This window comes from Butyricicoccus intestinisimiae, from assembly GCF_018918345.1.
GTDB lineage: Bacteria > Bacillota > Clostridia > Oscillospirales > Butyricicoccaceae > Butyricicoccus_A > Butyricicoccus_A intestinisimiae.
On the sequence record NZ_JAHLQI010000003.1, the window covers coordinates 286,486 to 344,156 of the forward strand.

Consider the following 57,671-nt stretch of genomic DNA (forward strand, 5'->3'; position numbering starts at 1 on the left):
GTGGCAGATGACTCCAAGCTCGGCCACGATGCAACCGTGACCTTTTGCCGCCTGCAGGACATTTCCACCTTTGTCACCGACCAGAAGCCGGCGCCGAAGTTTGTGGAATTTTGCCGCGCACACAACATTCGCCTCGTTTGGGAATAACGGTACATATCTTTGCGAAAAAGCAGCATGTGCAAACGCATGCTGCTTTTTCGTCGTTTTGTCTGTTATTCACAATTTGTTTCCACAAATCTTACATACATTCAGGCGTAAAAACCAATTTTCTGTGGTATACTGTTATAAATACTAAAAAACGAGATTGCAGAAAAGGAGGCATCGCCATGAAAAAATATCCCTATATGATTTGTTCCGCAGCAGTTCTCTGTGCGCTCATGCTCGCAGGATGCGGCAGCAGTCACGAGAAAGAGCTGGAACAGCAAGTCGCTCAGCTCCAAAAGCAGGTACAGGACTTGCAGACCGATGCCGCAGACAATCCCGAAAGCACGGGTTCCGGCGAATCCGCACCGGCTTCCGCACAGGAAGAATCTATTGACACGCTGGATGCACTGACCGAGAAGGTACAGAAAGCGGTGCAAAATGCAGATGCCGCAACCGCTTCCGGCTCTTTGAATGAGCGAATTTCCGTCTTCTTTGAGCACAAAACCGCTTTAGACGCGCTGGATCGCGAATTAGATGCCTTGGAGGATGATTTTGAGGCGCAGTACCGTTCCGGTTCTCTGCGCTATGAGGACTTCCGCACACGCGACCGTAAAATCGAGGATCTGGAGGAAAGTCTGGATGACGCGGAAGATCGTTTGGAAAATCGCTTTGCGTTAGATGATTGAGCAAAACAATACCCCCTGTGTAGGTTCCGAACAGGTTTTGCAGCCTGTTCCGGTTCCCACACAGGGGGCTTTTTGTCTATGCGCCGTTTTTTACGATTTTTTTCGGTCTTTTTTCCGCTGGTCGTCCAAATATTCTCGCCCCCAGACGCACATCGCGTCAAGAATCGGCAAAACCGTCTGACCAAAATCCGTCAGTTCATACTCCACCTTCGGCGGCACCACCGGATACACATGCCGCTCCACCAGACCGTCTTTTTCCAGTTCGCGAAGCTGCTGTGTCAGCATCTTCGGCGTCACCTTCGGCATCAGCCTTTGCAAACTGCCGAACCGCAAAGCGCCGTCTGTCAGATGATCCAGAATCAGTGCTTTCCATTTTCCCCCAATCAATCCCAACGTTGCCTCAATCGGGCAATCATAGGGAATCTCTCTTGTGTCTCGCTTCATCAGGATTCCTCCTTCCGCCTCGGCCGCCCTCTTTTCCGTTTTCTATCGTCACCAAAACCATAGTCACTTACCAAAAAGTGCAGTCTTGTTTCTCTCGCACCAATTTGGTACTATAATAACAATAGTAGCTTTCCCAAACATATTATTGAAACCATTTGCCAGCACCCCCATTATAACACCCGTCCGGTGCTTTCACAAGTTTTACCCACCGTTTCGCCTGAAATTTTCGTGTTCTTTTCCGGCGGAGATGTACACGCATTGACAGCACTCGGTATTATCCGACAGGTTGACAACAGAACGCTATCACAGCTCGCTTGTAACCGTCACGCTGTACAAAATTCTGTCCGCTTTTATCCGGCGAATTCTTGAAAAAGAACACACACCATGCTATAATTAAACCATAAATTATGCAAAAGGGATTTGTACGCCTTTTTGCAGCATTGTATTCAAATGTTCTGTCCGAATCTGTCGGGCATAGAGAAAGGTGTGTTTTACAATGTACATGGATAAGGAAGTCAAGCGCGGCTATAACGAGTACCTGCGCCTTGATGAAGGAGAAGGCAAGGACGGCATGATGGATGTCGCTCTGCTGGTTATGGAAGCTGGAGATACCTATACCATCGAAGAAGCAGACAAGGAAGTTGCCTGCCTGCTGTTTGACGGCGATGTCAACATGAGCTGGGACGACCAGAGCGTAGACATGGTTCGCCCGAATCCGTTCGATTACAACCCGTGGTGCCTGCTGGTTCACAAGCAGACCAAGATTGTCATCACCGCAAAGGGTCCGTCTAACATTTACGTGCAGAAGACCCTGAACGACAAGACCGAGCCGGAGTTCCCGAACAAGCTGTTCCGTCCGGAAGATACCGATACTTGGGCACGCGGCACTGGCGGCGTTCTGCAGAACTGCATCAAGCGCGATGTTCGTACCTGCTTCGACCTCGACATTGCTCCGTATTCCAACATGGTACTGGGCGAAGTTATCAACCTGCCGGGCAAGTGGTCCTCTTACCCGCCGCATCATCATCCGCAGCCGGAAGTTTACTTCTACCGCTTTGACAAGCCGCAGGGCTTCGGCGCAGGCTGGGGCAACGGCGAGCTGTACGAGACCCACCACAACGGTCTGTCTCTGATCACCAGCAAGATGCATTCTCAGGTAACCGCTCCGGGTTACGCATGCTGCTATGCATGGGGCATCCGCCATCTGCCGGGCGATCCGTGGGACAAGACCCGTGTTGACGACGTTGAGCACGAATGGCTGGTACGCGACGACGCAGATGACCACATCTGGAAGTGCTCTACCGGTTACTAATCCCCATTTTACCCCCTTACCCCCGCTTATTTGAAAGAAAATAAGATAGATTTAAACAATGTGAGAATTGTGTAACAATTACATGAGGAGGAAATATTCCAATGAGACACATGGAAACTGTCCGTCTGACTACTAGCCAGGCGTGCATCCGCTTCCTGGAGAACCAGTATGTCAGCTACATCGACATGGACGGCAAGGAAGTAGAACAGAAGTTTATTCGCGGTATCTTCATGATCCCGGGCCACGGCAACTGCGTTGGCTACTGCAATGGTATTGAGCAGGAAATCAAGGACATGGAAGTATATCAGGGCAAGAACGAGCAGGGCATGGCTCTGGCAGCTGTTGCATTCTCTCGTCAGCTGCGCCGCAAGCAGGCATTTGTCTGCACTTCTTCTGTAGGTCCTGGCGCCTGCAACATGATCACCGCTGCTGCTACCGCAACTGCTAACAACATTCCGGTACTGCTGATGCCGGGCGACGTTTACGCTTCCCGTCAGCCGGACCCGGTACTGCAGCAGATGGAGCAGCCGCAGAACCTGACCATTTCCGCACACGACTCTTTCCAGGCTGTTGTTAAGTACTGGGGCCGTGTAAACCGTCCGGAGCAGATCATGACCGATATGATCTCTGCATTCCGCGTAATGACCGATCCGGGCAACTGCGGCGCTGTTGCTGTATCCATCCCGCAGGATGTACAGGGCGAAGCTTACGATTATCCGGTTGACTTCTTCAAGAAGCGCGTTTGGAACATCGAGCGCCGTCCGGCTACCAAGAAGGCAGCAAAGAAGGCAGCTGAAATCATCAAGTCCGCAAAGAAGCCGCTGCTGATCTGCGGCGGCGGCGTTCGCTACGCTGAGGCTCACAAGGTATTCCGTGCATTCGCTGAAAAGTTCGGTATTGCTTTCGGCGAAACCCAGGCAGGTAAGTCCGCAATCGAGTGGACCCATCCGCTGTCTCTGGGCGGTCTGGGCATCACCGGTACCGAGTGCGCAAATGCTTTCGCACATGACTGTGACGTAGTTATCGGCGTTGGTACCCGTTACACCGACTTTACCACTGCTTCCAAGTGGCTGTACGACACTTCCGCTAAGTTCGTTAACATCAACCCGTCTGAGTTCCAGTGCCTGAAGATGGACGCTTATCCGGTTGTTGCTGACGCAAACGAGGCTCTGACCGCAATCAGCGCTGAGATCGACGCTCTGGGCGGCTACCACACCTCCGACGAGTACGCTGCAGAAGTGAAGAGACTGCAGGATGCTTGGTGGGCTGACGTAGATCGCATGGATCACACCGAGTACGTTGACGCTGAGTCCTACGTTCCGGAAATCCAGGACGCAAACCGTCGCGCTGTTGAGCATTACATCGAGTCCATCGGCTCCAAGCTGACACAGACCGCTGCTCTGGGTTACATCAACACCCATATCGCTCCGGATTCCATCTGTGTTGGTGCAGCTGGTTCCCTGCCGGGCGACCTGCAGGCACTGTGGAGAGCTCCGGTTCCGAACACCTACCACTGCGAGTACGGTTACTCCTGCATGGGTTACGAAGTTGCAGGCGCTTACGGCTGCAAGATCGCTTGCCCGGATCAGGAAGTATACGCAATGTGCGGCGACGGTTCCTTCGATATGCTGCACTCTGAGCTGATCGCTTCCATCCAGTATGGTTACAAGATCAACGTTTGCCTGTTTGATAACGCTGCTTACGGCTGCATCAACAACCTGCAGGTTGGCCAGGGCAACAAGTCCCGTACCACCGAGAAGAACATGCACATCCCGGGCACTCCGTACGATGGCTGCGATCTCGGTCCGGCAATGAACATCGACTACGCTGGCGTAGCAGAAGCTTACGGCTGCAAGGCTTACCGCGTAAAGACCATGGAAGAGCTGGCTGCTGCACTGGAAGACTCCAAGAAGCAGACCGTTTCTACCCTGATCGACATGAAGGTTCTGCCGAAGTCCATGTCCAAGGAATGGGAAGCTTGGTGGCGTGTAGGCGTTGCTTCTGTTTCCGAGAAGCCGGAAGTACAGGAAGCTTACAAGAAGCTGCAGGATCATCTGTACGAAGCTCGTCATTACTAATTCCCTGCGCATACTGCGCACAGAATTTTCTGACTGTTTACAAGAGTCTGCCCTTCGGGGCGGGCTCTTGTTTTTTTGTGCCTTTGCAATTGACTTCCCCTGTATCGGTGTTTATACTAAACATGATAGTCTAGATAATAGAGAATAGGAGCAAGCGATATGGATCGGACATTTTCAAGAGATGATACCAAATTGATGAAAGGCGCTGCAATCGTTTTGATGCTGATGCATCATCTGTGGGGCTTTCCCGGACGCATTGCAGGCGGTGAGCTGTGGCATGTGCTGAGCATCTGCGGCGAAAGCTCTCTCACCTACTTCGGTTCTTTCGGAAAAATATGCGTTTCCTTTTTCTTTTTTCTCGGCGGCTACGGTGTATATCTCAGCACTCATTCCAAGCGATATGATTTAATCGCCAAGCTCAAGGGGCTGTATCTTTCATATTGGAAGGTCTTTGTGATTTTTATTCCCCTTGCGTTTTTCTTCTGTGCGCATCAGCCGACGTACTGCGATGAGGCGGAAATCTGCACACGATACGCCGAATTTTCCAGACAGGAATGCTTCAACAATTTTATCGGTTTTTCAACTTCCTACAACCGTGAGTGGTGGTTTTTGAACAGTTATATCTGTGCATTGATTTTGTATCCGGTCATTGACCGCATTGTCCGCCGGCATTCTACGCTGTTCAACATCTGGGCGGTTATCATTGGCACCATTCTCATCACCAATGTGTTCCCCGCCATCGGCGAGTTAGAGGTGCTCGGCACACTCAACGACAACTATCTGTATCATGCCTTTTTCCTGCTGTCCGCACCGTATACCGCTTGTTTTTGGATGGGCGCCGTCTTTGCAAAAGGAAATCTGTTGATACAATTGCAGGACGCTTTGCGCCGAAACAATCTGCTCCATCCGGTTCTTGATGTTTTTTTCATCGGCGTCATCATTCAGCTGCGCTCTCGTCTGACGGAACAGACGCCGGATGTGATTTATGTGCCGTTTCTCATTCTATTCTTGCTGGATTTGCTGCGCTATATACGGCCGCTCCGCTGGCTGCTCCTGCGCATCGGCAAGGAAAGCACCAGCATGTGGCTCATTCATCCGTTTTTTTGCTACTACTTCTACCCTGTTGTAAAAATAGTCGTTGCGCCGCGCTGGGGTGTTCTATGTCTGTTTGTTTTGCTTGCGCTGTCCTATATCGCCGCGCGGCTCGTCCGGCTGTTTTGGCAGGGCGTCGGCAGCATTGTCCGGCGCACGCGATCGGCATTTCTTAAACTTTCTTAATCTTTGAGAAAACCTCTTTTCTCTCTTCCTTTTTTATACTATACTGTATTATGATGTGTATATATTTTTATGGACAAACGAAAAAGAGGCGTAAAAAATGACAAAATGGAAGAAACGATTGATTCTCTCCGGCATTGCCGCCATGTTATGTGCGGCGATACTGACAGGCTGCGGTACATCCAACAGCCAAAGTTCCGGTAAAGATACGGGCGGCAGCGCGCAGTCCACTTCTGCGGATGCAGGCAGTGCAGAGCAGGCAGCGGAACAACAAAAGAAAGTAGAAGAACAGAAGAAAAAGGAAGAACAGGAGCAAGCCGCCAAAATTCCGAAAGGCGACAAATACATCGCTCTGACCTTTGATGACGGACCGACCGGCAACGAAGGCGGCCGCACGGAGCGGCTGCTCGACGGCTTGAAACAGCGCAATGCGCATGCAACCTTCTTTCTGTGCGGCTACCGCGTCAAAGACTTCAATTCCATGATGAAGCGATACTTAGCCGAAGGCCATGAGGTCGGCAATCACACGATGGATCACCGGCTGGCGCATGAGGTTTCCGATGGCGATTACGAGCAGGTTTCTTCCAACAACGACCTGATTCAGTCGTATACCGGTCAAAAACCGACGCTGTTCCGTCCGTGCGGCGGCGAGTACAACGACAGCGTGCAGGCGTCCATGAAGCAGCTCGGCATGCCGCTGATTCTGTGGGATGTTGATACCTTGGATTGGAAATACCGCGACGCAGCTTCTGTCAAGCAGCACATTCTGGACGGCGCGCAGGACGGCGCAATCGTTTTGGAGCATGATTTATATGAAACAACCGTAGAAGGCGTTCTCGCCGCGATTGACGAACTGCAGCAGCAGGGCTACGCATTTGTCACCGTATCGGAACTGGCAAAAATCAAAGGCGTTACACTGGAGCCCGGTCAGGTATATACCGGTTTCACGGATGAGGATTTGGGACTGACCGCAGAGACCGATGCGGCAGCAAACAGCGAAAGCACGGAAAGCACCGACAGCACCGCAAACACCCAAGCATCCGACAGCACATCCAACTAAACAGATAGAAAAAAAGCACTCCGCGGAGTGCTTTTTTGATGGAAAAGTTATCTGCCAAGAAAAACAAACGGCAATGCCCTCTCTGTCGCTGCGCGTAAAAGCTAAAAATTCGCTCCGACTTCTCGGCTCTCCCTTCGGGAGAGCTGGCATTTGCGAAGCAAATGACTGAGAGGGCAGCACGCTAACAGGTTCGTATTAGGGCAAATTTGAGAAGCTATGTCAGCTGGCAAATGCCCTCTCTGTCGCTGCGCGACATCTCTCCCAGAGGGAGAGACAAGTTTGGTCTGCGCGTAAAAGTAAAACTTCGCTCCGGCTTCTCGGCTCTCCCTTCGGGAGAGCTGGCATTTGCAAGCAAATGACTGAGAGGGCACAAATTACGCTATCCAAACACACGCAAAAAGAGGCTCCTCAAGCGAGGAGCCTCTTCGTACTTCCGAGAACGATATTAGCGGATGTAAGCTTCTCTTAGCCGAGTACCAGCGGGGAGAAGATGATGTACATAACAACTACTACCAGAGCACCAGCGGTAGCCCAGATCTTGCCGGTCTTCCACGGAGTCATCTCGATCTGCGGTACGTTCGGCATCTCGAACTCTTCCTTTGCCGGAGCGAACTTTGCAACTGCAAAGTAGATAATGCACTGAACAACGAAGCATACGAATACCCAGTACAGGTAGTGCATCTTGTTAAATACGGTGAAGTAACCGATAGCGTACAGAACGATATGTACCGGAACGCCGATCTTCGGAGCCAGCGGGGATACCTTCTTGTTCAGCATACCGAACAGTACTGCGCACAGGATCGGCATGGAGAACAGACCCCAGCACTGGTTGATGAAGTTCATGATACCGGAACCGAAGTACATGATAAACGGGGAAATGATGATGCCCAGAATACCAAATACCAAGCCAAAGATCTGACCAACCTTTACTACCTTCTTTGCATCTGCATCCTTGCCCCAGATCGGCTTCCAGATATCCAGAGAGAAGATCGTAGAGGAAGAATTCAGTACAGAGTTGAAGGAAGACAGGATTGCGCCGAACATAACGGCTGCGAAGAAGCCCATGAGCGGCTTCGGCATAACGTGCATAACCAGCATCGGATAAGCAGCATCGCCGTCAAACTTTGCACCGGAACCTACAGTCAGAACGCCGCCCTGCATCAGCTGGTAAGCAATGACGCCCGGGATTACAATTACAAATACGTCCAAGCACTTGAAGAAGCCAGCCCAGATAGCACCCTTCTGTGCTTCTGCCAGGTTCTTAGCGCCCAGGGAACGCTGAATGATAGACTGGTTGGTGGACCAGTAGAACATGTTGTTTACAAACATACCGGTGAACAGCAGCGGCCACGGAATGTACGGAGCCATTGCGTTCGGAGCGGACCAAGCATTCATCTTTTCCGGGGTAGCGGTTGCGAAGTGCTTGATACCTTCGAGGAATCCGCCGCCGTCCAGCTGACCCAGAGCGACGAAGCCGAGGATCGGAACCATGAAGCCGCCGATCAGAAGACCAACGCCGTTGATGGTGTCAGAGTAAGCAACTGCCTTCAGACCGCCGAATACGGAGTATGCCATACCGATCAGACCGGTAGCAACACATACAATCGCAATTGCAGCGAAGTAGCTTATACCGAAAAGCTCCTGAATGCCGAAGATCTTCTCCAGTGCTACAGAACCAGAGTACAGGATGGTCGGCAGCATGGTAACAACGTAAGCGAACAGGAACATGATAGAGAACATGTTCTTGGTTGCCTCATCGTAACGCATCTTGTAGAACTGCGGAATCGTTGCGATGTTGCCCTTCAGGAATCTCGGCAGCAGAACGAATGCCAGAATAATCAGTGCGAATGCGGAGGTAGCTTCCCAAGCCATGGTTGCCATGGAACCAGAGAAAGCCTGACCGTTTGTGCCGACCAGCTGCTCTGCGGACAGGTTGGTCATCATCAGGGAACCTGCGATAACGATGCCCGGCAAGCTGTGGCCTGCAACGAAGTAGCCTTCCTCAGTATCCAGCTTCTCGTCACGCGTCTTGTACGCGGACAGGATAGCTACGAACACTGTAAAGGCGACAAACTCAATTACAGTTAACATAACTTTTATTCTCCTTTTTCTAAACTCTCTCCACGCCTTTCGTCATGGTGTCCCGGAATCACCCCAAAGGCGCAAAATCAGCTGTTTCTAAAAGAACTCAGCTGTATTTCCATGTATGATTATAGCAGACGTCTTGACCTTTCTCAACCCTGACCGGCAAACTTAGTGTTAAAAATTTCGAAACAATTTTTGGTTGTTTTTCACAAAAACAGCCGGTGGATTTTTTTCATCAGCGCCAAAACATTTTCAAAGTCGGTCAAATGTTACCAATCCAAACGTCCGTTTTTCACGTCCTTGCTCAATTTCTGTAGCGATCTTGCGAAAAAATGCGCTTTCTTTGGAAAGACGCACACGTGTCAAATATTAGACGTGTTCCATGCAAAACCAATATAATTATGCAGTTTACGCCGTATATTTTGCATAATTATTCTTTATTTTCCATTTATTCGCAGAGCAAAAACGGTGTATCAAGGCGAAAGAACTGCTACATTCTCCTGAAAATGCAGCAGTTCTTTCATCATACAACAACAAAAGGGAAATTTTGACTTGCAAGAATACAGGCATATATCGGCTCCTGAATTCCGATGTGTTTCTGCCTGAGGTTCTGAACTCCTTCCGCACAAACCATGTGGTCTATACGTCTTGCGTTACAAAGTATACCATATTCTTTTTCTGTCGGCAAGGGCATATATCAACTTTTCATGAGCAAAAAAGATCCCCGCGGGCACATGCCCGCGGGGATACCATATCCGTATAGAGTAGGATAGAATGATGCTTACTTGCCCAGCAGCTCGCGCTCGATGATCTCGCGTGCTTCCGGTGCCTGCTTCTCCATCTTCTCCGGGAAGCCGAAGTAGGATACACAAGCGATGTTGTCGCCGCCAACCTTCGGAGCGTCAGCCTTCAGCTGCTTGTTTGCGAAGTCCATCTCACGCAGGGTCTCGAAGATGCCCGGGAAGTCAACCTCGCCCTCACCCATAGCGGTGTGCTGATGGATGGTAACGTCAGCTCTGCCGCGCTGGTTCAGCCAAGGCGGATTCAGGATGTAACGGCAGTCCTTGGTCTGGTTGTAGGTGTCTGCAAACAGAACGTGGGTCAGCTCGTCGCCAGCGTACTTCAGCATGTGGCGAACGTCGCCCTTGCCCTGATCGTAGAAGAAGCCATGGGATGCAGAGTATACATAGCCCAGGTTCTTGGAACGGAAGGACTTAACCAGATCGCAAGCCTCGTCGTTGAGCTCGCAGAAGTCATACGGATGAGACTGAACCTCAACACGCAGGCCTTCGCGCTCGATGATCGGCAGCAGCTCTTCCATAGAACGGAACCACATGCCATTGCAGATTTCCTGCTGGTTCGGATCGCCGGAGAATTCGGTGTTGATAACCGGTACGCCCATGTTTACTGCGATCTCGATGATCTTCTTCCAGTTTGCAACAGCGTGCTGACGCTGCTCCTCGGTCGGGCCGCTCCAGCGGTATACTACGATGAAGGAAGAGATCTCTACGCCGGTCTCCTTGAGAGCCTGGCGATACTCTGCCTCACATTCCTTGGAGAACAGCGGGTGCTTGTAGAACGGGTTGATGCGCGGATGCGGAGACTGCTCGATGTACTTGTAGCCCCAATCAGCTACCTTATGTACCATGGTGTTGATGTCGTACTGCTTCGCAAGAACGTCAACGTCAAAAGCAATTTTCATGTTGTGTTTCCTCCTCTAAAATTCCCTGGTGTGCCGCCTGTCAGGGGCGGTTCCCTGTTGTTGCCCCTATTATACCGTATGGGAGACCCGTCTCACAATGATACAATTTGCGGACTTCCTGATAAATCCTGCTATTTTTCAGTAACCTTCTCTTGATTTCTTTTCTCCGTGCTGATACCATAAATACCAAGGAGGGGTTTTGTCATGTTAATTCCAGAAACCGGCGTGCATCAGATTTCAGAACGATATTTTTTCACGCCATCTGCACTCGCGCGGGACTTATTTTATTATCCATCCCGCTGCGGGCACTACTTTTGTGACCACACGTATTCCTTTAATCATCAGGACAAAGTTGCCCAGCAGAGCGATCACAACAATCATATCATGCTGCTTCTCATACAAAACGGCGCACTGGAGCTGAAAATTGACGGCTGGGACATGCTCGCCACGCGCGGACAATTTGTGCTGTTTGACTGCCGCCACCCATACCAGTATCAGGCCTCGGACGGGTTTGAATTTATCTGGCTGCTGTTCAACGGACTGAATTCGTCCTCTTTTTATCAGCGCATCATCCGCTCACACGGCGGACACCATGTATTTTCGACTGCCTCGCTGCCGGAAATCTTACAGCTTTTAGATTCTCTGCTGAGCAGCTGCGCATCCGGGGAGCGCATGAGTGAAGCTGCCTATTCGCAGCTGCTGCACCGCATGCTGTGCCTGCTTCTTTTGACGGAGAACCCGCCGGAAAAGGCAGAGACCGACCGCATCGCGCTTGCCATTCGCTACATGAACACGCATCTGTTTGAGCCGATCAATGTTGCCGCCGTTGCGGAATCCGTCAATTGGAGCCAGTCGCATTTTTCCCGCGAGTTCAAAGCGCACACCGGCTATTCTCCATATGAATACATCATTCTGCGCCGCATTGACAAGGCCAAACACATGCTGACCTCAACGCAGATGACCGTCAAGCAAATCGCCTACCACACCGGCTACAACAGCGAGGAAAACTTCATTCACAGCTTTCAGAAAAACGTCGGGTTGTCTCCGAGTTTATTTCGAAAGTATCCGATATAAAACATGCCGCAGAGCACACAGCTCTGCGGCATTTGTGGTTTACTTGTAAAAATCCGGACGCGGACCGACTGCAATCGGCTCAATCTGTCCTTCATTCTGCTGTGCGCGCAGCAACGCATCCGCCGTGACATTGGCAATCACGCCGTCCCATGCATTCGGGCCGGTCAGCTCACCGGCACGCACGGCGTCAATCCACTGCTGGATTTCCAAATCGTACGCGCGCATCCAATGGTTTTTCCAGTTTTCATCCAGCGGAATCGTCTGACCGCCGGATCTGCGCAGCAGCGGACGCGGCGGCTTCGGCAGGTCAATGACACCGTTTTCACAAACAATCTGACAGCTGATATCATAGCCAAACTGACAGTTGAGGAACACCTCAATCGTCGCAATCACACCGGACTTACAGCGAATGTGCATGATCTGCGGGTCCTTCAGCTCGGGATTTTTCTTGCCGGTCTGGCGCGGGAACATCACCTGTGCGCTCTCATAGCGTTCATTGAGCAGCCAATGAATGACGTCAATCTCATGAATCGCCGCATCGTAAACCGCCATTTCCGTGGTAAATCCGTCATCCACTTCCGGAAACCAGTGCGAGCAGCGCAGATACAGCGGCGCGCCAAATTCGCCGGAGTCCAGCAAGTCTTTGACCTGTGTATACGACTCATCAAATCGACGCATAAAGCCGACCTGAATCAGCTTTTTTCCCAGTTCCATCTCGATTTCCGCCAGCTCCAGAGAATCCTCTGCCGTTGTCGTCAGCGGCTTTTCGCAGAAAATCGGCTTGCCTGCTTCCAGCGCCTGAATCACCGTTTCCTTGTGTGCAAATGCCGGCGTGGTGCAAATGATTGCATCGACATCCGGATCATTGACCAAATCCGCACTGTTGCTATACACCGTTGCGCCCAACGGATCACCCACCTGATGGGCACCCTCCACATAAAGATCCGATACAGCAACGACCTTGCCGCCGGCAAGTCTGTTGGTAATTCGGTTAATATGTTCGCGTCCAATGGCGCCGCATCCGACGACGCCAATTCTTAACAATTCCATGTTCTGCCTCCATTATCATCCAGGTTCTATGCTGTATCAGCTTCTATCCTGATTATACGGATTTTCCCGCCGGTTTGCAATATCCTTCCGCCGTTTTCCCGCAACCCATCAGCATATCATCCAAATGTTCTATACTTATCATCAGGTCTTGTGCGTTCCGGCAATGCCCCGAATTATCTTCCGATAGTCTCCCGGCGATCGGCCGACGTGCTTTCGGAACACGGAAGTAAAATAGGTGTAGCTGCTGTACCCGCACTGCAGGGCAATGCGCTGTATGGATTGGTCTGTCGAGGCGAGCAGCGCCTGCGCCCGCGCGATGCGGCGGCGCGTAATGTACTGCACCGGTGTACAGCCTGCGCCCGCCAAAAATACGCGATCCAAATGGTATTTGCTCACACCCATCGCCTGCGCGATGCCGTCCAGTGTCAGCGGCTCAGTATAATGCCGATCCAGATACAATTGCGTGCGAATGCCGAGACTATACCGCGCCTGCTCAATCTGTTCCTCTGCCGCGCGCTGCAGGCGCAGCGCCAGTAAAATTGCCGCCGCAGACAGATAGCTGCAAATCTCCTGACTCTGTTCGTGCGCATCCTGCGCCGCCTGCATGAGCGACAGCAAAATTTGCTCCAGTGCTTGGCTGCCCTCTCCGGCGTGTACAATCGGGCGTTCCCTCTGCTCCAGAAAGCAATTTTCCTCTCGTCCGCGGCACAGCAGGCGGGTAAATCCGCAGGAAATCACCGTTGCCTGCTCTCCGTCCTGCGTCCAGCAGGCATGCGGCTCTCCCGCCGAACACAAAACAAAGTCACCTGCCTGCACGGCTTCCTGTCCGCCCGCAACGCGAACCTGACAGCTTCCCTTTTGTATCAGAATCAGCTCCGCATGGTCTGCATGAAAGTGCTCCGCCTGCCTAGTCTCATGCAGCTGCACGCATTCAATATGCAGCAGCACCGGCAGCCTGCCTTCTTCGAATCCGCCTCTGCCGATTCCCTGTGTGATATATTCCAGCATACGGCATCCCCTTTCCATTCTCTGCATACATTGATTATATCGTGTTTCCCGTGTATTTGTACAGCAATCCATGCGAATTGTTCACACAACAAACACACGCGCGTGCTACGATTAGGCAAGTAACGAGGATATTTGCAGCATGTGCACCAATTGTGCACATGATTTCTGCTAACAGGAGGAACCTTATGATACAAGTACAGGGGCTTACCCGCCGGTACGGCGACACGGTTGCCGTATCCGGTCTTTCTTTTTCCGTGCAGGAGGGAGAGATTGTCGGTTTTCTCGGCCCAAACGGCGCCGGAAAAACCACAACTATGAATATGATCACCGGCTGCCTGCGCCCGACCGCAGGCACCGCAGTGCTCGGCGGCTTTGACATCGACACGGATGCCGATCAGGCGCGCAAGATGATTGGATATTTGCCGGAAAATCCGCCGCTCTATCCGGATATGACGGTTTCGGAATATCTGGAGTTCGTCTATGCGCTGAAAAAGTGCACGCTCCCCAAGGACGAGCATCTCGCGCAGGTGTGCGGCATGACCGGCTTGACGGAAGTATCCGGCAGACTCATCCGCAATTTGTCCAAGGGCTATCGCCAGCGCACCGGTCTGGCACAGGCGCTCATCGGCGACCCGAAGGTTTTGATTCTCGACGAGCCGACTGTCGGTCTCGACCCGAAGCAGATTATTGAAATCCGAGAGACCATCCGTTCTCTCAGCCAAAAACACACGGTTATTTTATCCAGCCACATTCTACCGGAAGTGCAGGCGGTCTGCGACCGGATTTTGGTCATTCACCACGGCAAAATTGTCGCAGACGGCACGCCAGCTGAGCTGAGCGACCGCATGGAGGGCGCAGAACAGCTGGAAATGACCATTGAAGGCACAGCAGACGATATTTTGCGCATTTTGCGCGCCGTTCCGAGTGTCGCTGAAGCAATCTGCGTCCATGAGGACGGCAAAAAGTCGGTGTACCGCATCACGGCGGAGCCGGATGCCGATGTGCGCCGCGATGTCTTTGACGCACTGAGTCAAAACCGCATGGCAATCCTGTCCATGCAGCAGGTGGAACTCAGCTTGGAGCAGATTTTCTTGGAGCTGACCGATTCCGACGAGACAGAAACACCGGCACAACCACAGCCGGATGCCGAGCCAAAGAAGAAAAAACGCCGGCTGTTCGGCAGAAAGCGAGGGGATGACAAGTGAATGCCATAAAAAAACGCGATATGCAGGGATTTTTCCGTTCCCCGCTCGGATATGTTTACATCGGCGCGTATCTCGCCGTGATGAATCTCTATTTCTTTGCAACTTGTGTGTTGTCCTCTTCCAGTGACGTCGGCAGCGTCTTTTCCAACATGCTCATTGTCTTTTTGTTCCTCATGCCGATTTTGACCATGCGGCTGTTCAGCGAGGAATACAAGCAGGGCACAGACAAACTGCTGCTCACCGCACCGGTCAGCGTGTGGGAAATCGTGTTTGGCAAATTTTTCGCCACGATGGGCGTGCTGCTGCGCGCACTCGCCTGCACGATTCCTTGGCTGATTATCATTGCGATTTTCGGCACGCCGTCTTGGCCGACCATTCTCGGCTGTTATGTCGCCGTCATTTTTGCCATTTCGATTTTTGCCGCCATGGGCTTATTTTTGTCCAGCCTGACCGAAAGCCAGCTCATCGCTGCGGTGTTATCATTTGCCCTGTTTCTCGGCTTATATATCGTAGATATGCTGAGCTACTCTCTGGGAACCAGCACGCTGCTCGGCGAGCTGCTGAGCTGGCTGTCTATTTTCACCCGTTACGATACATTTATGTCGGGAGAATTTTCGCTCGGCAATTTGATTTATTTCATCTCTCTCACCGGTCTGTTTTTGTATTTAACCGCCCGCGTGATCGAGCGCCGCAGAATGTGAGGAGGTGTGCGCCATGTTCAACAAACAAAAAAAGCAGACAGAAAAGACACTGGTTTTGACGCCGGAACAAAAGGCACAGCGCCGCAAAAAGCTGCGCCGCGTGTCAGTCTCCGCAGGCAGTCTCGCCGTCACACTGGTCGCTGTGATTCTCGTCAATCTGATTGCCACCAGCCTGACGGATAAATTTGATTTAAATCTCGATTTGACATCCAATCAGTTGTATCAGATTTCCGATGACACCAAATCTGCGCTGTCCGATTTGAAGGGCTCTGTGACGATTACCGTCTTGGCAGATGAGGACGATTTCAAGAAGGATACCTATTACGACACCGTTTACAAGCTGCTGAACAAATATACGCAGCTCGCGAGAGACAACCTGACTGTCACCTACATCAATCCATACACCAATCCGAACGCCGTGAGCAAATACAGCAATCTCGCGTCCTCTATTACCACCGGCAGCGTGATCGTTTCGTGCGGCGACAACACCCGCGTGCTCAACACCAGTGATTTTTACTCTACCGAGGCGAGTTCTTCGTACTCCGGATACTATGATGTGACCGGTTTTCAGGGCGAGCAGGCATTGACCTCTGCCATTTTGTCCGTCACCAGTGAGGAAACCCCGGGAATGTACGTCCTGCAGGGACACAACGAGAGCATTTCCACCAGTCTGTCCACGCTGTTCACCTCGGCGGGCTACACGGCAAACACGCTGAATCTGACGGAAGAAAAAAAGATTCCGGACGATGCCTCTGTTCTCGTGCTCAGTCTGCCGCAGACCGACTACACCGAGGACGAAATCAATCTGATTGACGCCTTTGTCAAAAACGGCGGCGATTTGATGGTATTTGACAGCACATCCAGCCCGACCGACCTGCCGGTTTTGTACTCCTACCTCAAAGAATGGGGCATCACGGTCAATTCCGACATGGTGTTGGACTCCAAGTATAATATTGACGAGGCAACCGATGTTCTCGCTCAGCTGACGGATTCCGATGCCAACAGCGATATTTCCGATTCGGATCAGACGCTGGTAGCGCCAAGCGCCAAGTCTCTGACCGCGCAGCTGCCGGATTCCACGACCGACCGCACGGTGGAAACTCTGATGGAAAGCCGCGACAGCTCGTATTCCAAGGTATTGTCCTCGGACACCAGCTACGACAGCTATGACAAGGCAGACGGCGATACCGATGGCCCGTTTGCGCTGGCAGCGCTGGCACAGTACACCGGCAACGACAAAAACGGTCAGGTATTCGTTTGCTCCGCCGGCATCATGATGTCGGACGATCTGATGAACGCATCCAGCCTCATGAACCATTCGTTCCTAAACAATGTGCTGGGTCAGATGCAGCCGGAGGTAACCTCGGTTTCCATTCCGTCCAAGAGCCTGTCCTCTGAACCGCTCGTCATCAGCACAACCGCAGAGTTCTTTGTATTCCTCATTCTGTTCCTCATTCCTGTTGCCATGTTTGTGGGCGGCATTGTTGTCTTTGTTCGCCGGAGGAAGCTGTAATGCGAAAAAATACCAAGCGGCTGCTTTTGGGTCTGGTCGCCGTCGCCATTCTCGGCGGTGTTTACGCCGGACTCATGCACATGCCGGACGAACAGGACACATCCAGCGAGAGCAAAACGCTGGTGTCTGCGGACGCAGATGCATTGTCCAGCATTCATGTCGCGCTGAGCGGCGGCGATGATTACACGCTGACCAGTACAACAAAAAACAAAAAGACCACCTATACCATGTCCGGCACGCAGGACACCAGCGCATACAGCGACAGTCTGATGCAAAACCTCTTTTCCACCGCCAGCTCCATCTCCGGCACCGTGGTTGAGGAATCCTGCTCGGATTTATCAAAATACGGTCTGGCGGGCAGCGATTCCATCAGTACCGTAGCGATTACCGATACAGACGGCAAAACCACCACCCTGCGGTTTGGTGTATCCAGTGATGTCGTGAGCGGCACCTATTGCAATCTAGACGGCAAAACCGATGTCTATCTAGTGGACAGCGACACAGCATCTGCTCTGTTGGAGCAGGAATCCTATTACCGCAACCTGACCGTGCTCGGCAGCTATTACAGCTTATCTTCCGAGCTGCAAAGTCTGACCGTCGATGCGCTTGCAGACGGAACGGTTCTGACCGTGCAGGCGCGGGACACCTCCGACATGGATGAGACAACCGCCAAAGCCTATTCTGATTTTGTCTTTACCGCACCGGAATCCTGCGATGCAGACGATTCCGAGCTGAAAAACGGCTTGTTGTCCGACTTACAGACGCTGCTCACCGCACAGTCGATTGCCGCAGACAATCCATCGGATTTGAGTCCATACGGCTTGGACAATCCAACCGCCCGCGTACACATCAAAACCAACAGCATGGATGCCACGGTTCTCATCGGCAGCGTCACAGACGACAACAGCGGCCGCTATGTCATGAAAGAAGGCGGTTCCACGGTCTTTGTGTCCGATGCTTCCGGCTGCGGCTTTCTCAGTGACGATTGGAGCGATTGGCGCTCTGCCAATTTGATGCCGTTCTCGCTGAACGAAGTGTCTCAAATTACCGTCACACAAAACGGCACCACACACGCGGTTGCCGTGACGCAGGAAGCTTCTGACGAGGAGGATGCTGACGCCGAGAGCGAAGACAGCTCCAACACAGACAGCAGTGATACGGATTCCTCCGATGTCTCTCAAACCGCCGCACTGGACGGAGAGACCATGAGCACGGAAGCCTTGCAGCAACTGTATGCCGCATTGGATTCCGTCAATTACACGCGCATTGTCGACGCCCCAACTGCACAGCAGGCGCAAGCAACGGTCACGCTGACGATGACGGACGGCACGACCCGTTCGCTATCGTTCGCCAAGGGCGGTTCTCGGGAATATCTGGTCAGCGTAAACGGCGGCGCCTACGCCTACGGCGTGCAGCAGGACGAACTGACCAGTATCACTGACGCACTGACAACGAAGTAATATGAAAAAATCCTTCCTCTTTGAGGAAGGTAGCACGGCGCAAGCCGTGACGGAAGGAGCAGCACGCGAGCAAGTCCATATGCGAATCAACTTGGTTCGTCAGGCGTACAGTTCGCACCGGCTTCTTGGCTCTCCCTTTGGGAGAGCTGGCATTTGCAGGGCAAATGACTGAGAGGGCAGCGCACAGGCAGGTTCGTGTCAGGGCGAATTTGAAAAACTATGTCAGCTGGTATTAGCCCTCTCTGTCGCTGCGCGACATCTCTCCCAAGGTGAGAGACAAGATTGGTCTGTGCGTAAAACCAGAGCCTTCCTCTTTGAGGAAAGTGGCACGGCGCAAGCCGTGACGGAAGGAGCAGCACGCGGGCAAGTCCGTATGCGAATCAACTTGGTTCGTCAAGCGTACAGTTCGCACCGGCTTCTTGGCTCTCCCTTTGGGAGAGCTGGCATTTGCAGGGCAAATGACTGAGAGGGCAACACGTTGACAAATTCGTATCAGGATAAATCTTCAAAAACATGCTGACTGGTATTAGCCCTCTCTGTCGCTGCGCGACATCTCTCCCAAGGGGAGAGACAAGTTTGGTCTGTGCGTAAAACCAAAGCCTTCCTCTTTGAGGAAGGTGGCACGGCGCAAGCCGTGACGGAAGGAGCAGCACGCGAGCAAGTCCGTATGCAAATAACTTGGTTCGTCAAGCGTACAGTTCGCACCGGCTTCTTGGCTCTCCCTTTGGGAGAGCTGGCATTTGCAGGGCAAATGACTGAGAGGGCAGCGCACAGGCAGGTTCGTGTCAGGGCGAATTTGAAAAACTATGTCAGCTGGTATTTGCCCTCTCTGTCGCTGCGCGACATCTCTCCCAAAGGGAGAGACAAGTTTGGTCTGTGCGTAAGAGGGAGCCCGCCCTCTCTGTCGCTGCTCGACATCTCTCCCAAGGGGAGAGACAAGATAAAAATACGCACAAAAAAACTCCCTTTCGGGAGTTTTTTGCGTTCTATTCAGATATTACTCTTTACTTCTTGCCGAACAGATTTTTCATCTTGTCCTTGAACGAGCGGCGATTGGGGTGGTTCTGCGGATTGTCGCTTTCTTCCAGCTTACGCAGCAGTTCCTTCTGGCTCTCGGTCAGATTCTTCGGCACTTCCAGCGTCACCTTGACGAACTGATCGCCGCGGCCGCGGCCGTTGACTGCCTGAATGCCCTTGCCGCGCATACGGAACACGGTGCCCGGCTGCGTGCCTGCCGGCATGGTATACTCTACCTTGCCGTCGATAGTCGGAACAATCAGCTTATCGCCCAGACAAGCCTGTGCATAGGAAATCGGCACCTCACACCATACATCATAGCCATCGCGCTGGAACAGCGGATGCGGACGAATGGCAACCGTAATGATAACATCGCCGTTCGGGCCGCCGTTGACGCCGGCACCGCCCTGTCCGCGCAGTGCAATGCTCTGGCCTTCGTCGATGCCCGCCGGAATCTTAACTTCCAGCGTGCGAGCACGGCGCTCCTGACCGGTGCCGCGGCACTTCTTACACGGCTTGCGGATAATCTTGCCGGTGCCATGACAATTCGGACACGGTCCGGTAGACGAGAACGCGCCGAATGGCGTTCTCTGCGTCTGCTGCACAGTACCGGAACCATGACAATTCGAACAGGTCTCCGGTGTATAGCCCTTTTCTGCGCCGGTGCCGCCGCACTCGGTGCACTTTTCCGTGCGCTCAATCTGAATCTTCTTTTCACAGCCAAATGCCGCTTCTTCAAAGCTAAGCATCACGGTACGGCGAATGGACTCACCCTGACGCGGTGCATTGGCGCGATTGGTGCGGGAAGAACCGCCGCCGAAGCCGCCGCCAAAGAAGCTTCCGAAAATATCGCCCAGATCAACGTCTTGGAAGCCGCCAAAGCCTGCGCCTCCCTGTCCTGCTCCATAATTCGGGTCTACGCCCGCAAAGCCGAACTGATCGTAACGGGAACGCTTCTCGGAGTCCGACAATACCTCATAGGCCTCGCCGATTTCCTTGAACTTTTCCGCAGCTTCCGGATTATCCTTATTTAAATCAGGATGGTACTTTCTTGCCAGCTTGCGGTATGCCTTCTTGATTTCGTCATCCGTGGCTCCCTTGCTGACACCAAGCACCTCATAATAATCTCTTTTATCAGCCATATGTCATGACCCTCCTTATGGGGGTATAAAAATAGAAAGATACAGAGGGCAAGGCAGGTCGTTTTGCCAACCTGCCTGCCCCTGTATTTTTTATTGCATCTTACTTGTTGTCGTCAGAAACGTCCTTGAAATCAGCATCGTAATACTGCTCGCCGTTTGCACCGGTCTGCTGACCGCCCTGTGCGCCGCCAGCGAAGTTGTTCGGGTCAAAGCCCTGACCCTGTGCGCCCTGCGGATTTGCCTGCTGGTAAATCTTGCCGGAAACTTCCTGGAACTTTGCAGTCAGGCTGTCTGCTGCTGCCTTAATCATGTCGGTATCCGTGCCCTTCAGAGCCTCGTTTACCTTTTCGATTTCAGCCTCAATGGCAGACTTATCTGCTGCGTCAATCTTGTCGCCCAGCTCATCCAGCGTGCTCTTGCACTGGAATGCCAGCTGCTCTGCGTTGTTGCGAATCTCTACGGATTCCTTGCGCTTCTTATCTTCCTCAGCAAACTTCTCAGCATCCTCAACTGCCTTGTTGATTTCATCATCAGACAGGTTGGTGGAAGCAGTGATGGTAATCTTCTGCTCCTTGCCGGTGCCCAGATCCTTTGCGGATACGTTTACAATGCCGTTTGCATCAATATCGAAGGTAACCTCGATCTGCGGAACACCGCGGCGTGCCGGAGCAATGCCGTCCAGCGTGAAGCGGCCCAGTGTCTTGTTGTCGGCAGCCATTTCGCGCTCGCCCTGCAGAACGTGAATCTCTACAGACGGCTGGTTGTCAGCTGCGGTGGAGAATACCTGGCTCTTCTTGGTCGGGATGGTGGTGTTGCGCTCGATCAGCTTGGTGCATACACCGCCGAGGGTCTCAATGCCCAGAGACAGCGGAGCTACGTCCAGCAGCAGGACATCCTTGACCTCGCCGCCAAGTACGCCGCCCTGAATAGCTGCGCCGACAGCTACGCACTCATCCGGGTTGATGCCCTTGAATGCATCCTTGCCGGTGATGGACTTAACAGCTTCCTGTACAGCCGGAATACGGGTGGAACCGCCGACCAGCAGAATCTTGGACAGCTCGCCTGCGGACAGACCAGCGTCACTCAGTGCCTGGTTAACCGGGCCCATGGTAGCCTGAACCAGATCGCGGGTCAGTTCGTTGAACTTAGCACGGCTCAGGGTCAGTTCCAGATGCTTCGGGCCGGTAGCATCAGCCGTGATGTACGGCTGAGAAATGGTGGTGGTGTTCAGACCGGACAGCTCAATCTTTGCCTTCTCAGCAGCTTCCTTCAGGCGCTGCATAGCCATCTTGTCGTTGCGCAGGTCAATGCCGTTTGCGTTCTGGAACTCAGAAGCCATCCAGTCGATGATGCGCTGGTCAAAGTCATCGCCGCCGAGGTGGTTGTTGCCTGCGGTAGCCAGTACTTCTACAACGCCGTCGCCGATTTCCAGAATGGAAACATCGAACGTGCCGCCGCCCAGATCGTATACCATGATCTTCTGCTCATTTTCCTTATCTACGCCGTATGCCAGTGCTGCGGCAGTCGGCTCGTTGATGATACGCTGTACATTCAGGCCAGCGATCTTACCAGCATCCTTAGTTGCCTGACGCTGTGCGTCGGTGAAGTAAGCCGGTACGGTGATAACTGCATCGGTTACCGGAGAACCGATATATGCTTCTGCATCAGCCTTCAGCTTCTGCAGGATCATTGCGGAAACTTCCTGCGGGGAATACTGCTTGCCGTCAATCGTAACGCGGTAGTCAGAACCCATGTGACGCTTGATGGAAATGATGGTGCGCTCTGCGTTGGTAACAGCCTGGTTCTTTGCGGTCTGGCCAACAATGCGCTCGCCCTGCTTGTTGAATGCAACGACAGACGGCGTGGTTCTTGCACCCTCGCTGTTCGGGATGACAACGGCTTCGCCGCCCTCCATAACTGCAACACAGGAATTGGTAGTACCCAAATCAATACCGATAATCTTGCCCATGATATGTTCCTCCTATATCAAAGATAATATTTTACAAAGATAAATTAGTTTGCGACCTTGACCATTGCGGTGCGGATGATTTTGTCACCGTGGCGGAAGCCCTTCTGGAAGCACTCTGCGATGCAGTTCTCTCCCAGCGACTCATCCTCCATGTGCATCACTGCATTGTGAACGGTCGGGTCAAATTCCGTGCCCGGCTCTGCGGAGATAATCTCCACGCCGAGCGAGTCCAGTGCGGATTCAAACTGCCGTGCAGTCATTTCCACACCCTTTTTATATTCCGTATCTTCGGTTTCCTGTGCAAGGGCACGTTCCAAGTTATCGTAAATCGGTAAAATGGCACTCAGCGCCTTGCCGGTTGCCTCAGAGCGGATCATGTCGCGCTCTTTTGCGACGCGCTTGCGGTAGTTATCATATTCAGCTGCCATGCGCATATAGCGGTCATTCAGCTCATCCAGCTGCTTCTGCAGCTTTTCTTCTGCTGTTTCCTCTGGCGCTTTTGTATCTTCAGCAGCCTGTTCCGCGGTACCCTTCGCTGCCGCCTCTTCGGCTGCAGTGTTTTCCTGCTCTGCGGTCTCCTGCTTGTTCTCGTTGGTATTCATGGTCTTCCTCCTATTGTTCGTCATCAAAGAATGTCTCCGAGATCAATCGGTTCAGACCCTTGGAGAACAGCGCGAGTCTCGCAGAGAGCTTTGCGTAATCCATACGGGTCGGACCCACAATGCCGATTAAGCCGCGTCCCATACTGCCGATGTTGTAGGTCGCATAGACCATGCTGGCAGTTTGCAGCGGGCCATCGGTGCCGTTTTCCGGACCGATTGTGATGCGCACGCCGTCGATATCGCGGGTAAACGTGCGAAGCGCCGGCACGTGGCTTTCATCCGAGATATAATCCAGAAGCTCCTGCGCCTTGTGGGCGTCCTGATATTCCGGATACGCCAGCAGCTTGGAAGCACCCTGTAAGAATATCTTCTGGCTGCTGAACTCCTCGATGACCTCATCCAGGAACTGGGAAACCAGCTCCAGCAGGGCGGTCACACCGGCTGCCCGACGGACAATATCAAATCTCTGCGGGGTAATCGCATCAATGGGGATATTGGTCAGCGTCTGATTGAGCACATACGTCAGCAGCTCGGCTTCCTCTGCCGTGACCGGCGTTGCGGTGCGCAGCATTTTGTTTTTGACCACGCCGCTGTCTGTGACGACGACGATGACAAAATCCAGCGGACTGACGGCGATGATCTGGAACTTTCGAATCGTCACACGCTGCATATACGGTGTAACGGCGAGCGTTGTGTAGTCGGTCAGGTTCGAGATCAGCTTACCGGCCTCTGAAACCATGCGGTCAAGTTCTTTGACTTTGAGCTTCATGACCGAATTGATGCGGTCTACATCCGCCACGCTCAAATCGGTTCGTCCCATCAGCTCATCGACGTACAGCCGGTAGCCTGCCGGGGACGGGATGCGTCCGGCGGAGGTATGCGGTTTTTCAAGATAGCCCATTTCTTCCAGCTCACTCATCTCATTGCGGATGGTGGCGGAGGAGAATCGAAGCTCCGGACGGCTTGCGAGCGCCTTGGAGCCAACCGGCTCCGCCGTGCGGATATAGTCATTGATGACAGTTTTTAAAATCAATTTCTTTCGTGCGGATAGCTCCACGGTCTCCACCTCCTGAAGTGCTCCGGGTGCCTTGGCACTGTCTTGTTTCGAGTGTTAGCACTCAACCTCTCTGAGTGCTAAATATAAGATAGCACCCTGTTTTCCCGTTGTCAAGAAAAAGCGCCATTTTTTCTGTGAATAATTTGTGAATTCCCTATATGGCGAAATATTGACTGTTTTGCACATAGTTTTGCACCGTTTTTTCGTCAAATATACAGCCGATGCACATCGTTCTCATTTATGCTATACTGATAGCAGAATTTGATTCTCGAAAGAAGGGATTGCTCATGAAAACAGCACTGATTACCGGTGCATCCTCCGGCATCGGGCGCGATATTGCGCGCGAGCTGAGCCGGCAGGGCTGGCGCCTGCTGCTTGCAGCCCGCCGCCGCGACCGTCTGGAAGCACTCGCCAAAGAATTACAGACGCCGTGCCGCATTTATGTCTGCGATGTCTCGAAAAAAGAAAATTGTATCTGGCTGCACGAGCAGACCCGCGCACAGGGTGTCTCTTTGCTCGTCAATGCGGCGGGATTTGGTCTGTTCGGCAATTTCAGCTCCACAGAGCTTAACCGCGAGCTGGAAATGATTGACGTCAACATCCGCGCGGTGCATATTTTAACCAAGCTGTTTTTGCGCGATTTCATCAAGCAGGATGCCGGTGCCATCTTAAACGTCGCTTCCTCTGCCGGTTTTTTGGCGGGTCCGATGCTGTCTACCTATTATGCATCCAAAAACTATGTGGTTCGCCTGAGCGAAGCGATTTATGAAGAACTGCGTGCCTCCGGCAGCCATGTCACCATCAGCTGCCTGTGTCCCGGCCCCGTTGACACGGAATTCAATGCCGCCGCAGGCATCAGCAAATTTTCGGTCAAGGCAATGAACAGCCGCCGCGTCGCGCGCATCGCCGTGCGCCAGACGCTCGCCGGAAAGCTGCTCATCCTTCCGGGCATCTCCACCAAGCTCAGCACGGCATTGTCTCGCTTCGTGCCGGAAAAGCCGCTGCTGCGCATGGTACACGGCATTCAAAAGGGAAAGCAATAACCCTATCCTGACGCACCGCGCAAACGGCACACCTGACGAAAAAGCCCGAAGGCAGAATACCTTCGGGCTTTTCTGGTGTCCCTGAGAGGAGTCGAACCTCCGGCCTGCCGCTTAGGAGGCGGCTGCTCTATCCAACTGAGCTACAGAGACATACATATATATCGCGTAAACACAATATATAGTATATATGATTGCCGGCCAAATTGCAAGCAGATGCCGCCTTCTGCGTTTGGATTGTTCAGGATATGTTTACAAGAGGGCATTGCATTACGGCGAAAAAAGCATTATGATAATGAGATGAACCAAACCGTCGCGGTTTGGTCGCTATGTACGTCAGAGGAGGCACCGCGATGCTCACAGAGAAAAAGCAAAGCCTGATGCTCGTCATCAATCCGACAGCAGGCAAAAATCAGGCGCGGGACAACCTGTTTCCGCTCACCAATTACTTTTTTACGCACAACTACCACGTGACGGTGTTTCCGACACAGGCCAAAGGAGACGCCTGCAACTACGTTGCGGAGTATGCGACGCAATACGATGCCCTCGTCTGCGTCGGCGGCGACGGCACATTAAACGAAGTTGTCACCGGACTGATGATGTGTCCGGCGGACAAACGGCCGCGTCTCGGATACATCCCCGGCGGCTCCACCAACGACTTCGCCAACACGCTCGGCATCAGCAGCGTCATGGAGGAAGCTGCCGAACAGTTTTGCTCCGGCAAACCGTTTTGCTGTGACATCGGCAAGTTTAACGGCAGATATTTCACGTATGTCGCCGCCTTCGGTCTGTTTACCGAGGTCTCCTATGAAACGCCGCAGCCGCTCAAAAATGCGCTCGGTCACGCCGCGTATCTGCTGGAGGGCGCCAAGTCGCTGACCTCTATCAAGAGCTACGCGCTCAAGGTACGCTGCGATGAGGAAGAAATCAACGGCAAATTTATTTATGGTCAGCTGTCCAATTCGACCTCTATCGGCGGTATTTTGAACATCACCCGCACCGGCGTTCAGCTGGACGATGGTTTGTTCGAGGTCATTCTCATTCACATGCCAGAAAATTTATTGGAGCTGAACGACATTGTTGCCAGCCTGATGTCGCAGAAGCTGGCGGAATGCAAGTATATCTTTTTCCGCCGTGCAAAATCCGTAACCGTGCAGGCGGACAGTCCGCTTCCTTGGACGCTGGACGGCGAAGCGGGCGGCAGCTTTACCTATTCCCAGGCGGAAATCATTCCGGGCGCCGTAACATTCAATCTGGATTTGCCGGGCAACAAGCCAGAGATATAAAATATAACAGAATCTGACAGGATGCAGCGTGCTGCATCCTGTTTTTGTGTGCAGGCTGCTCGTTGTCAGCCGCATAGCACTGTGCTATACTTAAACAGATAATCTATGTGAAAAGATCGTGAGGCATTTTATGGAAAACAAACCGCTATTATGGATCGTGATTCCCTGCTATAATGAAGAAGCTGTTCTGCCGGTCACCGCACCGCTGTTTTTAAACAAAATCAACAGCCTTGCCGCGGCCGGAAAAATCAGTGACCAGAGCCGCATCTGCTTCGTCAACGACGGCTCCAAAGACAGCACTTGGCAGCTCATCTGTGATTTTGCACGCAAGGACCCGCATTATATCGGCATCAGCCAGAGCCGCAACCGCGGCCATCAGAACGCCGTTCTCGCCGGTCTGATGGAGGCCAAGGACAAGTGCGACATTACCATTTCGATTGACTGCGACGGTCAGGACGACATCAACGCGATGGATCGCATGGTCGACGAATACCTGAAGGGTGCCGAGGTCGTGTACGGCGTGCGCTCCAAGCGCAAAACAGACACCTTCTTCAAACGGTTTACCGCCGAGGGCTTTTATCATGTCATGAATGCCATGGGCGCAGAGGTCGTATTCAATCATGCGGATTACCGTCTGATCAGCACACGCGTATTGGAAAGCTTTGCGGATTTCCGCGAGGTCAACATCTTCCTGCGCGGCATGGTTCCACTGGTCGGTTTTCCGAGCGCCAAGGTCTATTACGAACGCGCCGAGCGCATCGCAGGCGAAAGCCATTATCCGCTGCGCAAAATGCTTGCGCTCGCGTTTGACGGCATCACCAGCCTGTCCGTCAAGCCCATCCGCATGATTGCCGGTCTGGGCGCTATTGTGAGTCTCATCAGCTTTATCGGCGTCATTTGGGCGATTGTGCAGGCCATTCTCGGCCATTCGGTTGCCGGCTGGGCATCTACTACCTGTATCGTCTGCTTTGTCGGCGGCATTCAGTTGATTTCCCTCGGTGTCATCGGCGAATACATCGGAAAAATCTATATGGAATCCAAGCACCGTCCGCGCTATATCATCAGCGAGCGCACTTGGGCACCGTATGAACGCCATTACCGCGGCTGATAGGAGGAATCTCTTTGCACAACCTGATCACTACCCTGCGCACGCAGTTTTTTGACGCCAAGCTAATAAAATTTGTGCTTGTCGGTGTCGTCAACACCTTGGTCGGCATGGCAATCATGTTCGGCTTATACAACCTCGCCGGATGCAGCTACTGGGTGTCCTCTGCCGCAAACTATATTTTGACGAGTATTTTGAGTTATATTCTCAACAAAACCTTTACGTTTGGCAACAAAGACAACGTTGGTTCCACCGCTGTGCGCTTCGCATTGAACATCGCGGTGTGCTATCTGCTCGCCTATGGCATCGCCAAGCCGGCGGTCAATTGGATGCTGTCCGGCGCATCGGTTTCCCTGCGCGACAACTGCTCGATGTTCGCCGGCATGGTATTGTTCACCGGCTTCAACTATATCGGCCAGCGCTTTTTTGCCTTTCGAGAAACCAAGTAACAAGGAGGTTCCCGCATGACATGTTTTGGCACCGGCCTGCGCAAGCTGTTTTTTGTATGCGTGATTGCCGCTTTCGGTGTGATTGCCGTGAGCAGCGGTTTTGGGTTGGGCATTTTGCTCGCCGCGCTCGCACTCATCGCGCCATACAAATGTAAAATCCCGCATTTTCTGCCGCTTTTGCTCATCCTCAGCACACTCGTGCACGTGATTGCTGTTTTTGCCGTACAGACACCGCTGGAATCTGATTTTGCCATGCTGTATCAGGCAGCACAAAAAGCAGCTGCCGGAGATTTCAGCTTTCAGCATCACGGATATTTTTACCGTTGGGCATATCAGACCGGTTTTGTCCTGTGGGAAGCCGTCATTTTGCGCGTCACCGGCAGCATGGCCGTCATCAAGCTCATCAACGCCCTGTTTTTATCCGGCATCAACGGCTTGATTTATCTGCTTGCCCGCCGGTTTGTTGAGGAACGCGCGGCACAGGCAGCTGCTCTGCTCTATCTCGTGACGCTGTTCCCCACCCTGATGACCTGCGTGCTGACCAATCAGCACATATCCGCGTTCTTTCTGCTGCTCGCCGTGTATGTTTTGACCGGCGGCGGAGACCGCGCCTTTTGCGTGCGGCGGGCACTGTCGGCAGGCTTTTGTCTGTTCATCGGCAATCTCATGCGACCGGAAGGCATTGTCATTCTCGCCGGCTTATTCGGCACCGCACTTTTTGTTTTGATTATGCGCCGTTCTCTGCGCGGCAATCGGCAAATGCTGCTCGGCATTGTCATCACTGCCGCAGTCTATGTTGTGTGCAGCACAGCTGCTTCGTGGGCAATTTCCGCCTCCGGCATCAATCAATACGGCCTGACAAACAATTGGCAGGAGTGGAAATTTATTCTCGGCTTCAATCACGAGACCGGCGGTATGTATTCTGTCGCAGACATGGAGACATTCGGCAAATACCATCAGGTGGATACGGCGCCGGATGTGTTCGCGCAGGCATTGGAAACCGAAAAGCAGGTGGTACACGACCGCATTTTCTGTTCTCCGCACGCATTGTTGTCTCTGATGCTGGCAAAAGTCCAAAATCTTTGGGTCTCTCCCGGTCTGGGATTCTCGCTCGGCTTTGTCAATCGCGCCGGTGTGACATGGCACGGTCTGGTCGGTGTGCATGTATATGAGTACGCGATACATCTGGATCGCGTTGTATTTTTCTTTGCTGTGTGTTTCGCGCTTCTGGGCGCCGGTTCCGGTCTGCGCCGCAAGGAAAATCCCGTTGATTTTTGTGCGGTTTTCCCCTTTATGACGTTGATGGCATTTTTCTGTGTCTTTTTGCTCATCGAGGTACAGCCGCGCTATGCGTATCTGCCGCAAATCTTTTTGTATATTGCGGCGGCCGCGGGCATTTCCGTACTGATGCGCCAAAGACAAGCGACTGCATAACAAACAAGCCCGACTGCGTAACAAGCAGTCGGGCTTTTGCAATCATTTGGTTTTCCACCACATCTGTTCCGCTTCATTGAGCGGCGACAGATGTTTTTTTGCGTCCAGCAGCATCAGAACACCATCCGTCATACCGATCCACGTGTCGTTGTCCAATCGGCTGGCGAACAGCGTCTGTTCTTCAATCGGCATGGTACGGCGTCCGGCGGCATCCTCCGCGACAATGCTGCCGCAGACTGCGCCGTCTTCCGGCACGCCTTCACAGCCGAAATCCGGCTCCTCGACATAGAGCAAATGCAGCAGCGGCTGAAAAATCTTTCCGTCAATTTCTATCGGTTCATTGGAGTACGTCATTGATTTTCTCCTGTGCGGCATCCAGCACGCTGAACATGCGAACGAGCATTTCCCAGCACACGCGCGGCGCCGAAGCCGGTGTGATAATCGCATCCAGCGCAGCTGCCACTTCCTGCTCGCTGTCTATAAAGAAGCGCACCCACGCAAAATCTCCGTTGAGCGCATTGAGTGTCTTGAGCATCGGGCGCACGCGCTCGGTCGGCACCTGTCCCAGCTTATAGCAGCGCATGCCAAACTCCGCGCCGTCAGCGGAAAATACCATGGCGATGTTGTACAGCTTGCCGCTCTTTCCCGCAACTTCGACGGCAACATAATGGCTGCCGTCCGGCTGTGCGTCCTCCATATATCGAATATCTCCGCGCTGTAAGCGCTCAATGAATGCCTGTGCAGATGGATTCATACGTTTTTCCTCTTTTCTGTTACTTTCCGACCCAACGCAGTCCCTTTGGGTAATGATTTTTCATGATACCGCCGGCACATTTGCCCCAGCCCATGACAAAGCCGTCCGCGGCAACCGCCGTCCAGCCCTTCTGTCCGTCATACGGGAAGGTTTCGCCGCGCAAATATGCCTCCGCAGAACCGTCCGCCGCGCTCAGATTGCACACCTGTAAAAAATGCTCCGGCGCGAGCGCATGTGCCAAGGCATGTGCCGGTTCCAGACGGTTCTTTTTGAGCGTGCCGATTTCGATGCCCATGCGCTTGATTTTCAGACCGGTTACATCCAGCTGGCACGCTTCCGGCAGCAGCCACAGCTTATCCTTGCGCAGTACCAGCCTGCCCTCCGGCAGCTGTTTTACCAAATCGGCAATCATCTGCTCGGCTGTCTGAAGCTGCTCCCGTTCTTTTTTGCTGTAGGTTTCTTGTAATACGGGTGCATCGCATCTGCCGCCCGTGTTTTTGTGCAGGACGGCGGCGAAATGCCCCTCCCCGTCCAGCTTATGCGGCCACAGGCGAAACGCATAGCGTGTATCCGGATTTCCGTTTTTCGCCCATTCCGGATGTGCCGGACTGAGTTTTTCCGGCGTCGGCACCTGCTGCACGGAAAATTCCGAATGCCGCTCCAAAAAGCGGGACAGCGTGCCTTCGTCCTCCTCCGGTGCAAATGTACACGTCGAATAAATCAATCTGCCTCCGCCCGCCAGCATGTCTGCGGCGCGGTCTAAAATTTCCGCCTGCCGCGCAGCACAAAATGACGGAAGCTCCGGCGTCCATTCGCTCTGCGCCGGATTGTCGTCTTTCCGGAACATGCCCTCACCGGAGCACGGCGCATCAACAACAATGCAGTCAAAAAATTCCGGAAATCTCCGTGCCAGTCTTTCCGGTGTCTCATTGCACACGATGCAGTTTTGCACGCCCATGCGCTCGATGCTCTGCGCCAAAATTACCGCGCGGCCCGCGTGAATTTCATTTGCCACAAGCAAGCCCTCGCCGTGCATGCGTCCCGCCAGATGGGTAGTCTTTCCGCCCGGCGCGGCACACAGATCCAACACGCGTTCTCCCGGCTTGGCATCTGCGAGCGCACCAACTGCCATTGCGGACGGTTCCTGAATATAGTATACGCCCGCTTCATAATACGGATGCCGTCCCGGCCGCTCCGTATCGGGGTAGAAAAATCCCTCCGGCGCCCATGGAACCGGTGTCAGTGTAAACGGTGCTTGCGCGGCAAACTGTTCCGGCGCAATCTTGAGCGGGCTGACGCGCAGACCGCGTGCCTGCGGGCGCGCCAAGGCATCACGAAATGCCGGATACTCCTCTCCGAGCAATCGCTGCATGCGCTGTTCAAATGCGGCAGGCAATGCCATATATACTCCTCCTTATATTCTATCTTTTTATTTTCTCTGATATGCAACAGCCATGATTGCCGTTGCGGCTGCACTGGCGATGAACACAAGCAGCAGCGCTTTGGGCAGTGCCGCGGTCAAAAAATGCATCATCGGATTAAAATAGTCCAAAATCCACAGCACAAGAAACAAGATGCACAGGACAATGGTGATGTGCGGCAGCAGCGCCTTTAAAATCTTCATGTGTCCTCTCCTCACTTCTCCGCTGGAATATAAATGATATCACTGATGGTTCTGCCAACACCGCCGATCGGCTTGCTCACAGCAGTCCCGTTATAATACATGACCGCCGACTTGCCGCCGTCCAAATTATACGCGGTCAAACAGCCCTCTTCTTTCATGAGCTGGGCGAGCTGCGACATGGTGACACCCGCAGAGTACCCATCCTGTCTGCCATCCACCACGACAAATTTGTAATGCCCCGGCGCGACATATCCAATCGCCGCGCGCGGATTGACTTTATTGAGGTATTCTGTCGAGTGAAATGACTCCGGCACGTTCCCGCTGCCGTCCAGCAGCGCCGGTCCAAACGTCCACGCCTGCCACGCGCCCTGCGCAATCACGGTGTCTGCATCAAACTGCGACGCAGCATATGTTTTCATCGTGCCGTCAGAAAACAGCACGCAGACATCGGAAGTGCCCGGATTCCTGCTGTATACCTCGCCGTTGCGAATGACACACACGCTGTCGCTCTCGCCGTAGGAATCGCCGGAAATCGCCAGCGATGCCTGATTTTGCTTTGCCATGGCACTGACAAAATCCCGAATGTTTTTGCCGTACATGGATTTTGCAAACGCCGTCTTGACATACTGCGTCGATGCGACATAGACATCCGCCGAAAAATAGACAATCGGCTGGTCATCTGCCGTACAGGTAATCTGTTCAATTTTGATCTCTGCACGGTCTGTCTTGTCATCAATCAGCGTTTTTCTCGTCTTTTTCGCCTGCGAAAACGCCCGTATCTCGTCTTGGTTCGCCGCCAGCGAAATGGTGTCCGCATGGCTCCAGTTGTTCTGACTCGCCGCCGGAATGCCAAGTCCGCCCTCCGCGCTCGCCGCGGATTCTCCGCTCCCCTGTGAGGGAAGCGCAAACTGAGCCGGCGCCTCCTGTGTCTCCTGCTCTGACACAGTCGTGCCCTGCGGCAGCACATACAGCACCAGCAAAACCAATCCCACGCACACGGCGCCCGCCGCCAAGTCCATCACGACCAGCGCCCATATCGGCAATTTGTTTTTCTTCATGGCGACCCTTCTTTCCTGCATGTCCTGCTTATTATACCATAGATTGACGCAGATTTTCGTGTAGATTTGGACACGCATGAAAAAACGCTGAACGGATTTTTACCCCGTCAGCGCAATTCCTGTTCTAGATGGTAAAACAAATCCGATTCGAAAAATTCTTGAATCGTGATTCCCAATCCATCACATATTTTCTGTATGGTGCCAATGGTCGTGCTCCGATTTCTTCCACTGATGATGTTATTGAGTGTGGATTGTGTAATGCCGCTCATCGTAGCCAATTTATTCACCGTAATCTCGTTCTCCCGACACAATTCTTCAATTCGCAACCGAACTGCCTCTCCGCTTGTCATGTTTTATTCACCTCATACCTTTGTCGATTCCCCCTATTCAGAATAACGGTTTTGAGTTGAAAAAATTACCTCTTTTCAGTTAACCGATGTGAAGACCCCGCACGCCCTCTTTTTCGTTTTCCCTCTTGTCAAGACAGAATCCCTGATGTATGCTATATTTATTTGATATTTTTAGAAAGGATGAAATCATTTTGAAAGAAACACATGGCCGAACCCGCTCCACTGCTGAGCTGTTTCGCCGCTTTGCTCCGTATTTTAAGCCGTATGTTCCCACGCTGATTTTGGACTTGTTCTGTGCCTCGCTGACGACAATCTGCGAGCTGGCACTTCCGGTCATCGTGCGATACGTCATGAATCTCGCCCAGTACAATCTTTCCGCACTGACAGCGAATCTGATTGTCCGCTTGGGCGTGCTGTATTTTGTCTTGCGCGTCATTGACACCGCAGGCTCCTATTATATGGCAAACATCGGTCACGTCATGGGTGCGAAAATTGAAACCGACATGCGCACCACCCTGTTCCGCCACCTGCAAAAGCTGTCGTTCCGGTACTATGCCAACGCCAAGGTCGGTCAGCTCATGGCGCGCATCACCTCCGACTTATTTGACGTCACGGAATTTGCTCATCATTGTCCGGAGGAATTTTTCATTGCCGGTGTCAAAATCGTTGTATCGTTCGCCATTCTGCTGTCGGTCAACGTGCCGCTGACGCTGTTCACCTTTGCCGTTTTGCCGATTATGCTTGTCTGCTGTTATAAGTTTAACCGCCGCATGCGCGAAACATTCAAAGAATCGCGCTGGCAGGTCGGTGAAATCAATGCACAGGTCGAAGATTCTCTGCTCGGCATCCGCGTGGTCAAATCCTTTGCCCGCGAAGAAGCAGAAGAACAAAAATTTGCCGAAGGCAATGAGCGCTGGCTCGCCATCAAAAAGCGCAATTACTTCTGGATGGGCGGCTTTCAGGCAACCACGCGCGCGTTTGACGGCCTGATGAATCTCGTCGTTCTAGTGCTCGGCTGTGTCTTTCTGCTGCACGGCGCGATTCATCCGGGTGATTTTGTCGCGTATCTGCTGTACGTCCAGACACTGCTGACGTCAATTCGCCGCATTGTCGAGTTCATGGAGCAGTTCCAGCGCGGCATGACCGGCATTGACCGCTTTCTGGAAATCATGGACGAACAGCCGGACATCATCAACGCGCCGGACGCCATTCCCTGCGAACATGTGCGCGGCGAAGTGGATTTTGAAGATGTCTCGTTTTCTTACGAGGACGACGCGGGCGAGGTGCTCGGTCATATCAACCTGCACGTAGATGCCGGTCAGAACATCGCGATTGTCGGCCCGTCCGGCGGCGGCAAAACTACTCTCTGTAATTTAATTCCACGATTTTACGATGTGTCTAGTGGCTGTGTCAAGCTGGACGGCGTTGACGTGCGCAAGCTCCAGCTGCATTCGCTGCGCTCTCACATCGGTGTCGTACAGCAGGACAACTATCTGTTCTCCGGCACCGTTCTGCACAACATCGCCTATGGCAGACCCGAAGCAACGCGCGAGCAAATCATCGAGGCATCCAAGCTCGCCGGCGCACACGAGTTTATCTCCTCTCTGCCCAACGGATACGACACATTTATCGGTGAGCGCGGCGTCAAGCTGTCCGGCGGTCAGAAGCAGCGCATTTCCATCGCGCGCGTGTTCCTGAAAGACCCTCCGGTGCTGATTTTGGACGAAGCCACCAGTGCCCTCGACAACGAGAGCGAACGCCTTGTCCAGCAGTCGTTGGAAAAGCTCGCGCACGGCAGAACCGTGTTTACGATTGCGCACCGCTTGACGACCATCCGCGGCGCGGATAAAATCCTCGTTCTCACCGAGGACGGCATCGCCGAACAGGGTTCTCACGAGGAATTGATTGCGAAGGGCGGAATTTATAAAGAATTATACAGTATGTATTCAGACATGCGGTGATGTGCCGTTTCCTGTGCGCATCCGGTATCACATTTCATACATAATTTCCGAACTTGTTTTTTTTGGTAACAGGTATATACTATATCCTATCATCGAATATTTGTACAAAACAAAGGAGACCAGTATCATGAAGAGAAAGCTATTCTGTCAGATTTCTCCGACTACCTATCGAATTTCTGTCCAGAAATGCCGCTGCATGCGGCATCTGCGCGATTGGACAAGCGGAAAAACATTTGCTGCCGAAAAATCTGACGAGCCATTGCCGATGCTCATCTATCGGCACAAGTCCTTGATTCGCCGCAAGCTGGGCAATGTCCACATGGATTTGCAGGAAAACAAAGCGGTCAATCTGTCTCTTGCCGCGCCAAAGGTCACCGGCATCCTGATCCGTCCCGGCGAAACCTTTTCCTTTTGGCATCTCGTCGGTTCGCTCAGTCCGAAAAAGGGATATCTTGAGGGACTTGCCATTTCCAACGGAGAACCGAAACGCGGCACAGGCGGCGGTATGTGCCAGTTTACCAACCTCATCCATTGGATGATTCTACATACCCCGCTGCAAATTGTAGAGCACCATCACCATGACGGTCTGGATTTATTTCCGGATTTCAATCGGCAGATTCCATTTGGCACGGGCACATCGATTGTATATAACTATCTGGATTACCGCTTTTACAATCCAACCGATGCGACCTATCAGCTGATTGTCTATGTGACGGACAAATATCTGTGCGGCGAGCTCCGCGCAGACAAAGCGCAGAAATATACCTATCACATTCTCTCCGAAGATGAGCATTTTGTCGAAGAAAACGGCATTGTCTATCGTTGCGGTGAGGTCTATCGCCGCATCATTGATCCAAAGACAGGAAATTGTATCGAAAAACAACTGATTCGCAGCAATCACGCGCGTGTTCTATACGATACCAGCCATTTGACAATCACCAGCCGGTCTTAAAAAAAGCCAGCCTGTTCCCTCCCGAACGGGCTGGCTTTTTGATTGTTGCGGTTCGGCTGTCTTTTGGGAGATTTGCCCAAAATTTCACAATAAATTTTGTACAAAATACCTATTCCATTTTTTCGAAAACCTGTATAATTTTCTGCTTACATTTTGGTTATATTCTGTGATACAATCGCTTACGGTTTGAAAAGAGATCATCTCCGTTTTGCAAAGAGGTAAGGAAAAATATGATTACAGACATGACAAAAGGCTCGCCTTTTAAAATTCTGATTAAGTTTGTCATTCCGCTGCTGCTGAGCATGGTGTTCCAGCAGCTGTACAATTTGGCAGACAGTGTGATTGCCGGCCGTTTTCTCGGCGTAGACGCTCTGGCGGCAACCGGCGCGGCGTATCCGATCACGGTTTTGTTCATCGCCGTTGCAACCGGCGCAAGTGTCGGCTGTTCGGTTGTCATTTCCCAGTTGTTCGGCGCCCATGACATCGTGCGCATGCGCACCGCGGTTAGCACCGCTGTGATTTCTCTGATTACGCTGGCATTGACCCTGACCGCAATCGGCGAGATTGCTTGTCCGGCTCTGATGCAGCTCATCAGCACGCCGGAAAATATTTTTGAGCCGACCATGGTGTATCTGCGCATTTACATTGCCGGTCTGTTGTTCCTGTTTTTGTACAATACCGCAACCGCCATTTTCAATGGTCTGGGCGACAGCCGCACGCCGCTGTATTTCCTCGCATTCTCTACGACATTCAATGTCATTTTGGATATTTTCTTTGTCAGCAAGCTGAACATGGGTATCTCCGGTGTCGCTTGGGCAACGCTGATTGCGCAGGGCATTTCTTCTCTGCTCGCCGTTGTCACGCTGGTGCGCCGCCTGTCCCGCATTCACACGGCGGAAAAGCCAAAGCGCTTTGACCGTCATCTGCTCGGCCGCATGGCAATGATTGCGATTCCGTCTATCTGCCAGCAGTCGTTTGTATCTGTCGGTGTTTTCTGTGTACAGGGTCTGGTCAATCCGCTCGGTTCCAACACGGTTGCCGGCTTCTCCGCAGCACTCAAGGTTTCCACCTTTGCCATCATGGTTATGAATGCGCTGCCGAACGCACTGTCCAGCTTCGCCGCACAGAACATTGGCGCGCAGGACATCAAGCGTGTGCGTCAGGGCGTGCGCGACTGCATCATCATGTCTGAGCTGGTCATTGGCTCGATTATCGTTTTGTTTTTTGTTGCCGGTCAGCCGATTTTACAGCTGTTCCTCGGCAGCAGCTCCAATGGCACGGTTATCAGTGTCGGCATTGAGTATCTTCTCATTGTCGCTCCGTTCTACCCGCTCGTCGGCATCAAGAATTGCTGCGACAGCGCTTTGCGCGGCGGCGGCGCCATGGGTCCGTTTATGATTACCACTCTTGTCGATCTGGCTCTGCGCGTGGCTCTGGCTTATATCATGGTTCCGATGATGGGCTTTGCCGGTGTATGCTATGCATATCCGCTCGGCTGGGTTATTGGCACCTCTATCTCTATCATTTTCTATATCTGCAACGTTTGGGTGCCGAAATACATGCGCGATGCGCAAAAGGCCGGCATTCATCTGCCAAAGATTCACCGTCCGGCAGTTGCAGAGCCGCAGCAGCGCACCGCTGCACCGCGCGCACGTCACGGACATTTCTTCCACAAGCGCGCAAACTAACCTTGTTTTTCCTACTTTTAAATCTCTCTTTTTCTGGCAGGGCTGGCATCTTCGGATGCCAGCCTTTTTACTTGTTCCATATCTCGGCTGTTTGCTTTGTTTTTGCACAGTATCTTGCAAAATATGCTGGGTATGATATAATGACAGCACTCACAAAGAAAATTATTTAGAAGGAGTTGACTCTATCATGGGTTGTAATCACGATTGCGACAGCTGCGGAGGAAGCTGCGGCGAGCCGGAATCTTTGCTCAAGGCACCGCATCCGCTTTCTAAAATCAAGAAAGTCATCGGCGTTGTCAGCGGCAAGGGCGGCGTAGGCAAGAGCATGGTCACTTCTCTGCTCGCCGTTGCCATGCAGCGTCAGGGCGCACACTGCGGCATTCTGGATGCCGATATCACCGGCCCGTCTATCCCAAAGGGCTTTGGTCTGACCGGCACACTGGGTGCAACAGAGGAAGGCGTTTACCCGATGGCTACCAAGACCGGCATTGACGTTTGCTCCATCAATTTGCTGATGGAAAACGCTTCTGATCCGGTTATCTGGAGAGGTCCGGTTATCGCCGGCGCTGTTCAGCAGTTCTGGACGGATATTATCTGGAAGGATATTGACTTTATGTTTGTCGATATGCCGCCAGGAACCGGTGACGTTCCGCTGACGGTCTTTCAGTCCCTGCCGGTCGACGGCATTATCGTCATGACCTCTCCGCAGGAGCTGGTATCCATGGTTGTTACCAAGGCAGTTAAGATGGCTGAAATGATGAACATCCCGATTCTGGGCGTCATCGAAAACTACAGCTATGTAGTATGTCCGGACTGCGGCAAGCACATCTCTGTATTCGGCGAAAGCCATGTGGATGAGATTGCCAAGGAACACAATCTGGACGTTCTCGCCAAGCTGCCGATGAATCCGGCTCTGGCATCCGCCTGCGATGCCGGTGCACTCGAAGATGTCGAGCTGCCGGATCTGTCCAAGGCGTGCGACAAAATCGCCGCACTGTAAGCATTTCAAAAGCCTCCGTATGCACATGCGGGGGCTTTTTGGCGGTTCTATGTCTTGCGGCAAAACCCGCGCTATGCTATACTGATAGGTACGAATGGACTGTATTTGCGTCCGATTTTACTTTGCACACATCCGCCGCGGCAAAAGGCGGTGGAAAGGAGATATGCATGAAAGATCAATCCCTAATCCGTAATTTCTCCATCGTCGCGCACATCGACCACGGCAAGTCCACGCTGGCAGACCGCCTGCTGGAAAAATGCCATACTGTCACCCAGCGCGAAATGGAAAGCCAGCTGCTGGACAGTATGGATCTGGAGCGCGAGCGCGGCATTACCATCAAGGCGCGCGCGGTTCGCATGGACTATGATGCCTCGGACGGCAAGACCTATCAGATGAATCTGATTGACACCCCGGGTCATGTCGATTTTAACTACGAGGTATCTCGCTCTCTGGCAGCTTGTGAAGGTGCTGTGCTCGTTGTCGATGCCACACAGGGCATCGAAGCACAGACGCTCGCAAACACCTATCTCGCAATCGAGAACAATCTGGAGGTTCTGCCGGTTGTCAACAAGATTGACCTGCCGAGCGCAGACCCGCAGCGCGCCAAGCACGAAATTGAGGATGTCATCGGCATTCCGGCGCAGGACGCGCCGGAAGTTTCCGCGAAAATGGGCACCAACATTGAAGAAGTCCTCGAGCGCATTGTGACAGATATTCCGGCACCGGACGGAGACCCGCATGCACCGCTGCAGGCACTGATTTTTGACAGCCAGTACGACTCCTATCGCGGCGTCATCGTTTATATTCGCGTCATGCAGGGCACGATCCGTCCGAGCATGAAGGTAAAAATGATGGCAACTGGCGCAGAATTTCAGGTTGTAGAGACCGGTTATATGCGCCCGCTGACACTGGAGGCAACCGCTGACGGTCTGACCGCCGGTGAAGTCGGCTATTTTACCGCATCCATCAAAAACGTCACGGATACCCGTGTGGGTGATACCGTCACGGGTGTTGAGAATCCGGCTCCCAAAGCGCTGCCGGGCTATCGCAAGGTTCAGCCTATGGTATTTTCCGGTATTTATCCCGCAGACGGCTCCAAATATCCGGATCTGCGCGATGCACTGGAAAAACTTCAGCTCAACGATGCTTCGCTGACCTTTGAGCCGGAAAGCTCGGTTGCGCTGGGCTTTGGCTTCCGCTGCGGCTTCCTCGGACTCCTGCACATGGAAATTATTCAGGAGCGTCTGGAGCGCGAATACGATCTCGATCTCATCACGACGGCACCGAGCGTTATCTACAAAATCAAGCGCACAGACGGTGAAGAAGAATATATCGACAATCCGCTCAACTATCCGGACCCGACAACGCTGGACTACGCAGAAGAGCCGTATGTCAAGGCAAGCATCATGACGCCGAGCGAATACGTCGGCAACATCATGGAGCTGTGTCAGGAGCGCCGCGGCATCTATAAAGACATGGAGTATATCGACTCCGACCGCGTGGAAATGCACTACGAACTGCCGCTCGGCGAAATTATTTATGACTTTTTCGATGCGCTCAAGTCGCGCACCCGCGGCTACGCTTCGCTGGACTACGAACTGATCGGCTATCGCAAGTCGGAGCTGGTCAAGCTGGATCTGCTGCTCAACGGCGATCCGGTCGATGCGCTGTCGTTTATCGTTCACACGGACAAGGCGTATGCGCGCGCGCGCAAGATTGTCGAAAAGCTCAAGGAGAACATTCCGCGTCAGATGTTCGAAATTCCGGTACAGGCAGCCATTGGCAACAAGATTATTGCCCGCGAAACCATCAAGGCGATGCGCAAGGACGTTCTCGCCAAGTGCTACGGCGGCGATATTACGCGAAAGAAAAAGCTGCTGGAGAAGCAAAAGGAAGGCAAAAAGCGCATGCGTGCGCTCGGCTCGGTACAGGTGCCGCAGGAAGCCTTCATGGCCGTACTCAAGCTGGATGAAGAATAAGCTCGGCATTTATATTCACGTGCCGTTTTGCGCGGCAAAATGCAGCTATTGCGACTTTTACTCGCTGTCCGGCAAATTGGAACAGCGCGATGCCTATGTGGAGCGGCTGCTGACCGAATTGGTTCAGCAGCCCTCCGCCTGTCAGGATTACACGGTCGATACGGTCTATTTGGGCGGCGGCACACCGAGTTTGCTCGGCGGTGCACGCATCGCCCGTATTGTCGATACCGTTCGCGCACACTACGCGCTGGAACCGGATGCGGAGATTACAGCAGAGGCCAATCCCGACTCGATGACGGATGATTTTCTCACAGTTTCCCGTGCATCTGGCGTCAATCGGCTGTCCATGGGCATCCAGTCCGCAAATGACCGCGAACTGCGCGCCATCGGCCGCATTCACACGTTTGCGCAGGCGCAGGACGCCTTTTTCCGCGCAAGACGCGCAGGATTTGCCAATCTCAGCGTCGATCTCATGTATGCCCTGCCCAACCAGCGCATGGAGCAGCTATGCGCGTCGCTGGATGCCCTGCTGGATTTACAGCCCGAGCATCTCTCATGCTACGGGCTGACGCTGGAAGCACACACGCCGCTCGGCAGACAGCATCCGATTTTGCCGGATGAGGACACACAGGCGGACATGTATCTGGCGGTCTGTGACCGGATGCGCCGCGCGGGCTTTGAACACTATGAAATTTCCAATTTTGCCAAGCCCGGCTTTGCCAGCCGGCACAACAGTCGTTACTGGAAGCAAAGCCCCTATCTCGGCTTTGGTCCCGGCGCACACGGCGATTTTGCCGGTCAGCGATATGAGATTCCGCGCGATTTATCCGCGTGGCTGCGCGGCGAAGCGCAGCCGGAACGCGAGGACGAACACGAGATTGACCGCACCGCGGAATACATCATGTTGTCACTCCGGACTTCTGCCGGTTTTGACGCGGAGTTTTACACCAAACAATTTTCGGCAGACCCCGCCCCTGTTGAACGGGCGCTGTCGCGTCTGCCCAAACAATATGTCCATCATACCGGCTCTCGATGGTCGCTCACCGAGGACGGTTTTCTCATTTCCAATGCCGTGATTGTATCGGTATTGGAGGAGATCTGATAGAAAATACCTTTCCATTACCCAAATTTAGGAGGAAAACACATGCGTGCAATGTTAACTGTAGCGGGCAAGGACCGCACCGGCGTAATTGCCAAGATTTCCAACACTCTGTTTGAACACAACGTCAACATCGTTGACGTGCGCCAGAACATCATGGGCGGCGATCTGTTTGCCATGATTATGCTGGTTGAGCTGAAGGACTGCGACATCAGCTTCCCGTCTCTGACCGCTCAGCTGGAAGCCGCAGGCGTGGAACTTGGCATGAAGGTGCACCTGATGCATGAGGACATCTTCAACGCGATGCACCGCATTTAAGGAGAGCATATCCCATGTTAAATAGCTTTGATATTTTAGAAACCATCAAAATGATCGAGGATGAACATCTGGATATTCGTACCATCACGATGGGCATTTCTCTGCTCGACTGCATCACCGGCGACATCAACACCACCTGCGACAAGGTTTATGACAAAATCACCCGCAAAGCGGAGCATCTGGTGGAAACCGGCGAGCGAATCGAGGCAGAACTGGGTATCCCGATCATCCACAAGCGCATTTCCGTCACACCGATGGCAATGATCGGCGCGGCAACCGACGCGACTTCTTATGTGCCGCTCGCACAGACGCTGGATCGCGCAGCGGCTGCCTGCGGTGTCAACTTTGTCGGCGGATTCTCCGCGCTTGTACAGAAGGGCTTTGCCAAGGGCGATGAAATTTTGATTCGCTCGATTCCGGAAGCGCTGGCAACCACAGATCTGGTGTGCTCCTCGGTCAACGTCGCTTCGACCAAGGCAGGCACAAACTTGGATGCAATCCGCATGATGGGTGAGATCATCCGTCAGACCGCTGAATTGACCGCTGACCGCCAGTGCATCGGCGCCGGCAAGCTGGTTGTATTTGCCAACGCGGTAGAGGACAATCCGTTCATGGCAGGCGCCTTCCACGGTGTCGGCGAGGCGGACTGCGTGCTCAATGTCGGTGTATCCGGCCCGGGCGTTGTACATTCTGCCATTCAGCGCGCCGGTACCGAGTGTTCCATGAATGAAATCGCGGATATCATCAAGAAAACGGCATTTAAGATCACCCGTATGGGTCAGCTCGTCGGCTCGATTGCATCCGAGCGCCTGAACGTTCCGTTTGGCATTGTCGACCTGTCTCTGGCACCGACACCGGCAGTCGGTGACTCGGTTGCTCGTATTCTGGAAGAAGTCGGTCTGGAGTGCTGCGGCACCCACGGCACCACAGCCATTTTGGCTATGCTCAACGACGCTGTCAAAAAGGGCGGCGTGATGGCATCCGCCGCTGTCGGCGGTCTGTCCGGTGCATTTATTCCGGTATCTGAGGATGAGGGCATGATTCACGCCGTCAACGCAGGCAGCCTGCATCTGGACAAGCTGGAAGCCATGACCGCTGTTTGCTCGGTTGGTCTGGATATGATTGCCATCCCGGGCGACACCTCCGCAGAAACCATTTCTGCCATCATCGCAGATGAAGCAGCAATCGGTGTTGTCAACAACAAGACCACTGCTGTCCGTGTCATTCCGGCAATCGGCAAGGAAGTCGGCGAGGATCTGGAATTTGGCGGTCTGCTCGGCTCGGCTCCGGTTATGGAGATCCATCCGTTCTCCTCTGCACGCTTCATTCATCGCGGCGGACGCATTCCGGCTCCGATGCATTCGCTGAAAAACTGATGCGCCGGTTGTTTCGGCGGTTCCGCGCCGGTTTTGCCTGCGGGCTGATCGGAACCATGGGACTGCTTGGGCTCATCGGACGCAAGAGAAAATGACAAAACCAGCTGTTGCCCTCGGGCAAACAGCTGGTTTTTACTTTCCTCCCCAGCGCTCCAGCTGCCGCTGCAGCTCGCTGATATGTGCCTCTGCATTGCCGGAAGTAATCAAGGTGACATCGGTATATACCGAATCCTCTACTTCCTCTCCGTTGCATTTTTTGACCGCGTAGTCAATGCATTGTTTTCCCATTTCATACGGATCTTGCGCAAAAACTGCGTCGATTTCTCCGACGCGCACCAGCTCGGAAACGTCAATCATGCCGTCAAACGATACGATATGAATGTCATCTCTGCCCAGCTCTGCGATGGCGCGCTGTGCGCCGACCGCCATGCTGTCGGATGTCGTGCACACAACCTGAATGTTGTCATCCTCTTTCAGCAGGGCTTCCATGGTCTCCTCTGCCTTTTCCTCGCTGCAGTCGCAGTATTCTACTGCGGAAACCGTAACATGCCCGTCTTTCAAACCATCCTCAATGCCGTATTCCCGCAGCATATGCGTTTTATCGCCGTCCGCGCCGCGCAAAATCACGGCGTTTGCATTGTTTTGTTCTTTGACCAGCTTTGCGGCATACGCCCCCTGTTTATACGCCGCCAAATACTGATTGGTGCCGATGTACCCATCACAGTCCGCAAAATCCGAGGAAGTATCGACGGTCAGGACAAGTTTGCCGCTTTTCTTTGCGTTTTCCAGCTCCTGTGTGATGCGCTGCTCATTGCTCGGCGCAACAATAATCACATCCGTCTTGAGCTTTGTCATCGCAGCCACCAGCTGCGCCTGTTCCTTAACATTGCTCTCTTTTTCCGGAGACACGATGGCAACCTGCACACCGAGCTTGTCCGCTTCGTATTCCGCACCCGCCTTGATGAGGGCGAAATACGGATTTTCCGTTGATTTCAGCACCATACCGATATATGGCGTATGGGTCGGATCCATTTGGTTATATCCCGAACCATCCGATGACAGCTCCTGTTCGCCGCACGCACAGCAAAGCAGCACTGTGCTGAGCGTCAGACAGAGCAGGCGGCGCAGGTTTCTCCATGACATCATGTGTCTCCTCCTTTCCGTGCACAAATTGATAATAGTTAATTATAACATTGCCCTATGGTGGGAACAATAGCGGGAATCACCAAAAATCCATTCGCCGCATCTGCAAATTGCGTCTGCTTGACAGCAAACCGGAGACAGCGTAAGATGATATTATCTGCTTATATCTCAATTTATCGGGAGGATTCGTTATGCTTGAAAAAAAAGGTGTATTTATATATATCGGCATATTGTGCATCGCCCTTGCCGCCGTGCTGTTCGCCGCCTATCATTTCTTTTTTGGGCAGGTGCAGCCGGACGATACGATGCAGTCGCTGGCCTCTGCGCAGGCGTCCGGCAGCGCGGAGCGTTCCGACCCGTATGACTGTGTGGCTCTGCTCGGCATCGACACGCAGCAGGGCACGCAGGGCAGAGCAGACGCCATTCTCCTCGCCTCTATCGACAGAGAAAAAAATGCCATCAAGCTGTGTTCGATTGCACGCGATACCAAAGCAGAAATCGCGAATCACGGCACACACAAACTCAATGCCGCTTTTGCATACGGCGGCGGAGACCTCATGCTTCAAACCATCAATGAAAATTTTAATTTGCATGTAACCAGCTATATTGCCGTCAATTTCTCGGAAATGGCGGACATTGTTGACCAACTGGGTGGCGTAGAAGTGGAGCTGTCGGATGGAGAGCGGCAGGCACTGGGGGCTCTGGCAGATGGTCTGACGGCCGGTTCTCAAGTTCATCTCAACGGCGCACAAGCCGTGGCATACAGCCGCATCCGCCACTTAGACAACGATGATGTGCGCACCTCCCGCCAGCGCGAAGTTTTGAGCAGTCTATTGGAGCGCGTGCGCAGCATGGACGCAGATACCTATCCGGATGTCATGGATCAGCTGCTGCGCACCTGTACAAGCAATCTTTCACAGTCCGATCTCATGGCACTGCTCGCGCAGTTTACTCCCCGAGACACCACGATTTCACAATACGCCATTCCCTCTGCGAACACCAAGGCAGAGGGCAAGACGATAGACGGTGCTTGGTACTACGTCTACGACACCCAGAAGGCAGGCAAGGAAATCCGCTCGTTTTTGGGCATTGCTTAACCGACAAAAAAGCCGGAAATCGGAGAAATTCTCCCGATTTTCGGCTTTTCTTTGCCTATATTATCTGTGTCTTATCCCTTCATCAGTTCGTCGGCCATTGCCTCGATCTGTGCGTCATTTGCTGCATTCATTGCAGACTTGATGGTAACCGTCGTGTCCAGCCACGTGATGTTCTTGCTCTTTTCAAATGCGGACTTGATAATGCGGCCTGCTGTCGGCGCCCAAGTGCCGTTTTCAATCACGCCAAGGGTGCGGTTCTGATAGCTTCTCTCGGTCAGGCCATGCAGGAAGGCATGCATGAACGGGAATACATCTCCGTTGTATGTAATGGAAGCCAGCACCAGCTTGCCGTAACGGAACGCATCCTCAATGTTTTCCGACATATCGCTGCGTGCCAGATCTCTCAGAACAACCTTCGGGCAGCCCTTTGCCTTCAGTGTCTCTGCCAGCTTTTCTGCCGCCTTCTTGGTGTTGCCGTAAACCGATGCATAGGCGATCATCACGCCCTCGGATTCTACCTTGTAGGAGGACCAGATGTCATACTTTTCAATGTAGTGACCCAGATTCTCAGTCAGCACCGGGCCGTGCAGCGGACAGATAATCTGAATATCCAGCGTTGCTGCCACCTTGAGCAGAGCCTGCACCTGCGCACCGTACTTGCCAACGATGCCGATGTAATAGCGGCGTGCCTCACAGTCCCAATCTTCCTCTACATCCAGTGCGCCAAACTTGCCGAAGCCGTCTGCAGAGAACAGAACCTTATCGGCAGCATCATATGTGACCATAACTTCCGGCCAATGTACCATCGGAGCGAAAACAAACGTCAGCGTATGGCTGCCCAGCTCCAAGGTTCCCTTATTGGCAACAACCTCGCGGTTCGGCGCAACGTCCGCCCCGAAGAACTGCTGCATCATCACAAAGGTCTTTGCATTGCCCACAACAATTGCGTCCGGATACACCTTCAAAAATTCTGCGATGCTTGCAGAATGATCCGGCTCCATGTGCTGTACTACGAGATAGGTCGGCTTCTTGCCGTCCAGCGCCTCTGCGATATTGTTCAGCCACTCCTGTGCGAAATGGATGTCTACCGTGTCCATGACGGCAATCTTGTCGTCCAGAATCACATAGGAATTGTACGCCATGCCATTCGGTACCACATACTGTCCCTCGAACAGATCTACCTCGTGGTCGTTGACACCGACATACAGAATGCTGTCTGTTACCTTACGAAATGCCATTGTAGTTTCCTCCCATCGTAAGACTGCGAATGATTCTTATTTTCTGCTCTCATTGTACCCTAGACAGTCGGAGTTTGTCAATGGACGAACGTCTCTGCTGGATAAATTTAATATTTGTTCCAATACGCGGCAGCCAAAAATCCGGCTCCGGCAAGCAGCAGGACATTGTGCGGCACCGTCGGCAGATACCTCCAGACGCTCGTATACCAGTTTCCCCACAAATGCTGGTCGAACATCTGATGCAGCGGCAAAAGCGCAACTGCCAGCACAAGACACAGCACACCGGCAAGCAGACACAAGTGCATTCGTTTCCTTCGTTTCGCTTTTGCGTTTTCCACAGGCTGTGCAGAATGTTGTGGAATCTCTTGCCTGTTTTGCGTTTTCCCCAGAACCAGTTCGTCCAGCGAAACACCGAACAGCTCGCTGAGCCGAATCATGTTATCTAAATCCGGTTTGGCTGTTCCCAGCTCCCACTTGGAAATGGACTGGCGCGATACATGCAGCCGCTCTGCCAGTTCCTGCTGGGACAGGTTTGCCTGTCGGCGCAATGCTTGCAGTCTTGCTCCCAGTTCGTTCATATAGAATCCTCCTCTCATATCCATCTGTTCTTTGGTATATTCACTATAGCATAGATACCCTGTGCATGCCACCGCTCCGGCGTGGCAGTTGCGCAACCGCCGGTTGCATTGGTCATACCGTTTGCATCTATGCGCATTTGCTGGTATACTAATAGTAAAGTTTTGCAAGTATAAAAGGGGATTCTATGAAAAAGCGACACAATTTTTTATGGGTTATCACAGCGATGGTACTGGTCGCCTTTGCATTCAGCAAGGAATTTTTACCTGCCACCCATCCCGATAATACCCTCTCCAACACACTCGCAGGCACATCTGCCGCCGATGCAACCAACCTGCATTTTATCAATGTCGGGCAGGGCGATGCGGAACTCATTGTCTGCGGAGAGAATGCCGTCCTCATTGACGGCGGCAAGGCATCCGCAGGAAGCACTGTGGTCGATTATCTGTCTCGGCAGGGCATTGCCGAGCTGGATGCCGTCATCGCCACCCATCCGCACGAAGATCATATCGGCGGCCTCATCAATGTATTGGATGCGTTTCAAGTCGATGCCTTCTACATGTCAGATGAAGCCATGGACACGGACATTTACGAAAATTTGCTCGATGCCATTGACGACGAAGGCATTCAGCCGCAGTTCCCCGACATCGGCGATGTCATTCCGATTGGTGACAGCGGTGCCAAGCTGACCGTTCTCGCCCCGGGACCGGACAGCGCAGACACATACAGCAAAAACGACCCGAATACCTGGTCTCTGGTCTGTCGGCTGGACGCGAACGGATGCAGCGCCCTCTTTACCGGCGATACCACCGCCGCTGTTGAGAAAACCATGCTGCGTACCGAGCCCCATCTGCTGAACTGCGATGTCTTAAAGGTCGCACATCACGGCTCGCGCACCGCATCTTCCAAGGATTTTATACAGGCTGTCTCTCCGTCCTACGCCGTAATTTCTTATGCGCAGGGCAATTCATACGGCCTGCCAAACAACGAAGTATTTGAATATTTGAAACCGCTCGGCACAAAAATCTATGAGACCGCCAAGGACGGCACGGTGGTTCTCCAGCTGAAAAACGGACAGGTGAGTGTTGCATCATGAAGGGCATTGTAGACCGCATCGAGAACGGCATTGCCGTCGTTGAGACCAAGTCCGGCATGCTGGACCTTCCCGCACCGGACGGCTTACAAGACGGAGATTTTGTCGAGCTGGAAAACGGAAAAATTGTCTCGATAGATCGGGACGCCGCGCAGGCGCGCCGCGCCAAGCTGCAGGAGCGGCTTGACCGCATGATGAAGAAAAAGTAAACGCCCTCTCTGCCCAAAAGCCGTGACGGAAGGAGCGGCACGCGAACAAGTCTGAATCTAAACTGCCCTTCATTCGTCAATTGTACAGCTCGTACCGGCTTCTTGGCTCTCCCCTTGGGAGAGCTGGCATTTGCGAAGCAAATGACTGAGAGGGCAGCACGCGAACAAATTCGTATCAGGATAGACCTCCAGCTAGCTGGTATTAGCCCTCTCTGTCGCTGCGCGACATCTCTCCCAAAGGGAGAGACAAGTTTGGTCTGTGCGTAAGAGAGAGACAGATTATCATGTGAAGTGCAACAGCAAAAAAAGCGTCAGTTCCGGAAAAGACCGGTTCTGACGCTTTTTCTATCTCTATTTATCCAATTATCCGCGCTCGGCAATCGGAATATAGCTCGCACGGGAAATAATCGGCTTGTACGCCGGACGAATAATCTTGCCGCCGGTGGTAACTTCCTCGATGCGGTGTGCCAGCCAGCCGACAATGCGGGCGGTGGCAAACAGCGGAGTGTACATCTCCTGCGGAATGCCCAGCATCTCGTAAACCAGACCGGAATACATATCGACATTCGCACACATGATGTTGTGTTCGCCGCGCACGCGATAGAATGCCTCCGGTGCCAGACGCTCGGTCAGCTCAATGAGATTGAACTCGCGCTCAAAGCCCTTCTGCGCTGCCAGCGGGCGCGCGGTATTTTTCAGTGCAACGGCACGCGGGTCAGACAGCGTGTAGACCGCATGTCCCATACCGTAAATCAGGCCGGAGCCGTCACCAGCTTCCTTGCGCATGATTTTGCACAGATATTCCAGAACTTCATCTTCATCTTCCCAATTGGAAATGTTTGCCTTCATTTCATCAAACTGCTTGCAGACACGCAGGTTTGCGCCGCCGTGACGCGGGCCCTTCAGCGAGCCGATTGCCGCAGCGATTGCCGAATACGTATCCGTTGCGGAAGAAGACACAACTCGGGTGGTAAATGCGGAGTTGTTACCGCCGCCGTGCTCTGCATGGATAATCAAGCAGCGGTCAAGCAGCATGGCTTCCTCGCGGGTGAACATGCCATCCGGACGAATCAGACTCAAAATGTTTTCTGCCGTGGTGTAATTGCGATCCGGCATGTGCAGGAACATCGACGCATTGTCATAATATCTGCGCTTGGACTGATATGCATGGGAAATAATAACCGGAAACTTTGCGATCAGATTGACTGCCTGACGCACAATGTTTTGCAGGCTGGTGTCATCCGGATTCGGGTCATAAGAATACAGCGCCAGCGTAGACACTGCCAGTTTGTTCATAATATCGCGGCTCGGCGCACGCATAATGACGTCCTCGGTAAAGTTATCCGGCAGGGAACAGGCATCCGCCAGCATCTCCGTAAAGTCGTCCAGCTGTTCCTGTGTCGGCAGGGCGCCGCACAACAACAAATATGCGGTCTCCGGAAAGCCAAAGCGGTCTTCTGCATCAAAGCCGTCCAGCAGATCGTACAGGTTATGGCCTCGGTAGGTCAGGCGGCCTTCAATCGGCTCGACTTCGCCCTCGTTTACCATATAACCGTGTACATTGGATACGCAGGTGATGCCGGCAAGTACGCCGGTGCCGTCTGCATTTCGCAGACCACGCTTGACTGCGTATTTGGAGAACATCTTCGGTCGGATCAGGTTATGATCCTCAAAGTTACTGCATAGATTGTCAATGACGGAGGGTCTCATATCTTTCATCATGTCAACCATTTGGAATCACCTCATCAATCAGATCTCCGCCCCTCCGCGCAGCGCAGAAAAGCCGCAGAAGGCAGAACATGTTACTTCATATGAATTATATATTACATCAATCCTGCAAATATGTCAAACCAACGCTTGCCCGCAAAACAGAAGGAATGAATTATGAAACGTATACTTTTCCGTGTGTTTTTCATCATTTTTTTGGCATTTGTTCTGCCTGTAGCGGCAGCACACTACAAAAATATGGCAGAAACTACTGAAAAAATTCATATTGTAAACAATGTGGAAAATAATTTGGACGTGCAGAATTCTGACACAAAGAATGCAAAAAATGACGAACCTCCAGCATCCCCAGCAAAAAATGACGGTACACCCAGCAGAACCATCACCGTTCTCATTCATGGAGATGTGCACGAGATGACCTTGGAGGATTACACCGCCGGTGCGCTGGCGGCGGAGATGCCCGCCTCGTTTCCCGAAGAAGCCCTCAAAGCGCAGGCGGTCGCCGCGCGCACATTTGCCGTCTATAAACAATCGCTGGGCACGGACACGCAGCATCCCAACGCAGCAGTCTGCGCCGATTACACGCACTGTGCCGCCTTTGTCGATCTGGACACCGAAGCCAAACAGCAGTGGGGCAGCAATGCCGCGGCGTGGACGGAGAAAATCAAAACCGCCGTGCGGGAGACAAACGGACAGGTCGTGACGTACAACGGCACGCCAATCGCCGCCGTGTTCCACTCGGCAGCCGCCAAGCAGACCGAAGCCGCGGTCAGCGTCTGGGGAACGGATATTCCGTATCTCACAACCGTGGACAGCGACGGCGACGCCGATTGTCCCAAGTATGACGCCTCTGTCACATTCGGTGCGGAGGAATTTCGGCAGATCATGCTGTCTAAATTTCCCGACATCAATTTGACGGGTCTGCCGAAAACTTGGTTCACCGACATCGACACCTCGGAAGCAGGCGGCGTGCGCACCTGTAAAATCGGCGAACAAGAGCTGAAGGGAACCGAAGTCCGCGCGCTGTTCGGCTTAAATTCTACGCACTTTACCATCAAAACCACAGACACCTCGCTCACCTTTCACACGCAGGGCTACGGGCACGGCGTCGGCATGAGCCAGTACGGTGCGCGAAACATGGCGGAAAACGGAAAGAGCTATCGAGAGATTTTGACCCATTATTATACCGACACGCAAATCACCGCGCTCGGCGCTCAATAATCGTATATTTTATATTATATTGTACAAATAGTTTTATTTGGAACGATTTCTGTAATTGACGGAACCAGCTCCGCGCGTTACAATAGGCGGTAGATGTTTTTTAGATGTGGAGGAAATTGTATGAAATTTGACAATGCCGCATGGTTCCGTCGCGGCATTCAAAACGGCGTACCGATCGCGCTCGGATACCTCGCAGTATCGTTTACGCTGGGCATCGCGGCGCGCAATGCCGGTCTGACCGCTTGGCAGGGCGCAGCAGCCAGTGTGACGACGGTTGCTTCCGCGGGCGAATATGCCGGCTTCAATGTCATTCAGGCAGGAGCCGGATACATAGAGATGGCGATTATGATGTTCGTCATCAACGCGCGGTATTTATTGATGTCCTGCTCCCTGAGCCAAAAGCTCGCGCCGGATCTGCCGCTCGTGCACCGTCTGCTCATCGGCTGGGGCATTACCGATGAAATTTTCGGCGTGGCAAGCGTTGTGCCGGACAAGCTCAATCCATGGTACAATTACGGCATGATGGCAATCTCCATTCCGGCTTGGACCATCGGCACTGCAGTCGGCATTGCCGTCGGCAATATTCTGCCGCACCACGTTGTCAGTGCACTCGGTGTCGGTCTGTACGGCATGTTTTTGGCTATTATCATCCCGCCCGGACGCAAAAACAAGGTCATCGCCGGTCTCGTTGCCATCTCGATGGCGGCCAGTCTCGCCATGTCGGTCTTGCCGGTCGTATCGCACATTTCATCCGGCATGCGCACCATTATTCTGACGGTTGTAATCGCAGGCATCGCCGCTGTTGCGTTCCCGATCAAGGAGGAAGAACATGCTCAATAATGCTTGGATTTACATCGCCGTCATGGCAGGCGTCACCTATTTGATTCGTGTTTTGCCGTTGACGCTCATTCGCAAGGAAATCAAAAACCAAACCATCCGCTCGTTTTTGTTCTACGTGCCATATGTGACGCTCGCCGTCATGACGTTTCCCGCCATCATACAGGCAACCGACAGCATGTGGGCAGGTCTTGCCGCGCTGATTGCGGGCATTGCGCTCGCTTGGTTTGGCGGCAGTCTGTTTCAGGTCGCCGTGGCTGCGTGCGCTGTGGTATTTGTGTTGGAGTTATTTTTGTGACAAGATTCGCACAGATTTCTCGGCTCTCCCTCTGGGAGAGCTGGCATTTGCAAAGCAAATGACTGAGAGGGCTGAGAAAATGAACTGATTCGCATCAGGTAAATTTGAGAAAATTTATAGCAAACACCTGCCCTCTCTGTCGCTGCGCGACATCTCTCCCAGAGGGAGAGACAAGTTGAGTCTGTGCGTAAGAGCAAACAGCACCTTGACACGCTGCACCGCGCCATGCTATAGTGTATTCACACAATAAAAATCTCCGTGAGGGAGTAGTTTGCGGCACATGCCGTGAAAATATCAACAATCGCGTCGATGTCCCATCGACTGGTATTTTCTTAAAAAATGAGACTCATAGACGAACGTACAGCAGGGAATCCTATTTCTTGCTATGCCATCGTCTATGAGTCTTTTTTTGTCCTCTTCGCGGAGTGTATGCTGTTTTGGAGGAAGAAATCTATGATTTATCTGTTGTACCTGCTCGTCGCTGCGGGCGTCGTGCTGTTTTCGGTCAAGGCATCCGAATATGTGGATCTGCTGGACAAGAAAACCAGTCTGTCCGGCGCCTTTATCGGCGGCATCATGCTGTCCGCTGTCACCAGTCTGCCGGAACTGTTCACCAGCATTTCCGCCACCGTGCTCATTCACCAGCCGGGGCTTTGTCTGGGCAATATCTTGGGCAGTGATCTGTTCAACATGGCGATGCTGTCGTTTTTCCTGCTGATTTTCGCGCGGACATTTCGAGAGGGCAAGCTGTCCTCCAGCCATCGCATGGTGACGGTTTTTGTCTTGATTTGTTATGTCGTGATGATTCTCAACTGGCTGGGTATTGTGCGCATGCAGATGTTCAACATCAGCCTGTCTTCGGTCATCATTGTCCTGATGTATCTGCTGAGCATTCGGTATCTGTCCGCAGAGGACGGCAGCACGGAGGAAGAAGAAACCGTCAGCCCGCTGACCATTCCGCAGATCACCGTTCGTTTTGTCCTCGTCAGCGTTGGCATTGTCGTGCTCAGCATTGTCATCACCTATATTACCGATGCCATTTCCCTGCGCCTGCATCTGGGACAGGGCATGGCCGGTGCGCTGTTCCTCGGCATTGCGACCAGTCTGCCGGAGGCCGCCTCTACGGTCTCGCTGCTGCGCATGAAAAATGTGGACATCGCGTTCGGCAACATTGTCGGCAGCAATATTTTCAACTTCATCATCATGGCAGTGGTCGATATTCTGTATCGCGGCTCTGTCTATGACTTCAGCGATCCGCAGACAGTGGTTCTCATGCTGTGCGGCACTGCAGCACTGCCTATTCTATGGATTATGATGAAATTCCGCAACAAGGCGACGCAAATCATTTGTCCGCTGGGCATCATCGCCTGCTATGTGGCTTTCTTGATGGGATGAGGCGTTTTCTTCGCCTTCTCCCATAATTCTTCGGATTTTTTGTGCGTTTCCCCATAAAATTCCCAATATCGCTTGAACATATCAACCAAAAAGTTGTATAATGGTTATATCATCCAACGAGAGGCGCGTTCTCTCCGCGGAAAAGAATGTGTAAATTTATTTTTGGAGGGAAAACCAATGTTTGAGAATCTGATTGCTGCTCTGAAGGCAGAGCGCAGAACTATCGTTTTCACAGAGGGTCCGGACGCTCGTATTCTGGAGGCAACTGCTCGTCTGCTCAAGGATGACCTGATGGACGTTATCCTTATCGGCGGCGTTGACGAAGTAAAGGCTGCTGCTGCACAGGGCGGTTTTGACATCGAGAAGGCTACCATCATTGATCCGGCAAACTACGCTGAATTCGATGAGATGGCACAGAAGATGTTCGAGCTGCGCAAGGGCAAGATGGACATGGATACCGTCAAGGCAAATCTGGCAAAGGGCAACTACTTCGGCACCATGCTGGTAAAGATGGGCAAGGCTGACGCTCTGCTGGGCGGCGCTACCTACTCCACCGCTGATACCGTTCGTCCGGCTCTGCAGCTGGTTAAGACCAAGCCGGGTGCACATCTCGTAAGCTCCTGCTTTATTCTGAGCCGTCCGGCTAAGGATGGCGGCGAAGAGATGTACGCAATGGGTGACTGCGCAATCAACATCTCCTATGAGGACACCGTTGACAAGAAGACCGGTGAGGTTACACTGACTGCTGCTCAGAAGATCGCTGAGGTTGCTATCGAGACCGCAAAGACCGGCGCTGCTTTCGGCATCGACCCGAAGGTTGCTATGCTGTCCTACTCCACCATGGGCTCCGGCAAGGGTCCGACCGTTACCATGATGCGTGACGCTACCGCTGCTGCAAAGGAGCTGGCTCCGGAGCTGGCAGTTGACGGCGAGCTGCAGTTTGACGCTGCATTCTCTCCGGTTGTTGCTAAGACCAAGGCAAAGGGTTCTCCGGTTGCTGGTCAGGCAAACACCTTTATCTTCCCGGACATCAACGCAGGCAACATCGGCTACAAGATCGCACAGCGTCTGGGCGGCTTCGAAGCTTACGGCCCGATTCTGCAGGGTCTGAACGCTCCGATCAACGACCTGTCCCGTGGCTGCAATGCGGACGAGGTTTACCAGATGGCTATCATCACCGCTGGCCTGAAGTAATTTTACACAGAACGGATTTGTACAGCCGCTGTCTCCGGACAGCGGCTGTCTTTCTCTCACCGATTTACGACACAACATATGGGAATTCAAACGCATCACATCCGCAAGCGGATTTATGAAATCGTCGAAAAAGATCGGCAGCACGACAAAATCAGCGCACTATATGATCGGTACATCCTCGTTCTGGTGTGTCTGAGCGCCGTCCCGCTGCTGTTTAAAATATGGAATCAGCCAATCTTTTGGCTGGATCGCATCGTCACCGCGCTGTTCATTCTGGATTATTTCCTGCGCTGGATCACCGCGGACTTTTCGCCGCGCATGAAAGGTCTGTGCTTGCGTCAGTCCATGCTGCGGTATCCCGTCACGCCGATGGCAATTATCGACCTGCTTGCCATTTTGCCGGTCATCACGACATTTCCCGCTGTCATGCAGCTGCTTCCTGACATGCCGCTGACAAGATACATTCAGGTGCTGCGCATCATGCGCGTCTTTCGCTGCGTGCGCTTTCTCAAGACCATGCGCTATGCGCGCAGCTTTATTTATATTTATCGCGCCGTGCGGCGCGAGCGCAAGCTGCTCATTATGGTTTTGATGCTGTCCATGGTATACAGCTTTGTTTCCGCTGTCGTCATGTTCTCGGTCGAACCGAACTCGTTTGAAAGTTTTTTTGAGGCGCTGTACTGGGCATTCGCCATGCTGACAACGGTTGGCTACGGCGATATTTATCCGGTGACGCGCATCGGCAGACTGGTCAGCATGGTGTCCTCCGTCTTTGGCACAGCAGTCATCGCCATGCCCGCCGGCATTTTAACCGCCGGATTCATGGAGGAAATCAACAAAGTGCGCTTCAAGGATGAGCGCAAGCTGGAACAGGAGGTTTCCGAGCTGCTGGATGAAATCAAGCAGCTGCGCAAAGAACAGGCCGAGCGCGGATTAGAAGAAAAAATCGAAAAAATTGCCGCACAGGTCGAACAGGTACAGGAGCACCGCGATCAGGACGCCGTATTATTGCAGGATCTGTCAGAGGATTTGAAAAATGCGCTGGCACGTGGTACAATAAATGAGATTAAAGAAGAAGCGGAGCAAGTGTAATAGAAGAAGTTAGTCAAGATGGAGGAGTTTATCAACAATGGCAGTTTATAGTTCCATGAAGGAATATCATACCCGCGCACACATGGGTATGATTGATGTTACCGGAGATTTTCAGGAGGCTGTTACCGAGGCTTGCCACAAGTACGGCATCAAGAGCGGTACTGTCACCGGCTTCACAACCGGAGGCGTTGCCGGCCTGACGACACTGGAATTTGAACCGGGCATGGTTCACCATGATCTCAAGGCAGCAATGGACGTCTTTTCCCCGTATACAGACGAAAAGGGTCGTGTGATTCACTACGAGCACCACAACACGTGGCACGATGACAACGGCTCCAGCCACATCAAGTCTGCCCTGCTCAGCCCATTTATCACGGTTCCGTTTATCGACGGCCGCATCACGGTCGGCCCGTGGCAGAACCTGACGCTGGTTGAGTGCGACACCCGCGATCGCCATCGCGAAATTGTATTTCAGGTCATGGGTGAATAATTGCAT

General features: G+C 52.9%; 54 protein-coding genes and 1 tRNA gene (1 of these 55 running past the window's edge). 35 read left to right on the forward strand and 20 right to left on the reverse strand.

All coding sequences use genetic code 11. From position 1 onward, the window contains the following. Positions 1 to 147: the 3' portion of a DeoR/GlpR family DNA-binding transcription regulator gene (locus tag KQI75_RS07855; protein ID WP_216470185.1), read on the forward strand. Its footprint begins 609 nt before the window's first position; only the last 147 of its 756 coding nucleotides appear in the window; the start codon falls outside the window, past its left edge; it ends in the stop codon at positions 145 to 147. Positions 148 to 326: 179 nt separating this feature from the next. Further along, positions 327 to 830 carry a hypothetical protein gene (locus KQI75_RS07860; protein WP_216470186.1) on the forward strand — a complete coding sequence of 168 codons (504 nt, stop codon included), beginning with the start codon at positions 327 to 329 and terminating at the stop codon, positions 828 to 830. Between the two features lie 90 nt (positions 831 to 920). On the opposite strand, the gene KQI75_RS07865 is transcribed toward KQI75_RS07860, so the two are convergent. Beyond that, the gene (locus KQI75_RS07865; protein WP_216470187.1) at positions 921 to 1,274 is read right to left on the reverse strand and encodes a winged helix-turn-helix transcriptional regulator; all 354 of its coding nucleotides are present in this window, start codon (positions 1,272 to 1,274) and stop codon (positions 921 to 923) included. Positions 1,275 to 1,770: 496 nt separating this feature from the next. Between KQI75_RS07865 and KQI75_RS07870 the strand changes: the two genes are divergently transcribed. From KQI75_RS07870 to KQI75_RS07885, 4 genes are all read left to right on the forward strand, one after another. Next, positions 1,771 to 2,586, forward strand: coding sequence for a 5-deoxy-glucuronate isomerase (locus KQI75_RS07870; RefSeq protein ID WP_216470188.1), 816 nt, complete (start codon positions 1,771 to 1,773; stop codon positions 2,584 to 2,586). A 110-nt stretch (positions 2,587 to 2,696) separates the two neighbouring features. Further along, positions 2,697 to 4,664, forward strand: coding sequence for a 3D-(3,5/4)-trihydroxycyclohexane-1,2-dione acylhydrolase (decyclizing) (gene iolD / locus KQI75_RS07875; RefSeq protein WP_216470260.1), 1,968 nt, complete (start codon positions 2,697 to 2,699; stop codon positions 4,662 to 4,664). Between the two features lie 159 nt (positions 4,665 to 4,823). Next, on the forward strand, positions 4,824 to 5,942 hold the full coding sequence (locus tag KQI75_RS07880) for an acyltransferase family protein (protein ID WP_216470189.1): 1,119 nt from the start codon (positions 4,824 to 4,826) through the stop codon (positions 5,940 to 5,942). A 97-nt stretch (positions 5,943 to 6,039) separates the two neighbouring features. Continuing rightward, on the forward strand, positions 6,040 to 6,999 hold the full coding sequence (locus KQI75_RS07885) for a polysaccharide deacetylase family protein (protein WP_216470190.1): 960 nt from the start codon (positions 6,040 to 6,042) through the stop codon (positions 6,997 to 6,999). 465 nt (positions 7,000 to 7,464) lie between these two features. On the opposite strand, the gene KQI75_RS07890 is transcribed toward KQI75_RS07885, so the two are convergent. Both KQI75_RS07890 and KQI75_RS07895 read right to left on the reverse strand, forming a co-directional pair. Beyond that, the gene (locus tag KQI75_RS07890; RefSeq protein ID WP_216470191.1) at positions 7,465 to 9,090 is read right to left on the reverse strand and encodes a solute:sodium symporter family transporter; all 1,626 of its coding nucleotides are present in this window, start codon (positions 9,088 to 9,090) and stop codon (positions 7,465 to 7,467) included. Positions 9,091 to 9,865: 775 nt separating this feature from the next. Beyond that, positions 9,866 to 10,786 carry a sugar phosphate isomerase/epimerase family protein gene (locus KQI75_RS07895; RefSeq protein ID WP_216470192.1) on the reverse strand — a complete coding sequence of 307 codons (921 nt, stop codon included), beginning with the start codon at positions 10,784 to 10,786 and terminating at the stop codon, positions 9,866 to 9,868. 204 nt (positions 10,787 to 10,990) lie between these two features. Between KQI75_RS07895 and KQI75_RS07900 the strand changes: the two genes are divergently transcribed. Continuing rightward, the gene (locus KQI75_RS07900) at positions 10,991 to 11,860 is read left to right on the forward strand and encodes a helix-turn-helix domain-containing protein (RefSeq protein ID WP_216470193.1); all 870 of its coding nucleotides are present in this window, start codon (positions 10,991 to 10,993) and stop codon (positions 11,858 to 11,860) included. Positions 11,861 to 11,899: 39 nt separating this feature from the next. On the opposite strand, the gene KQI75_RS07905 is transcribed toward KQI75_RS07900, so the two are convergent. Both KQI75_RS07905 and KQI75_RS07910 read right to left on the reverse strand, forming a co-directional pair. Continuing rightward, positions 11,900 to 12,910, reverse strand: a complete 1,011-nt coding sequence (locus KQI75_RS07905; protein ID WP_246566500.1) for a Gfo/Idh/MocA family protein — start codon at positions 12,908 to 12,910, stop codon at positions 11,900 to 11,902. Positions 12,911 to 13,051: 141 nt separating this feature from the next. Then, a complete protein-coding gene (locus KQI75_RS07910; protein WP_216470194.1) occupies positions 13,052 to 13,918 on the reverse strand; it encodes an AraC family transcriptional regulator in 867 nt (288 codons plus the stop codon). A 185-nt stretch (positions 13,919 to 14,103) separates the two neighbouring features. Here KQI75_RS07910 and KQI75_RS07915 point away from each other — a divergent pair, with 185 nt between their 5' ends. The 5 genes from KQI75_RS07915 to KQI75_RS07935 all read left to right on the forward strand — a co-directional run bounded on the left by KQI75_RS07915 (position 14,104) and on the right by KQI75_RS07935 (position 19,839). Continuing rightward, positions 14,104 to 15,123, forward strand: a complete 1,020-nt coding sequence (locus KQI75_RS07915) for an ABC transporter ATP-binding protein (protein WP_216470195.1) — start codon at positions 14,104 to 14,106, stop codon at positions 15,121 to 15,123. Next, complete coding sequence (locus KQI75_RS07920; RefSeq protein WP_216470196.1) at positions 15,120 to 15,824, forward strand: ABC transporter permease; 705 nt, start codon at positions 15,120 to 15,122, stop codon at positions 15,822 to 15,824. Before KQI75_RS07915 ends, KQI75_RS07920 begins: the two co-directional genes overlap by 4 nt. A 13-nt stretch (positions 15,825 to 15,837) precedes the next feature. Further along, on the forward strand, positions 15,838 to 17,337 hold the full coding sequence (locus KQI75_RS07925) for a GldG family protein (protein WP_216470197.1): 1,500 nt from the start codon (positions 15,838 to 15,840) through the stop codon (positions 17,335 to 17,337). Continuing rightward, entirely contained in the window at positions 17,337 to 18,797 is a 1,461-nt protein-coding gene (locus tag KQI75_RS07930) for a DUF4340 domain-containing protein (protein ID WP_216470198.1), read from the forward strand. Before KQI75_RS07925 ends, KQI75_RS07930 begins: the two co-directional genes overlap by 1 nt. Before the next feature lie 583 nt (positions 18,798 to 19,380). Beyond that, positions 19,381 to 19,839, forward strand: coding sequence for a hypothetical protein (locus KQI75_RS07935; protein WP_216470199.1), 459 nt, complete (start codon positions 19,381 to 19,383; stop codon positions 19,837 to 19,839). Here KQI75_RS07935 and dnaJ read toward each other — a convergent pair. From dnaJ to hrcA, 4 genes are all read right to left on the reverse strand, one after another. Next, complete coding sequence (dnaJ, locus tag KQI75_RS07940; RefSeq protein ID WP_216470200.1) at positions 19,802 to 20,956, reverse strand: molecular chaperone DnaJ; 1,155 nt, start codon at positions 20,954 to 20,956, stop codon at positions 19,802 to 19,804. The two genes, KQI75_RS07935 and dnaJ, sit on opposite strands and share 38 nt — an antisense overlap. Before the next feature lie 100 nt (positions 20,957 to 21,056). Further along, positions 21,057 to 22,925, reverse strand: coding sequence for a molecular chaperone DnaK (gene dnaK, locus KQI75_RS07945; protein WP_216470201.1), 1,869 nt, complete (start codon positions 22,923 to 22,925; stop codon positions 21,057 to 21,059). A gap of 44 nt (positions 22,926 to 22,969) precedes the next feature. After that, positions 22,970 to 23,527 (reverse strand): nucleotide exchange factor GrpE, encoded by a 558-nt coding sequence (grpE, locus tag KQI75_RS07950; protein WP_216470202.1) that lies wholly within the window; start codon positions 23,525 to 23,527, stop codon positions 22,970 to 22,972. A gap of 10 nt (positions 23,528 to 23,537) precedes the next feature. Beyond that, positions 23,538 to 24,584, reverse strand: a complete 1,047-nt coding sequence (gene hrcA / locus KQI75_RS07955; protein ID WP_216470203.1) for a heat-inducible transcriptional repressor HrcA — start codon at positions 24,582 to 24,584, stop codon at positions 23,538 to 23,540. A 287-nt stretch (positions 24,585 to 24,871) separates the two neighbouring features. On the opposite strand from hrcA, the gene KQI75_RS07960 reads away from it, so the two are divergent. Next, complete coding sequence (locus KQI75_RS07960; RefSeq protein WP_216470204.1) at positions 24,872 to 25,627, forward strand: SDR family NAD(P)-dependent oxidoreductase; 756 nt, start codon at positions 24,872 to 24,874, stop codon at positions 25,625 to 25,627. A gap of 73 nt (positions 25,628 to 25,700) precedes the next feature. Here KQI75_RS07960 and KQI75_RS07965 read toward each other — a convergent pair. Next, a tRNA-Arg gene (locus KQI75_RS07965) sits at positions 25,701 to 25,777 on the reverse strand. A 200-nt stretch (positions 25,778 to 25,977) separates the two neighbouring features. Between KQI75_RS07965 and KQI75_RS07970 the strand changes: the two genes are divergently transcribed. From KQI75_RS07970 to KQI75_RS07985, 4 genes are all read left to right on the forward strand, one after another. After that, on the forward strand, positions 25,978 to 26,910 hold the full coding sequence (locus KQI75_RS07970; RefSeq protein ID WP_216470205.1) for a diacylglycerol/lipid kinase family protein: 933 nt from the start codon (positions 25,978 to 25,980) through the stop codon (positions 26,908 to 26,910). Between the two features lie 130 nt (positions 26,911 to 27,040). Further along, positions 27,041 to 28,018, forward strand: a complete 978-nt coding sequence (locus KQI75_RS07975) for a glycosyltransferase family 2 protein (RefSeq protein ID WP_216470206.1) — start codon at positions 27,041 to 27,043, stop codon at positions 28,016 to 28,018. Between the two features lie 14 nt (positions 28,019 to 28,032). Continuing rightward, on the forward strand, positions 28,033 to 28,464 hold the full coding sequence (locus KQI75_RS07980) for a GtrA family protein (protein ID WP_246566503.1): 432 nt from the start codon (positions 28,033 to 28,035) through the stop codon (positions 28,462 to 28,464). 15 nt (positions 28,465 to 28,479) lie between these two features. Then, a complete protein-coding gene (locus tag KQI75_RS07985; protein ID WP_216470207.1) occupies positions 28,480 to 29,898 on the forward strand; it encodes a glycosyltransferase family 39 protein in 1,419 nt (472 codons plus the stop codon). Between the two features lie 42 nt (positions 29,899 to 29,940). Here KQI75_RS07985 and KQI75_RS07990 read toward each other — a convergent pair whose 3' ends face one another. The 6 genes from KQI75_RS07990 to KQI75_RS08015 all read right to left on the reverse strand — a co-directional run bounded on the left by KQI75_RS07990 (position 29,941) and on the right by KQI75_RS08015 (position 33,684). Beyond that, complete coding sequence (locus KQI75_RS07990; RefSeq protein ID WP_216470208.1) at positions 29,941 to 30,252, reverse strand: hypothetical protein; 312 nt, start codon at positions 30,250 to 30,252, stop codon at positions 29,941 to 29,943. Further along, positions 30,236 to 30,652: a type III secretion system chaperone family protein gene (locus KQI75_RS07995; RefSeq protein WP_216470209.1), complete on the reverse strand. Its 417-nt coding sequence runs from the start codon at positions 30,650 to 30,652 to the stop codon at positions 30,236 to 30,238. The genes KQI75_RS07990 and KQI75_RS07995 overlap by 17 nt, the downstream gene beginning before the upstream one ends. 19 nt (positions 30,653 to 30,671) lie before the next feature. Then, entirely contained in the window at positions 30,672 to 32,054 is a 1,383-nt protein-coding gene (locus tag KQI75_RS08000; RefSeq protein ID WP_216470210.1) for an RsmB/NOP family class I SAM-dependent RNA methyltransferase, read from the reverse strand. Positions 32,055 to 32,081: 27 nt separating this feature from the next. Beyond that, the gene (locus KQI75_RS08005) at positions 32,082 to 32,276 is read right to left on the reverse strand and encodes a hypothetical protein (protein WP_216470211.1); all 195 of its coding nucleotides are present in this window, start codon (positions 32,274 to 32,276) and stop codon (positions 32,082 to 32,084) included. An 11-nt stretch (positions 32,277 to 32,287) separates the two neighbouring features. Beyond that, a complete protein-coding gene (locus KQI75_RS08010; RefSeq protein ID WP_216470212.1) occupies positions 32,288 to 33,334 on the reverse strand; it encodes a phosphodiester glycosidase family protein in 1,047 nt (348 codons plus the stop codon). A gap of 107 nt (positions 33,335 to 33,441) precedes the next feature. Beyond that, entirely contained in the window at positions 33,442 to 33,684 is a 243-nt protein-coding gene (locus tag KQI75_RS08015; RefSeq protein WP_216470213.1) for a helix-turn-helix domain-containing protein, read from the reverse strand. Between the two features lie 191 nt (positions 33,685 to 33,875). Here KQI75_RS08015 and KQI75_RS08020 point away from each other — a divergent pair, with 191 nt between their 5' ends. From KQI75_RS08020 to KQI75_RS08055, 8 genes are all read left to right on the forward strand, one after another. Continuing rightward, positions 33,876 to 35,645, forward strand: a complete 1,770-nt coding sequence (locus tag KQI75_RS08020; RefSeq protein ID WP_246566506.1) for an ABC transporter ATP-binding protein — start codon at positions 33,876 to 33,878, stop codon at positions 35,643 to 35,645. A gap of 127 nt (positions 35,646 to 35,772) precedes the next feature. Continuing rightward, positions 35,773 to 36,597 carry a VanW family protein gene (locus KQI75_RS08025; RefSeq protein WP_216470215.1) on the forward strand — a complete coding sequence of 275 codons (825 nt, stop codon included), beginning with the start codon at positions 35,773 to 35,775 and terminating at the stop codon, positions 36,595 to 36,597. Positions 36,598 to 36,827: 230 nt separating this feature from the next. Further along, on the forward strand, positions 36,828 to 38,285 hold the full coding sequence (locus KQI75_RS08030) for an MATE family efflux transporter (RefSeq protein ID WP_216470216.1): 1,458 nt from the start codon (positions 36,828 to 36,830) through the stop codon (positions 38,283 to 38,285). Between the two features lie 187 nt (positions 38,286 to 38,472). Next, positions 38,473 to 39,285, forward strand: a complete 813-nt coding sequence (locus tag KQI75_RS08035; RefSeq protein ID WP_216470217.1) for a P-loop NTPase — start codon at positions 38,473 to 38,475, stop codon at positions 39,283 to 39,285. A 167-nt stretch (positions 39,286 to 39,452) separates the two neighbouring features. Further along, positions 39,453 to 41,264 carry a translation elongation factor 4 gene (lepA, locus tag KQI75_RS08040; protein WP_216470218.1) on the forward strand — a complete coding sequence of 604 codons (1,812 nt, stop codon included), beginning with the start codon at positions 39,453 to 39,455 and terminating at the stop codon, positions 41,262 to 41,264. Further along, positions 41,254 to 42,366 (forward strand): radical SAM family heme chaperone HemW, encoded by a 1,113-nt coding sequence (hemW, locus tag KQI75_RS08045; RefSeq protein ID WP_216470219.1) that lies wholly within the window; start codon positions 41,254 to 41,256, stop codon positions 42,364 to 42,366. Before lepA ends, hemW begins: the two co-directional genes overlap by 11 nt. Positions 42,367 to 42,408: 42 nt before the next feature. Next, on the forward strand, positions 42,409 to 42,681 hold the full coding sequence (locus tag KQI75_RS08050; RefSeq protein WP_216470220.1) for an ACT domain-containing protein: 273 nt from the start codon (positions 42,409 to 42,411) through the stop codon (positions 42,679 to 42,681). A 14-nt stretch (positions 42,682 to 42,695) separates the two neighbouring features. Continuing rightward, a complete protein-coding gene (locus tag KQI75_RS08055) occupies positions 42,696 to 44,057 on the forward strand; it encodes a PFL family protein (protein WP_216470221.1) in 1,362 nt (453 codons plus the stop codon). Positions 44,058 to 44,189: 132 nt separating this feature from the next. Here the strand turns inward: KQI75_RS08055 and KQI75_RS08060 are convergent, their stop codons facing one another. Next, positions 44,190 to 45,203, reverse strand: coding sequence for a sugar ABC transporter substrate-binding protein (locus tag KQI75_RS08060; RefSeq protein ID WP_216470222.1), 1,014 nt, complete (start codon positions 45,201 to 45,203; stop codon positions 44,190 to 44,192). 188 nt (positions 45,204 to 45,391) lie between these two features. Between KQI75_RS08060 and KQI75_RS08065 the strand changes: the two genes are divergently transcribed. Beyond that, positions 45,392 to 46,297, forward strand: coding sequence for an LCP family protein (locus KQI75_RS08065; protein WP_216470223.1), 906 nt, complete (start codon positions 45,392 to 45,394; stop codon positions 46,295 to 46,297). Positions 46,298 to 46,368: 71 nt separating this feature from the next. Here the strand turns inward: KQI75_RS08065 and KQI75_RS08070 are convergent, their stop codons facing one another. Both KQI75_RS08070 and KQI75_RS08075 read right to left on the reverse strand, forming a co-directional pair. Continuing rightward, the gene (locus tag KQI75_RS08070) at positions 46,369 to 47,535 is read right to left on the reverse strand and encodes an FprA family A-type flavoprotein (protein WP_216470224.1); all 1,167 of its coding nucleotides are present in this window, start codon (positions 47,533 to 47,535) and stop codon (positions 46,369 to 46,371) included. A gap of 107 nt (positions 47,536 to 47,642) precedes the next feature. Next, entirely contained in the window at positions 47,643 to 48,113 is a 471-nt protein-coding gene (locus KQI75_RS08075; RefSeq protein ID WP_216470225.1) for a helix-turn-helix domain-containing protein, read from the reverse strand. A 185-nt stretch (positions 48,114 to 48,298) separates the two neighbouring features. On the opposite strand from KQI75_RS08075, the gene KQI75_RS08080 reads away from it, so the two are divergent. Beyond that, positions 48,299 to 49,207: a ComEC/Rec2 family competence protein gene (locus KQI75_RS08080; protein WP_216470226.1), complete on the forward strand. Its 909-nt coding sequence runs from the start codon at positions 48,299 to 48,301 to the stop codon at positions 49,205 to 49,207. Further along, positions 49,204 to 49,413 carry a DUF3006 domain-containing protein gene (locus KQI75_RS08085; RefSeq protein WP_216470227.1) on the forward strand — a complete coding sequence of 70 codons (210 nt, stop codon included), beginning with the start codon at positions 49,204 to 49,206 and terminating at the stop codon, positions 49,411 to 49,413. Before KQI75_RS08080 ends, KQI75_RS08085 begins: the two co-directional genes overlap by 4 nt. Positions 49,414 to 49,776: 363 nt before the next feature. Here the strand turns inward: KQI75_RS08085 and KQI75_RS08090 are convergent, their stop codons facing one another. Further along, positions 49,777 to 51,144, reverse strand: coding sequence for a citrate/2-methylcitrate synthase (locus KQI75_RS08090; RefSeq protein ID WP_216470228.1), 1,368 nt, complete (start codon positions 51,142 to 51,144; stop codon positions 49,777 to 49,779). A gap of 153 nt (positions 51,145 to 51,297) precedes the next feature. Here KQI75_RS08090 and spoIID point away from each other — a divergent pair, with 153 nt between their 5' ends. The 7 genes from spoIID to KQI75_RS08125 all read left to right on the forward strand — a co-directional run bounded on the left by spoIID (position 51,298) and on the right by KQI75_RS08125 (position 57,665). Next, entirely contained in the window at positions 51,298 to 52,359 is a 1,062-nt protein-coding gene (gene spoIID / locus KQI75_RS08095; protein ID WP_216470229.1) for a stage II sporulation protein D, read from the forward strand. A gap of 120 nt (positions 52,360 to 52,479) precedes the next feature. Beyond that, a complete protein-coding gene (locus tag KQI75_RS08100) occupies positions 52,480 to 53,199 on the forward strand; it encodes an AzlC family ABC transporter permease (protein WP_216470230.1) in 720 nt (239 codons plus the stop codon). Next, positions 53,189 to 53,494 carry an AzlD domain-containing protein gene (locus tag KQI75_RS08105; protein ID WP_216470231.1) on the forward strand — a complete coding sequence of 102 codons (306 nt, stop codon included), beginning with the start codon at positions 53,189 to 53,191 and terminating at the stop codon, positions 53,492 to 53,494. The genes KQI75_RS08100 and KQI75_RS08105 overlap by 11 nt, the downstream gene beginning before the upstream one ends. 453 nt (positions 53,495 to 53,947) lie before the next feature. After that, a complete protein-coding gene (locus tag KQI75_RS08110; protein ID WP_216470232.1) occupies positions 53,948 to 54,889 on the forward strand; it encodes a sodium:calcium antiporter in 942 nt (313 codons plus the stop codon). Positions 54,890 to 55,066: 177 nt separating this feature from the next. Continuing rightward, a complete protein-coding gene (gene pta, locus KQI75_RS08115; protein ID WP_216470233.1) occupies positions 55,067 to 56,083 on the forward strand; it encodes a phosphate acetyltransferase in 1,017 nt (338 codons plus the stop codon). Positions 56,084 to 56,161: 78 nt separating this feature from the next. Continuing rightward, entirely contained in the window at positions 56,162 to 57,175 is a 1,014-nt protein-coding gene (locus KQI75_RS08120; protein ID WP_216470234.1) for an ion transporter, read from the forward strand. 37 nt (positions 57,176 to 57,212) lie between these two features. After that, complete coding sequence (locus KQI75_RS08125) at positions 57,213 to 57,665, forward strand: YjbQ family protein (RefSeq protein WP_216470235.1); 453 nt, start codon at positions 57,213 to 57,215, stop codon at positions 57,663 to 57,665. Positions 57,666 to 57,671: the final 6 nt, after the last annotated feature.

Bases quoted from the DNA above. Each gene is read 5' to 3' on its own strand.
- KQI75_RS08080 (WP_216470226.1), top strand. From the start codon at position 48,299: ATGAAAAAGCGACACAATTTTTTATGGGTTATCACAGCGATGGTACTG.
- KQI75_RS08085 (WP_216470227.1), top strand. From the start codon at position 49,204: ATGAAGGGCATTGTAGACCGCATCGAGAACGGCATTGCCGTCGTTGAG.
- KQI75_RS07960 (WP_216470204.1), top strand. From the start codon at position 24,872: ATGAAAACAGCACTGATTACCGGTGCATCCTCCGGCATCGGGCGCGAT.
- grpE (WP_216470202.1), bottom strand. From the start codon at position 23,527: ATGAATACCAACGAGAACAAGCAGGAGACCGCAGAGCAGGAAAACACT.
- KQI75_RS07970 (WP_216470205.1), top strand. From the start codon at position 25,978: ATGCTCACAGAGAAAAAGCAAAGCCTGATGCTCGTCATCAATCCGACA.
- KQI75_RS08050 (WP_216470220.1), top strand. From the start codon at position 42,409: ATGCGTGCAATGTTAACTGTAGCGGGCAAGGACCGCACCGGCGTAATT.
- KQI75_RS07905 (WP_246566500.1), bottom strand. From the start codon at position 12,910: ATGGAATTGTTAAGAATTGGCGTCGTCGGATGCGGCGCCATTGGACGC.
- KQI75_RS07865 (WP_216470187.1), bottom strand. From the start codon at position 1,274: ATGAAGCGAGACACAAGAGAGATTCCCTATGATTGCCCGATTGAGGCA.
- KQI75_RS08075 (WP_216470225.1), bottom strand. From the start codon at position 48,113: ATGAACGAACTGGGAGCAAGACTGCAAGCATTGCGCCGACAGGCAAAC.
- KQI75_RS07880 (WP_216470189.1), top strand. From the start codon at position 4,824: ATGGATCGGACATTTTCAAGAGATGATACCAAATTGATGAAAGGCGCT.
- KQI75_RS07985 (WP_216470207.1), top strand. From the start codon at position 28,480: ATGACATGTTTTGGCACCGGCCTGCGCAAGCTGTTTTTTGTATGCGTG.
- KQI75_RS08025 (WP_216470215.1), top strand. From the start codon at position 35,773: ATGAAGAGAAAGCTATTCTGTCAGATTTCTCCGACTACCTATCGAATT.
- KQI75_RS08110 (WP_216470232.1), top strand. From the start codon at position 53,948: ATGATTTATCTGTTGTACCTGCTCGTCGCTGCGGGCGTCGTGCTGTTT.
- KQI75_RS07990 (WP_216470208.1), bottom strand. From the start codon at position 30,252: ATGACGTACTCCAATGAACCGATAGAAATTGACGGAAAGATTTTTCAG.
- KQI75_RS08125 (WP_216470235.1), top strand. From the start codon at position 57,213: ATGGCAGTTTATAGTTCCATGAAGGAATATCATACCCGCGCACACATG.
- KQI75_RS07900 (WP_216470193.1), top strand. From the start codon at position 10,991: ATGTTAATTCCAGAAACCGGCGTGCATCAGATTTCAGAACGATATTTT.
- KQI75_RS07925 (WP_216470197.1), top strand. From the start codon at position 15,838: ATGTTCAACAAACAAAAAAAGCAGACAGAAAAGACACTGGTTTTGACG.
- dnaK (WP_216470201.1), bottom strand. From the start codon at position 22,925: ATGGGCAAGATTATCGGTATTGATTTGGGTACTACCAATTCCTGTGTT.
- KQI75_RS08070 (WP_216470224.1), bottom strand. From the start codon at position 47,535: ATGGCATTTCGTAAGGTAACAGACAGCATTCTGTATGTCGGTGTCAAC.
- KQI75_RS08060 (WP_216470222.1), bottom strand. From the start codon at position 45,203: ATGATGTCATGGAGAAACCTGCGCCGCCTGCTCTGTCTGACGCTCAGC.
- KQI75_RS08015 (WP_216470213.1), bottom strand. From the start codon at position 33,684: ATGACAAGCGGAGAGGCAGTTCGGTTGCGAATTGAAGAATTGTGTCGG.
- KQI75_RS07885 (WP_216470190.1), top strand. From the start codon at position 6,040: ATGACAAAATGGAAGAAACGATTGATTCTCTCCGGCATTGCCGCCATG.
- KQI75_RS08055 (WP_216470221.1), top strand. From the start codon at position 42,696: ATGTTAAATAGCTTTGATATTTTAGAAACCATCAAAATGATCGAGGAT.
- dnaJ (WP_216470200.1), bottom strand. From the start codon at position 20,956: ATGGCTGATAAAAGAGATTATTATGAGGTGCTTGGTGTCAGCAAGGGA.
- KQI75_RS08065 (WP_216470223.1), top strand. From the start codon at position 45,392: ATGCTTGAAAAAAAAGGTGTATTTATATATATCGGCATATTGTGCATC.
- KQI75_RS08090 (WP_216470228.1), bottom strand. From the start codon at position 51,144: ATGGTTGACATGATGAAAGATATGAGACCCTCCGTCATTGACAATCTA.
- KQI75_RS07995 (WP_216470209.1), bottom strand. From the start codon at position 30,652: ATGAATCCATCTGCACAGGCATTCATTGAGCGCTTACAGCGCGGAGAT.
- KQI75_RS08120 (WP_216470234.1), top strand. From the start codon at position 56,162: ATGGGAATTCAAACGCATCACATCCGCAAGCGGATTTATGAAATCGTC.
- pta (WP_216470233.1), top strand. From the start codon at position 55,067: ATGTTTGAGAATCTGATTGCTGCTCTGAAGGCAGAGCGCAGAACTATC.
- spoIID (WP_216470229.1), top strand. From the start codon at position 51,298: ATGAAACGTATACTTTTCCGTGTGTTTTTCATCATTTTTTTGGCATTT.
- KQI75_RS08005 (WP_216470211.1), bottom strand. From the start codon at position 32,276: ATGAAGATTTTAAAGGCGCTGCTGCCGCACATCACCATTGTCCTGTGC.
- KQI75_RS07860 (WP_216470186.1), top strand. From the start codon at position 327: ATGAAAAAATATCCCTATATGATTTGTTCCGCAGCAGTTCTCTGTGCG.
- KQI75_RS07870 (WP_216470188.1), top strand. From the start codon at position 1,771: ATGTACATGGATAAGGAAGTCAAGCGCGGCTATAACGAGTACCTGCGC.
- KQI75_RS07930 (WP_216470198.1), top strand. From the start codon at position 17,337: ATGCGAAAAAATACCAAGCGGCTGCTTTTGGGTCTGGTCGCCGTCGCC.
- KQI75_RS08035 (WP_216470217.1), top strand. From the start codon at position 38,473: ATGGGTTGTAATCACGATTGCGACAGCTGCGGAGGAAGCTGCGGCGAG.
- KQI75_RS08100 (WP_216470230.1), top strand. From the start codon at position 52,480: ATGAAATTTGACAATGCCGCATGGTTCCGTCGCGGCATTCAAAACGGC.
- hemW (WP_216470219.1), top strand. From the start codon at position 41,254: ATGAAGAATAAGCTCGGCATTTATATTCACGTGCCGTTTTGCGCGGCA.
- iolD (WP_216470260.1), top strand. From the start codon at position 2,697: ATGGAAACTGTCCGTCTGACTACTAGCCAGGCGTGCATCCGCTTCCTG.
- KQI75_RS08030 (WP_216470216.1), top strand. From the start codon at position 36,828: ATGATTACAGACATGACAAAAGGCTCGCCTTTTAAAATTCTGATTAAG.
- KQI75_RS07915 (WP_216470195.1), top strand. From the start codon at position 14,104: ATGATACAAGTACAGGGGCTTACCCGCCGGTACGGCGACACGGTTGCC.
- lepA (WP_216470218.1), top strand. From the start codon at position 39,453: ATGAAAGATCAATCCCTAATCCGTAATTTCTCCATCGTCGCGCACATC.
- KQI75_RS07975 (WP_216470206.1), top strand. From the start codon at position 27,041: ATGGAAAACAAACCGCTATTATGGATCGTGATTCCCTGCTATAATGAA.
- KQI75_RS07895 (WP_216470192.1), bottom strand. From the start codon at position 10,786: ATGAAAATTGCTTTTGACGTTGACGTTCTTGCGAAGCAGTACGACATC.
- KQI75_RS07910 (WP_216470194.1), bottom strand. From the start codon at position 13,918: ATGCTGGAATATATCACACAGGGAATCGGCAGAGGCGGATTCGAAGAA.
- KQI75_RS08000 (WP_216470210.1), bottom strand. From the start codon at position 32,054: ATGGCATTGCCTGCCGCATTTGAACAGCGCATGCAGCGATTGCTCGGA.
- KQI75_RS08010 (WP_216470212.1), bottom strand. From the start codon at position 33,334: ATGAAGAAAAACAAATTGCCGATATGGGCGCTGGTCGTGATGGACTTG.
- KQI75_RS08105 (WP_216470231.1), top strand. From the start codon at position 53,189: ATGCTCAATAATGCTTGGATTTACATCGCCGTCATGGCAGGCGTCACC.
- KQI75_RS07890 (WP_216470191.1), bottom strand. From the start codon at position 9,090: ATGTTAACTGTAATTGAGTTTGTCGCCTTTACAGTGTTCGTAGCTATC.